Origin of the sequence: Methylocapsa aurea, from assembly GCF_000746085.1 — a bacterium.
In the GTDB taxonomy this organism is placed as follows: Bacteria; Pseudomonadota; Alphaproteobacteria; order Rhizobiales; family Beijerinckiaceae; genus Methylocapsa; species Methylocapsa aurea.
The window spans coordinates 1-57,092 of the sequence record NZ_JQKO01000021.1; the positions used below are offsets into that span (position 1 = coordinate 1).

52 protein-coding genes, 1 tRNA gene and 2 pseudogenes (1 of these 55 running past the window's edge) are annotated in these 57,092 nt (G+C 62.0%); 39 read left to right on the top strand and 16 right to left on the bottom strand.

What is annotated here, in order from left to right:
* Positions 1–154: 154 nt before the first annotated feature.
* The 3 genes from DL86_RS13605 to DL86_RS13615 all read left to right on the top strand — a co-directional run bounded on the left by DL86_RS13605 (position 155) and on the right by DL86_RS13615 (position 3,306).
* Complete coding sequence (locus DL86_RS13605) at positions 155–970, top strand: oxidoreductase (protein ID WP_036262521.1); 816 nt, start codon at positions 155–157, stop codon at positions 968–970.
* Between the two features lie 58 nt (positions 971–1,028).
* Positions 1,029–2,030, top strand: a complete 1,002-nt coding sequence (locus DL86_RS13610; protein WP_036262605.1) for an NADP-dependent oxidoreductase — start codon at positions 1,029–1,031, stop codon at positions 2,028–2,030.
* A 469-nt stretch (positions 2,031–2,499) separates the two neighbouring features.
* Positions 2,500–3,306, top strand: coding sequence for a creatininase family protein (locus DL86_RS13615; RefSeq protein WP_036262523.1), 807 nt, complete (start codon positions 2,500–2,502; stop codon positions 3,304–3,306).
* Between the two features lie 98 nt (positions 3,307–3,404).
* On the opposite strand, the gene DL86_RS13620 is transcribed toward DL86_RS13615, so the two are convergent.
* Complete coding sequence (locus DL86_RS13620; protein ID WP_051953431.1) at positions 3,405–3,905, bottom strand: GNAT family N-acetyltransferase; 501 nt, start codon at positions 3,903–3,905, stop codon at positions 3,405–3,407.
* Entirely contained in the window at positions 3,890–5,470 is a 1,581-nt protein-coding gene (locus DL86_RS13625) for an OpgD/OpgG family glucan biosynthesis protein (RefSeq protein WP_036262608.1), read from the bottom strand. The genes DL86_RS13620 and DL86_RS13625 overlap by 16 nt, the downstream gene beginning before the upstream one ends.
* Here DL86_RS13625 and DL86_RS19920 point away from each other — a divergent pair.
* The 4 genes from DL86_RS19920 (at position 5,469) to DL86_RS13645 (ending at position 10,117) form a co-directional block, all read left to right on the top strand.
* Positions 5,469–5,720, top strand: coding sequence for a hypothetical protein (locus DL86_RS19920; RefSeq protein WP_156964650.1), 252 nt, complete (start codon positions 5,469–5,471; stop codon positions 5,718–5,720). The two genes, DL86_RS13625 and DL86_RS19920, sit on opposite strands and share 2 nt — an antisense overlap.
* A gap of 585 nt (positions 5,721–6,305) precedes the next feature.
* Entirely contained in the window at positions 6,306–7,436 is a 1,131-nt protein-coding gene (locus DL86_RS13630) for a type III PLP-dependent enzyme (protein WP_036262526.1), read from the top strand.
* Positions 7,437–7,593: 157 nt separating this feature from the next.
* A complete protein-coding gene (locus tag DL86_RS13635; RefSeq protein WP_051953445.1) occupies positions 7,594–8,199 on the top strand; it encodes a GNAT family N-acetyltransferase in 606 nt (201 codons plus the stop codon).
* Positions 8,200–8,686: 487 nt separating this feature from the next.
* Entirely contained in the window at positions 8,687–10,117 is a 1,431-nt protein-coding gene (locus DL86_RS13645) for a homospermidine synthase (RefSeq protein WP_036262530.1), read from the top strand.
* A gap of 91 nt (positions 10,118–10,208) precedes the next feature.
* On the opposite strand, the gene DL86_RS13650 is transcribed toward DL86_RS13645, so the two are convergent.
* Together DL86_RS13650 and DL86_RS13655 are read right to left on the bottom strand one after the other, a co-directional pair.
* The gene (locus DL86_RS13650) at positions 10,209–10,922 is read right to left on the bottom strand and encodes a CbtA family protein (RefSeq protein ID WP_036262532.1); all 714 of its coding nucleotides are present in this window, start codon (positions 10,920–10,922) and stop codon (positions 10,209–10,211) included.
* Positions 10,923–10,933: 11 nt separating this feature from the next.
* Positions 10,934–11,140, bottom strand: coding sequence for a CbtB domain-containing protein (locus DL86_RS13655; RefSeq protein ID WP_036262534.1), 207 nt, complete (start codon positions 11,138–11,140; stop codon positions 10,934–10,936).
* A 475-nt stretch (positions 11,141–11,615) separates the two neighbouring features.
* Between DL86_RS13655 and leuD the strand changes: the two genes are divergently transcribed.
* The 11 genes from leuD (at position 11,616) to DL86_RS13715 (ending at position 23,266) form a co-directional block, all read left to right on the top strand.
* Positions 11,616–12,221, top strand: a complete 606-nt coding sequence (leuD, locus tag DL86_RS13665; protein ID WP_036262538.1) for a 3-isopropylmalate dehydratase small subunit — start codon at positions 11,616–11,618, stop codon at positions 12,219–12,221.
* A 157-nt stretch (positions 12,222–12,378) separates the two neighbouring features.
* Positions 12,379–12,456, top strand: coding sequence for a pyrroloquinoline quinone precursor peptide PqqA (gene pqqA, locus DL86_RS20850; RefSeq protein WP_156964656.1), 78 nt, complete (start codon positions 12,379–12,381; stop codon positions 12,454–12,456).
* A 48-nt stretch (positions 12,457–12,504) separates the two neighbouring features.
* Positions 12,505–13,404, top strand: coding sequence for a pyrroloquinoline quinone biosynthesis protein PqqB (pqqB, locus tag DL86_RS13675; RefSeq protein WP_036262611.1), 900 nt, complete (start codon positions 12,505–12,507; stop codon positions 13,402–13,404).
* Complete coding sequence (gene pqqC / locus DL86_RS13680; protein ID WP_036262543.1) at positions 13,401–14,165, top strand: pyrroloquinoline-quinone synthase PqqC; 765 nt, start codon at positions 13,401–13,403, stop codon at positions 14,163–14,165. The genes pqqB and pqqC overlap by 4 nt, the downstream gene beginning before the upstream one ends.
* The gene (gene pqqD, locus DL86_RS13685; protein ID WP_036262546.1) at positions 14,162–14,449 is read left to right on the top strand and encodes a pyrroloquinoline quinone biosynthesis peptide chaperone PqqD; all 288 of its coding nucleotides are present in this window, start codon (positions 14,162–14,164) and stop codon (positions 14,447–14,449) included. The genes pqqC and pqqD overlap by 4 nt, the downstream gene beginning before the upstream one ends.
* Positions 14,446–15,588, top strand: a complete 1,143-nt coding sequence (gene pqqE / locus DL86_RS13690; RefSeq protein WP_036262548.1) for a pyrroloquinoline quinone biosynthesis protein PqqE — start codon at positions 14,446–14,448, stop codon at positions 15,586–15,588. The genes pqqD and pqqE overlap by 4 nt, the downstream gene beginning before the upstream one ends.
* A gap of 151 nt (positions 15,589–15,739) precedes the next feature.
* Complete coding sequence (locus DL86_RS13695) at positions 15,740–19,243, top strand: indolepyruvate ferredoxin oxidoreductase family protein (protein WP_036262550.1); 3,504 nt, start codon at positions 15,740–15,742, stop codon at positions 19,241–19,243.
* Between the two features lie 124 nt (positions 19,244–19,367).
* Positions 19,368–20,465 (top strand): glycoside hydrolase family 3 N-terminal domain-containing protein, encoded by a 1,098-nt coding sequence (locus tag DL86_RS13700; RefSeq protein WP_036262553.1) that lies wholly within the window; start codon positions 19,368–19,370, stop codon positions 20,463–20,465.
* A 132-nt stretch (positions 20,466–20,597) separates the two neighbouring features.
* A complete protein-coding gene (locus DL86_RS13705) occupies positions 20,598–21,401 on the top strand; it encodes a TOBE domain-containing protein (protein ID WP_084572924.1) in 804 nt (267 codons plus the stop codon).
* A gap of 163 nt (positions 21,402–21,564) precedes the next feature.
* Positions 21,565–22,587: a sulfate ABC transporter substrate-binding protein gene (locus DL86_RS13710; RefSeq protein ID WP_084572925.1), complete on the top strand. Its 1,023-nt coding sequence runs from the start codon at positions 21,565–21,567 to the stop codon at positions 22,585–22,587.
* Positions 22,588–22,666: 79 nt separating this feature from the next.
* Complete coding sequence (locus tag DL86_RS13715) at positions 22,667–23,266, top strand: nitroreductase family protein (RefSeq protein ID WP_036262555.1); 600 nt, start codon at positions 22,667–22,669, stop codon at positions 23,264–23,266.
* Positions 23,267–23,275: 9 nt separating this feature from the next.
* Here the strand turns inward: DL86_RS13715 and ald are convergent, their stop codons facing one another.
* The 6 genes from ald to ubiE all read right to left on the bottom strand — a co-directional run bounded on the left by ald (position 23,276) and on the right by ubiE (position 29,608).
* Positions 23,276–24,394 carry an alanine dehydrogenase gene (gene ald / locus DL86_RS13720; protein WP_036262558.1) on the bottom strand — a complete coding sequence of 373 codons (1,119 nt, stop codon included), beginning with the start codon at positions 24,392–24,394 and terminating at the stop codon, positions 23,276–23,278.
* Positions 24,395–24,599: 205 nt separating this feature from the next.
* Entirely contained in the window at positions 24,600–25,049 is a 450-nt protein-coding gene (locus DL86_RS13725; protein ID WP_036262560.1) for an RrF2 family transcriptional regulator, read from the bottom strand.
* Positions 25,046–25,528, bottom strand: a complete 483-nt coding sequence (gene dut, locus DL86_RS13730; protein WP_036262561.1) for a dUTP diphosphatase — start codon at positions 25,526–25,528, stop codon at positions 25,046–25,048. Before dut ends, DL86_RS13725 begins: the two co-directional genes overlap by 4 nt.
* Complete coding sequence (coaBC, locus tag DL86_RS13735) at positions 25,525–26,799, bottom strand: bifunctional phosphopantothenoylcysteine decarboxylase/phosphopantothenate--cysteine ligase CoaBC (RefSeq protein WP_036262620.1); 1,275 nt, start codon at positions 26,797–26,799, stop codon at positions 25,525–25,527. The genes dut and coaBC overlap by 4 nt, the downstream gene beginning before the upstream one ends.
* A gap of 250 nt (positions 26,800–27,049) precedes the next feature.
* Positions 27,050–28,633 (bottom strand): 2-polyprenylphenol 6-hydroxylase, encoded by a 1,584-nt coding sequence (gene ubiB, locus DL86_RS13740; RefSeq protein WP_036262564.1) that lies wholly within the window; start codon positions 28,631–28,633, stop codon positions 27,050–27,052.
* 225 nt (positions 28,634–28,858) lie between these two features.
* Positions 28,859–29,608 (bottom strand): bifunctional demethylmenaquinone methyltransferase/2-methoxy-6-polyprenyl-1,4-benzoquinol methylase UbiE, encoded by a 750-nt coding sequence (gene ubiE / locus DL86_RS13745; protein ID WP_036262623.1) that lies wholly within the window; start codon positions 29,606–29,608, stop codon positions 28,859–28,861.
* Between the two features lie 271 nt (positions 29,609–29,879).
* Between ubiE and DL86_RS13750 the strand changes: the two genes are divergently transcribed.
* The 10 genes from DL86_RS13750 to DL86_RS13800 all read left to right on the top strand — a co-directional run bounded on the left by DL86_RS13750 (position 29,880) and on the right by DL86_RS13800 (position 37,533).
* Positions 29,880–30,158, top strand: coding sequence for a helix-turn-helix domain-containing protein (locus DL86_RS13750; RefSeq protein WP_051953434.1), 279 nt, complete (start codon positions 29,880–29,882; stop codon positions 30,156–30,158).
* 78 nt (positions 30,159–30,236) lie between these two features.
* Positions 30,237–30,611, top strand: a complete 375-nt coding sequence (locus DL86_RS13755; protein WP_156964651.1) for a hypothetical protein — start codon at positions 30,237–30,239, stop codon at positions 30,609–30,611.
* 128 nt (positions 30,612–30,739) lie between these two features.
* The gene (locus tag DL86_RS13760) at positions 30,740–31,192 is read left to right on the top strand and encodes a hypothetical protein (protein ID WP_156964652.1); all 453 of its coding nucleotides are present in this window, start codon (positions 30,740–30,742) and stop codon (positions 31,190–31,192) included.
* 111 nt (positions 31,193–31,303) lie between these two features.
* Positions 31,304–31,549 carry a hypothetical protein gene (locus DL86_RS13765; protein ID WP_156964653.1) on the top strand — a complete coding sequence of 82 codons (246 nt, stop codon included), beginning with the start codon at positions 31,304–31,306 and terminating at the stop codon, positions 31,547–31,549.
* Between the two features lie 377 nt (positions 31,550–31,926).
* The gene (locus tag DL86_RS13770) at positions 31,927–33,324 is read left to right on the top strand and encodes a sialidase family protein (RefSeq protein WP_051953435.1); all 1,398 of its coding nucleotides are present in this window, start codon (positions 31,927–31,929) and stop codon (positions 33,322–33,324) included.
* Between the two features lie 5 nt (positions 33,325–33,329).
* Positions 33,330–34,187, top strand: coding sequence for a redoxin domain-containing protein (locus DL86_RS18820; RefSeq protein WP_156964654.1), 858 nt, complete (start codon positions 33,330–33,332; stop codon positions 34,185–34,187).
* 658 nt (positions 34,188–34,845) lie between these two features.
* Positions 34,846–35,262 carry a hypothetical protein gene (locus DL86_RS13785; protein ID WP_036262577.1) on the top strand — a complete coding sequence of 139 codons (417 nt, stop codon included), beginning with the start codon at positions 34,846–34,848 and terminating at the stop codon, positions 35,260–35,262.
* 31 nt (positions 35,263–35,293) lie between these two features.
* On the top strand, positions 35,294–36,007 hold the full coding sequence (locus DL86_RS13790; RefSeq protein WP_036262579.1) for a hypothetical protein: 714 nt from the start codon (positions 35,294–35,296) through the stop codon (positions 36,005–36,007).
* Between the two features lie 25 nt (positions 36,008–36,032).
* On the top strand, positions 36,033–36,833 hold the full coding sequence (locus DL86_RS13795) for a hypothetical protein (RefSeq protein WP_036262581.1): 801 nt from the start codon (positions 36,033–36,035) through the stop codon (positions 36,831–36,833).
* Positions 36,834–36,852: 19 nt separating this feature from the next.
* Positions 36,853–37,533, top strand: a complete 681-nt coding sequence (locus tag DL86_RS13800; protein ID WP_051953438.1) for a cupredoxin domain-containing protein — start codon at positions 36,853–36,855, stop codon at positions 37,531–37,533.
* A gap of 910 nt (positions 37,534–38,443) precedes the next feature.
* Here the strand turns inward: DL86_RS13800 and DL86_RS13805 are convergent.
* Positions 38,444–38,520: transfer RNA gene (locus DL86_RS13805), tRNA-Arg, on the bottom strand.
* 442 nt (positions 38,521–38,962) lie between these two features.
* On the opposite strand from DL86_RS13805, the gene ffh reads away from it, so the two are divergent.
* Both ffh and rpsP read left to right on the top strand, forming a co-directional pair.
* A complete protein-coding gene (ffh, locus tag DL86_RS13810) occupies positions 38,963–40,561 on the top strand; it encodes a signal recognition particle protein (RefSeq protein WP_036262582.1) in 1,599 nt (532 codons plus the stop codon).
* 142 nt (positions 40,562–40,703) lie between these two features.
* Positions 40,704–41,066 carry a 30S ribosomal protein S16 gene (rpsP, locus tag DL86_RS13815; protein WP_036262584.1) on the top strand — a complete coding sequence of 121 codons (363 nt, stop codon included), beginning with the start codon at positions 40,704–40,706 and terminating at the stop codon, positions 41,064–41,066.
* Here the strand turns inward: rpsP and DL86_RS13820 are convergent, their stop codons facing one another.
* Positions 41,067–44,864, bottom strand: coding sequence for an AAA family ATPase (locus DL86_RS13820; protein WP_051953440.1), 3,798 nt, complete (start codon positions 44,862–44,864; stop codon positions 41,067–41,069). It abuts the gene before it with no gap.
* Positions 44,865–44,867: 3 nt separating this feature from the next.
* The gene (locus DL86_RS13825) at positions 44,868–46,103 is read right to left on the bottom strand and encodes an exonuclease SbcCD subunit D (RefSeq protein ID WP_036262638.1); all 1,236 of its coding nucleotides are present in this window, start codon (positions 46,101–46,103) and stop codon (positions 44,868–44,870) included.
* A 130-nt stretch (positions 46,104–46,233) separates the two neighbouring features.
* Here DL86_RS13825 and DL86_RS13830 point away from each other — a divergent pair, with 130 nt between their 5' ends.
* Complete coding sequence (locus DL86_RS13830; protein WP_036262640.1) at positions 46,234–47,490, top strand: oxalate decarboxylase family bicupin; 1,257 nt, start codon at positions 46,234–46,236, stop codon at positions 47,488–47,490.
* 76 nt (positions 47,491–47,566) lie between these two features.
* Here the strand turns inward: DL86_RS13830 and DL86_RS13835 are convergent, their stop codons facing one another.
* A complete protein-coding gene (locus DL86_RS13835; protein ID WP_036262585.1) occupies positions 47,567–48,163 on the bottom strand; it encodes a TetR/AcrR family transcriptional regulator in 597 nt (198 codons plus the stop codon).
* A 672-nt stretch (positions 48,164–48,835) separates the two neighbouring features.
* On the opposite strand from DL86_RS13835, the gene DL86_RS13840 reads away from it, so the two are divergent.
* Positions 48,836–49,570, top strand: a complete 735-nt coding sequence (locus tag DL86_RS13840) for a helix-turn-helix transcriptional regulator (protein WP_036262587.1) — start codon at positions 48,836–48,838, stop codon at positions 49,568–49,570.
* A 346-nt stretch (positions 49,571–49,916) separates the two neighbouring features.
* Positions 49,917–50,543, top strand: coding sequence for an acyl-homoserine-lactone synthase (locus tag DL86_RS13845; protein ID WP_036262589.1), 627 nt, complete (start codon positions 49,917–49,919; stop codon positions 50,541–50,543).
* A gap of 193 nt (positions 50,544–50,736) precedes the next feature.
* On the opposite strand, the gene aptA is transcribed toward DL86_RS13845, so the two are convergent.
* Both aptA and DL86_RS13855 read right to left on the bottom strand, forming a co-directional pair.
* A complete protein-coding gene (gene aptA / locus DL86_RS13850) occupies positions 50,737–52,092 on the bottom strand; it encodes an omega-aminotransferase AptA (RefSeq protein ID WP_036262591.1) in 1,356 nt (451 codons plus the stop codon).
* A gap of 103 nt (positions 52,093–52,195) precedes the next feature.
* A complete protein-coding gene (locus DL86_RS13855; RefSeq protein ID WP_036262593.1) occupies positions 52,196–52,837 on the bottom strand; it encodes a hypothetical protein in 642 nt (213 codons plus the stop codon).
* A gap of 244 nt (positions 52,838–53,081) precedes the next feature.
* On the opposite strand from DL86_RS13855, the gene DL86_RS13860 reads away from it, so the two are divergent.
* The 6 genes and pseudogenes from DL86_RS13860 to arsB all read left to right on the top strand — a co-directional run.
* Positions 53,082–53,831, top strand: coding sequence for a sulfite exporter TauE/SafE family protein (locus DL86_RS13860; protein ID WP_036262595.1), 750 nt, complete (start codon positions 53,082–53,084; stop codon positions 53,829–53,831).
* A gap of 54 nt (positions 53,832–53,885) precedes the next feature.
* Positions 53,886–54,872 (top strand): NAD(P)H-quinone oxidoreductase, encoded by a 987-nt coding sequence (locus tag DL86_RS13865; RefSeq protein ID WP_036262597.1) that lies wholly within the window; start codon positions 53,886–53,888, stop codon positions 54,870–54,872.
* A 48-nt stretch (positions 54,873–54,920) separates the two neighbouring features.
* On the top strand, positions 54,921–55,274 hold the full coding sequence (locus DL86_RS13870) for an ArsR/SmtB family transcription factor (RefSeq protein WP_036262599.1): 354 nt from the start codon (positions 54,921–54,923) through the stop codon (positions 55,272–55,274).
* Positions 55,267–55,785: pseudogene (locus DL86_RS20305) on the top strand (arsenate reductase ArsC); the annotation flags it as partial. The gene DL86_RS13870 and the pseudogene DL86_RS20305, both read left to right, overlap by 8 nt.
* A 27-nt stretch (positions 55,786–55,812) precedes the next feature.
* Positions 55,813–56,220, top strand: a pseudogene (gene arsC / locus DL86_RS20310) (arsenate reductase (glutaredoxin)); the annotation flags it as partial.
* Between the two features lie 43 nt (positions 56,221–56,263).
* Positions 56,264–57,092, top strand: partial view of an ACR3 family arsenite efflux transporter gene (gene arsB / locus DL86_RS13880; protein ID WP_036262600.1) — the 5' portion only. Its footprint extends 245 nt past the window's final position; only the first 829 of its 1,074 coding nucleotides appear in the window; its start codon is at positions 56,264–56,266; its stop codon lies off the right edge, out of view.

A 57,092-nucleotide genomic window follows, 5' to 3' on the forward strand; every position in this document is an offset into this window, starting at 1 on the left:
CATGCGTCCCCCACAAGCGCCAGGCTCCGGGCGATCAGGCATGGCTCGCTCGAGAGATTTTTCATGTCCATACCTTTTTAGTAGTGACTTAATACTGATTTGATAGTAACTGATTGCTCATCGATGGTCCACGACAAAATGAAAGCGGAAGCCGATGAGCGAGACAGAACGCGGCATTGCCCTGGTCACGGGCGCTTCCTCCGGCATCGGGCTGGTGACGGCACAAGCGCTGCGGCGCGATGGCTACCGGGTCTTCGGCACCAGCCGAAAGCCGATGCCCGATACCCCGGACGGGATCACGATGCTGATCTGCGACGTGATCGACGATGCTTCCATACAGAGCGTCGTCGACGAGGTTCTAAGCCGCGCGGGGCGGATCGATCTCCTCGTCAACAATGCCGGGATCGGGCTGCTGGGCGGCGCTGAGGAATCCACGACGGCACAGGCGAAAGCCGTGTTCGACGTGAACGTGTTCGGCATCATACGAATGACAAATGCGGTCCTGCCCGTGATGAGGCGCCAGCGCCGGGGCCGGATCGTCAACCTCAGTTCGATACTCGGGCTGATCCCCGCTCCCTATAACGCGCTTTACGCATCGACCAAGCACGCCATTGAGGGCTATTCGGAGTCACTCGACCACGAGGTGCGAACGCAGGGCATCCGCATCGTGGTTGTCGAGCCCGGCGTGACCCGCACGTCCTTCGAAGAGAACATCGCGCGACCGGACCGGCCACTTGCCGTCTACGATACGGTTCGCGCCGACGCGGAGAAGCTGATGCACGAGATTGTCGCGAAGGGCGATGCACCGGAGGTAGTTGCCGAAGCTGTCGTAAGGGCCGCCAATGCGGCATCACCCAAACGACGTTACACCGCCGGAAAAGCTGCAGGACAGGTCCGCTTCATGCGCCGCTTCCTGCCTGAGTCCTTCGTCGATAACGGCCTTCGGAAATTCAACAGACTTCCCCGTTGAGCTCTCATCGCTGCACTACTGGCGCTGCAGGCTCACCACAGCAATGAAAGTTAGTCCGATGAAATCATTCCTGATCGATCGCTACAAGAAAGGCGGCGCTCTGCGGCTTGGCGAGATGTCGGAGCCAAAGTTGCGTGAGAACGACGTCATGGTCGAGATTCATGCCGCCGGCGTTAATCCCGTGGACTCCAAGATCCGGGACGGCGAGTTCAAGCTCATCCTGCGCTATCGCCTGCCACTGATCCTTGGCAGCGATCTCGCGGGCGTCGTGACCCGCGTCGGGTCCAAGGTCACGCGCTTCAGCCCGGGCGACGAGGTCTACGCACATCCAGGCCAGGACCGCATCGGCACCTTCGCGGAGTTCATCGCGATAGACCAGGCCAATGTGGCGCTGAAGCCCAAGAACCTGACCATGGAAGAGGCCGCGTCCATTCCGCTTGTCGCCCTGACGGCATGGCAGGTGCTTGTCGAGCGGGCCAACTTGCAGAAGGGGCAGAAGGTCCTGATTCATGCCGGCTCGGGCGGCGTGGGCACGATCGCGATCCAGCTTGCCAAGCATCTCGGGGCATATGTGGCCACGACCACGAGCACAGCAAATGTCGCTCTTGTGAAAAGTCTCGGCGCAGACGTCGTGGTCGACTACAAGAACGACGACTTCGAGAAAGTGCTGCAGGGCTATGACGTCGTGCTGAACAGCCTCGGGAAGGACACGCTGGAGAAATCCCTTGGTGTGCTGAAGCCGGGCGGGAAGCTGATCTCGATTTCCGGTCCGCCCGATCCGGACTTCGCGAAGGAGAACGGCTCCGGCTGGCTGCTTCAACAGGTCATGCGCCTGCTGAGCTCCGGCATTAGGAGAAAATCGAAACGCCGAGGGATCAACTATTCGTTTCTCTTTATGACAGCGAACGGCCGGCAACTCGGAAAGATCACCTCCCTGATCGAGGCGGGTGACATACGCCCCGTGATGGACCGGGTCTTCCCGTTCGAGAAGACCAACGAAGCGCTGGCCTATGTCGAAACGGGTCGCGCGAAGGGCAAAGTCGTCGTCACAGTGAAGTGACGAGGAATAACGGCGGCACCCAAGGATCTAAAAGTTGCGCTACTGACGAGCAGCACACTGCACGCCCCCTCTGCCCAATGCTGATAGGAATCAAATCTCTCTGCGCAGACGCCGGCGTCAGGGTCCGGATATGCCGGGGGCAAGTAGGACGCACCAGATTCGACCGATAGGCCGCGCACTTTCATTAGAATAGGGCTCGTTCGGAAAAGCACACTTGTTCTCTTAGAATCGTGACCGACGGTCTGACCGAATGACCGGTTTCGGCCGGTGAGCACGGGGCAGGCGATGGCCAACATGGGCGCGAAGCGGCGGTCGGCAATCTTTCGTCGGAAGGTCTCTTATGTTTCAAATCCCGTCATACAGAAGCAGGCATCTGCACGACAAATCATCCTTGCCTTTGCGATTAGTGATATAGGACCATTTTTGCGTCGGGACGGCAATCTGCTCCGCCGCGCCAAGGACTATTTCCATGCTGCCGACAAAATTCTGGGCCGAGATGATCTGGACCGATTTCCAGGAGACCGACATGGCGGAGGTCATCGCGGTCCTGCCTGTCGCCGCGATCGAGCAGCATGGTCCGCACCTGCCGCTTGGCGTCGATACATTCATCATGGAAGGCTATGTCGCCAAGGTCATCGAGCGCCTGCCGGCGGAGCTCCCCGTCTTGTTTCTGCCGGTGCAAACCTGCGGCTGTTCGATCGAACATGCGGATTTTCCGGGCGCGCTCAGCCTTTCCGCGCCAACCGTCATCCGCGCCTGGACGGAGCTTGGCGAAAGCGTTTTCCGCTCCGGCTGCCGCAAGCTCGTGCTGCTCAATTCGCATGGCGGCAACAGCGCGATGCTCGACATTATCGCGCATGATCTTCGGGCGCGATTCGGCATGTTGGTCGTGATGGCCTCCTGGCATCGCTTCGGCGCGCCGGACGGGCTTTTTTCGGCCGAGGAAACCGCGCATGGCATCCACGCCGGAGACATCGAGACTTCGCTCATGCTGAGTTTCCGGCCCGACCTCGTGCGCTTCGAGAAGGCGGCTGATTTCGTTTCCGAGAGCGTCGGGATGGAGAGCGATTTCAGTTGGCTTCGCGCCGGCCGGCCGACGGGCTTTGGCTGGATGACTCAGGATCTCTCCGCCTCCGGCGCGATGGGCGACGCCGGGGCGGCCACCGCGGGAAAAGGCGAGGCCTGCGCCGATTACGGCGCGACGGCTTTCGTCGAATTGCTGCAGGACATCGAAGGTTTCGACCTAGAAAGGCTTAGAAGGGCTCCGCGCGCCTAGAGCGCTTTCGGTTTCGGCGGAATCAGAAAGCAGCTCTAGGTCTTTGTTTTGTCGCATTTTCTTAACGCGAACCGGCATCCATTTCGCTCGAAAATGCTTTAGAGCGCTTCCCGATCAGAAGGAAGCGCGAATTCCTTTTCGAAGCGCAAGGCGGCGGCTCCGTCTTCGTAATAGTCCTCGACGACTGCGAAGCCTCGGTATCCGCTTTTTTCATAAAGCTCGATCGCCCGCGCGTTGTCGACGCGCACTTCAAGGCGCATTGCGATCGCGCCGCGCGCCATTGCGGCGCGCTCGCTGGCTCCGAGCAGAAGGCGCCCGAGGCCGCGCCTTTGTTCTGCCGGATCAAGCGCGATCGAATAAAGCCGGGCGCGCTGTGAATCCTTGCGGAATGCGACAAGGCTATAGCCGGAGACGCGGTCGTTGACGCCGACGACGAGCAGCAGCGCGGTTCTCGATTTAAGATAATAGCGAAGGCTGCGGCGCGAGAGTCTGTCGCTATCGAAGACGATGGTCTCGATGGCTTCGATGGCGGCAAGATCGTCGAGGCTCGCCAAGCGAACCGAAGTCGCCGTCGTTGGCGCGCCTACTCCGCGCGCCACGGAAAAGTCCAGGTTTCGGTCAATGCCCGCGATGCGGTTCGCAAGAAGGCGCGAAGATCGGTCGATTGGCCGGCTTCGAGCTGGACGTCGATGGCGGCGCGAAATCCTTTCGTGTGGGGGTTCGGCACAATGAAGGAGCGCGTGATTTTGCCTTGGCTTGTTGAGGGCACCACCTCGACCGATTGCGGATCGGCGGCGTAATGGGCGAGGTCGCCGCCGGTGAAATCGATGATGAAGCGGCGCGACCCCGGGCTCAAGGGTTCGGCCGAACCCAACGCCGCCGCCGTCGTCTGATAGGTGTTGAGGGTGCGCCCATTGGGCGAGAGCCTGGTCAGATTGAGGCTCGCGACGACGCGATAGCCATAGCTGAACGGTCGATTTGGCTCCGGCGCGTCCTTGGGCGTGAAGGAGGCCACGATATTATCGTTGGTCTCATGCTCGGTCGGCAGTTCGACGAGTTCGATGCGCCCTTCGCCCCAGCTCTCCCTCGGTTCGACAAAATAGCTTGGCCGCGCCTCATAGGCGAGGTCGAGGTCTTGATAATGGTCGAAATCGCGGTCCCGCTGCAAAAGCCCGAAGCCGCGGATGTCCCGATCGAGAAAGACTGAAACCTCCAGCTTTGTCGGATTGCGCAAAGGCCGCCAGATCCATTCGCCGGTCCCCGAATGGATCAGCAGGCCGTCCGAATCATGCAGCTCGGGACGAAAATCCTCGTTAAAGCGGTGATCATTCTCGCCGATGAAATACATCGAGGTAAGCGGGGCGAGACCGAATTTAACGTTTGCCCGGCGCGGAAACAGCGTCGCCGATACTTCGAGCGCGGTCTCGGCGCCAGGGTAGAGATCGAAGCGAAAGGCTCCTGTCGTCGCCTCGGCGTCGAGCAGCGCGTAGATCGTGGCGCGGTCGGCGTTGGTCTCGGGCGTTTCGATCCAGAATTCCCGAAAGAAGGGAAACTCCTCCGCGTCGGTCCCGGCCTGGACGGCGAGGGCGCGAGCGGACATTCCATAGCGTTGATCGCGGCCAAGCAATCGAAAATAGCTCGCGCCCACAAAGGCGATGACCTCGTCGAACACTTTCGGCGAATTCAAGGGAAAATGCAGGCGAAAGCCGGCGAAGCCAAGATTGACCGGCAGGGGTTTGTCGAGCTTGGTCCGGCCATAATCGAACAGATTGGCGGAATAGGGGATCGGCGTCGGAATTCCGTCGCGGATCGTGTTGATGGTCACCGGGCGCCGGTAAAGATGGCCAAGGTGAAAGAGTTGCAGGCGGAATGGACTGCCGTTCGCGGCCAGAAAAGATTTGTCGGGGCGAAACCGGATGTCGCGCCAGGCATCGAAATCGAGCTTGTTGATGGGGTCCGCGAGCGGCGCCGCTGCCGCCTCGAAACGGGCCGTCGCGAGATCGCGGGCGCGGCGCACGACATCGTCGAAGTCGAATTTCTGCGGCGAAGACGCGGGTTGCGCGGCCGCTGGTTTCGCAGCCTCGGCCGCAATCGGGCGGTTCGACGCCAAAGCGCCTGACGCGACCAGGCACTTGACGAGCGTACGGCGGTTCAGGTCGGTCATGAGCATACTGAAAAGAGAAGAAAAAAGAAGGAGGCGCGGCGGTGCGAGGCGGGTGAACCACGCTAGATTTACGGAATTACTGGCCTTTTTGGGCAGCGGCAAGGCATTTAGCTTAAATTTCGCGGCGATGGCCGACGCGCAGTCAAGGCCCTTTCCCGGCATCGGGCAATGGCGAGCTGGTTTCGAAACTTTAGAGGAACGCGTTCTTCCGCAGCCAACGCCGCGCCGGCTGGACAGCGGCAAGCCTTAAGACTGTTGCCGAGCGGCAACGCTGGACCGGCCTTCGCGCGCGGCGGCGAATTTTTTGAAAAAGCTCTTGTAATGCGAGCAGAATCGCATATTTTTCGGCTTGCCCAATTTCGCACGTGCCTGTGGTCGTGTGTCGGTTGGCGGGGATCCGGACAAGAGGCCGGTTAACCGCCTTAAAAAAGGACCGGCAGCCGGAGGCGAACCGGCGAACCCCGCCAAACGGGGGACGCGACTTAAAGCAACGACGGACCGGGCTTTTTCGTCTCTGCCAGCCTCCAAAGCTGGCTTACCGAAGAGGCTAGTCTTTCTTGCCGGGCGTGCGGAGGGGATTTCCCACTCCAAGCGATGGCCATTGACACTTTGGACGGCAGGATTCTGCCTTGTCCACGGTGGCGATGTCCTACGGCGCAGCATCAGACCGCGCGCGGTCCGCAAGACATTCGTCTTGTGGAAACGACGGCGGTCGCGATTGGCGGGTCAACTGGACCGCTCGCGTCTCCAAAGCGCGGGCGTCTCTCAGTATCGCCAGTCACCCGAAGCTTGTTCGCTTGGGTGCGGATTTCGCACCCTTCGAAGGGATGCCGCGATGACCGATCGTATTTTAGAATTTCTCCGCAACCGTCGCGAGGACGGACCGTGCCTGGTGCTCGACCTCGACATCGTGCGGGAGAACTATGCCTCTTTCGTCAGGGCCATGCCGGACACCCGCGTCTTTTACGCGGTGAAGGCGAACCCCGATCCGCGCGTGCTCGAACTGCTGGCGCGTCTTGGCTCCTGTTTCGACACGGCTTCCGTCGTCGAGATCGAGCAGGCGCTGGCCAGCGGCGCGAGCGCCGACCGCATCAGCTATGGCAATACGATCAAGAAGGAGCGCGACATCCTGCGCGCCTATCAGCTCGGCGTGCGCCTGTTCGCCGTGGATTGCGAAGCCGAAGTCGAAAAGATCGCGCGCGTCGCGCCCGGCGCCAAGGTGTTCTGCCGCATGTTGTGTGATGGAGCGGGAGCCGAGTGGCCGCTGTCGCGCAAGTTCGGCTGCGCCGCGGAAATGGCGCCGCGGGTGCTCGAACACGCGCATCGGTTGGGGCTCGTCGCCTTCGGCCTGTCGTTTCATGTTGGATCGCAACAGCGCAATCCGGGCATGTGGGATGGGGCGTTGAAGACCGCGGCGACGATCTTCCGCGATCTCGCCGAACGCGGCATTGTTTTGCAGATGGTCAATCTCGGCGGCGGCTTCCCGACGAAATATCTGAAGAACGTGCCGGCGGTGAACGCCTATGCGCAGTCGATCATGCGTTCGCTGCACAAGCATTTCGGCAATCAGATCCCCGAGACGATCATCGAGCCGGGGCGCGGCATGGTCGGCAATGCCGGCGTCATCGAGGCGGAAGTCGTGCTGATCTCGAAGAAGTCGGAGGATGACAAGGTGAAGTGGGTCTATCTCGACATCGGCAAGTTCAATGGGCTCGCCGAAACGATGGACGAGATGATCCGCTATCCGATCAAGACCGCCTTCGACGGCGATGCGACCGAGCCTTGCGTCCTTGCGGGCCCGAGCTGCGATTCCGTCGACGTGTTGTATGAGAAGGAGCCCTATTTTCTTCCCGTCAGCCTCGAGATCGGCTCGAAGGTGCTCATCGGGGGAACGGGCGCCTACACAACGACCTATTCCTCGGTCGGATTTAACGGCTTCCCGCCGCTCAAGGCCTACGTGATCTGAGCGTAAGCCTTTTTTGAAAATCCCTGGCGGAGGAGCCTGCTCCTCCGCGCTCATCCATTTCCTTGTCCCGGACGGCCGGCGGGGGCTCGATTGTCGAGTCATCGCTGGTGCGAGGGTCGTCGCGCGCAATCCCGGCAACAGGCCGGCGGAGGCTCAGATGACCTTTATCTTGAATGAAATCGCCATGCAGGCTCCCTTTTTCATCGGGCTCGCCGGCGAGCCCGATATTCGCGTGGCCGAGGAAACGCCGGCCGATGTTGGCGCGCGGGAAAATTTGCTCGACGCGGCGTTTGGTCCGGCGCGTCGCGAGAAGACCGCCGAACGTCTGCGCGAAGGCCGCTTGCCGGCGCAAGGTCTTGCGCTGGTGATGAAGGATTCCGAGCAACTCGTCGGCACATTGCGGATGTGGAAGATCCTGGCTGGGGAGACGCCCGCCTTGCTTCTCGGTCCCCTCGCCATCGCAAGCGCCTACCGCTCGCGCGGCCTTGGCCGCAGATTGACGGCTGAAGCCTTGTTCCGCGCCGTCGCCGCCGGCCATAACGCTATTCTGCTTGTGGGCGATGCGCCTTATTACGAGCCTTTCGGCTTTTCCCGCCGTCACACGCTTGGGCTCAGTCTTCCTGGTCCGGTCGATGAGGCGCGCTTTCTCGGACTTGAAATCAAACCAGGCGCCTTGAAGGGCGCCAAGGGCCTCGTCGCGGCGGCCGGCGCCCACGATTGGGAGGCATATGGAGGCTCGGCCGACTATCGCCGGGCCGCCTGAATCCTCCGTATCTCCTGCGAAACAGCGGCGAGGGCTGCCGCCCCGCCGCCCCTCTGTCTTGACGGCCGATCGACGCAGCAGCGTTCTTGACCAGGAGCGCCGCGCTTGCTTGATCGCGTCGGCGGCCAGCCCGCAAGAGGTCGCCGGCTTGTCGCATTTTTTGAACGTCGAGCCGGTATCCATGCCGGTTGAACAAGGCTGCTTTTTGATTCTTTGGAATTTGAAGGGTTTCCAGAGCATATTCCGAACAGATTGGTTCGATCGGTTCGACGAGAATATGCTCAGACTTTTTTGACGCCGGAGCGATTTCTGATCGATCGAATGACTCCATTCGATCGGAAAGCGCTCTACAGCATTTTCGAGCGAAGCGGATGCCGGTTCGCGTTAAGAAAATGCGACAAAACAACGACCTAGAGCTGCTTTCTGATTCCGCCGAAGCTGAAAGCGCTCTCGAACTTCCGCCAACCTGACTGATGGAGATAAATGAATGTCGCAATGGCCCGTGCATGGAGCGATAACAGGCCCGATCGTCATGATCGGCTTCGGTTCGATCGGACGCGGGGCGTTGCCGCTCATCGAGCGTCATTTCACCTTCGATAAATCCCGCTTCACCGTCATCGACCCGCAGGACAAGGATCGTCATCTCCTCGACGAGCGCGGGATCGCTTTCGTCAAGCAGGCCGTCACGCGCGAGAATTTCGTCGACCTTTTGAAGCCTCTGCTCACCAAGGGCGGCGGCCAAGCCTTTCTCGTCAATCTCTCCGTCGATGTGTCGTCCAGCGCGATCATGCGGCTCTGCCATGAAGTCGGCGCGCTCTATATCGACACTGTCGCCGAGCCCTGGCTTGGATTTTATACCGACGCCCGCCTCACGCTGTCGGAGCGTTCGAACTACGCCTTGCGCGAAGGCGTCCTCGACCTTCGCCGAGCGATCGGCAAGGGACCGACGGCGGTTTCCTGCTGCGGCGCCAATCCCGGCATGGTCTCATGGTTCGTCAAGCAGGCGCTCTTGAATGTCGCGACCGATTGCGGCATCGACCCCGGCGCGCCGGCGACGCGCGAAGACTGGGCGCGGCTGGCGCAAAAGACCGGCGTCAAGGGCATTCATATCGCCGAACGCGACACCCAGCGCGCCAAGACGCCGAAGCCAAGAGGCGTGTTCGTCAATACCTGGTCCGTCGAAGGCTTCATCTCGGAAGGGTTGCAGCCTGCGGAGCTTGGTTGGGGCACGCATGAAAAACATTTGCCGCCAGAGGGCAAGCGGCATCCGTTCGGCCCCGATTGCGCGATCTATCTGATGCGTCCGGGCGCCGGAACGCGCGTGCGCTCATGGACGCCGACGCCGCAAGCGCAACATGGCTGGCTGATCACCCATAATGAAGCGATCTCGATCGCCGATTACCTGACCGTGCGGGAGGGCGGCGAGGTGGTCTATCGCCCGACCTGCCACTATGCCTATCGCCCGGCCGACGACGCCGTCTTGTCGCTCGATGAGATGGCCGGCGCCCAATGGCGTCCGCAGAAGGAGTCTCACATTCTCGACGAGGACGAGATCGTCGACGGGATCGACGAGCTTGGCGTGCTTCTCTATGGCCACGCGAAGAACGCCTATTGGTATGGTTCCCAGCTCTCGATCGAGGAGACCCGCCGCATCGCGCCCTACCAGAACGCCACGGGACTTCAGGTGACCTCCGCCGTTCTCGCCGGCATGGTCTGGGCGCTGGAAAATCCGCAAGCCGGCATCGTCGAAGCCGACGAGGTCGATTTCCACCGTTGCCTGGAAGTCCAGCGGCCTTACCTCGGGCCAGTCATCGGTCAATATACCGATTGGACCCCGCTGACCGATCGCGCGATTCTGTTTCCCGAGGACATAGACTCCGAAGATCCTTGGCAGTTCAAGAATGTGATCGTGCGGTAGGTCCATCGAATCGGCAAGGGTTGGCTCCAGCTCGATGCGCTGAAGCAGGCCCTCGCCGGAAAACGCCGCGTCGCCCGGCCCTGTCCTCGTTTTAACGGCGCTTTATTGGGTGGGCTTGTGTCAGTGCGCCGAAACCCAATCCCAGCGCGGACCACAAAACCGCCTGCACGCCCAAGGCCGAGACGCGAAAACTCCAGAGGACATCGGCCGGAAAGGAGGCCGGGACCTCGTCGATCGACGGCAGCAGCCGAGCGGCGAGCCCGACCATCGCAATAAAGACGGCGGCCTGCGCGAGCGCCGCGTTCCAGGAATCCAGCCAAAGGCGGAGGGTCTCTCCGATCATCGCCGCAAGGACCATCGCCAGGACCGAAATCAGCATCATGACGAAAAACAGCGCGGTGCGCGCGCCAAGCGTGTCCTGCGCTCCGATCGCAGGCGGATTGGCTGGATATTTCAATTCGGGAACAAGTCCGATCGCAATGAATCCGGCGCAGGCGAGAATCGCCGCGACCGCGCGGGGATCAGGGCCGCCGATGCGGCCATAAGCGAATGCGAAAGCCAAGCCGAAAAACCCGCCGACCGCCGCGCCGTAAATCATCGCGGCCGTGAACAGTCCAACGCTGCGCTGCGTCTCCCGACTGACGATTTCAGGCTCGGATGGTTGCCCCTCCGCCTGTTCGACGGCGGCTTCAAATGCGATCGCCCGCTCAATCGAAGGCTCCCCGGCAAAGGTCGCGAAAGCCGCGGCGAGGAAACCGGCCAGGATGCCGGCGAGCATCCCGCGCAGGAGCAGACCGCCGACCATTTAGCGCTTCCTCAGTGGCAGGGGAAGGCGAGAATATGGCGGCCGTCATGGACATATTCATGGATGAAATGGCCGGAGATCAAGGCCGTGGCGCCTTGTTCCGCTCCCACGAAATAGATCGACAGGAGGGCGAGGATCCCGCCAAAAGCCAGCCAGGGCAATATCTCGCGGACAGGAATCGGCGTCGGCCGTGCGGCCGCATAAATGGCGTTGCTCATCGAAAAACTCCTGGGATCACGCGTACCGCTTTCGTCGCCGTTCCGGAAGGGAAGGTCTGGCTCGCGGCACCCCACCAAGCCTAGGACCGGGCGCATCGCTGACAGTGGCGCGACCGCGGCGGATTTGCGCCGCCTTCTTCGCATCCCGGAAGCCGCAAACCTATGGGCGCCTCGAAAATCTGTCAATCGATCTGGAGACGCCGCTGGCCGACCTCGCCAAAGGCCAGCTCTCTCCGAAAAGCCTGTCGCCCCGCCGGCCCGGTTTGCTTCGAGGGCGGCGCCTTGCTAAATAGCCGTTCGAAAAGCGGCTCGCGATTGTTCGCGCAGGCCGCTGGGCCAGCCCTCGCCAAAGCGCCTTGCTTTTCATCAAGCGCCTTGCGCTGCGTCAAGGGCTCGCCTTTCGCGTCGCGTCGCGTCAGCCGGCGACGACGACCAAACGCCCGCATGCCCGCCTAATGGATCTGGACACGCCTCCATGGAAAAATTTACCTCTCTCACCGGCGTCGCCGCGCCGCTCAAGATCACCAATATCGACACCGATATGATCATCCCCAAGCAATATTTGAAGACGATCAAGCGAACGGGACTGGGCAGCGGGCTCTTCGCCGAATTGCGCTACAAGGAGGACGGATCGGAAAATCCGGACTTCGTCTTGAACAAGCCAGCCTATCGCAACGCTCAGGTGCTTGTCGCGGAAGACAATTTCGGCTGCGGCTCGTCGCGGGAGCACGCGCCCTGGGCGCTGCTTGATTTCGGCATCCGCTGCGTTATTTCGACGAGCTTCGCCGATATTTTCTACAATAATTGTTTCAAGAACGGCATTCTGCCGATCAAGGTTTCGCCCGAAGATCTCGCCAAATTGATGGACGACGCCGGGCGCGGCGCCAATGCAACTTTGTCGATCGACCTCGATCGCCAGGAAATTCGCGGACCCGACGGCGGAACGATCGGCTTTGACATCGACCCATTCCGCAAGCATTGCCTTTTGAACGGGCTCGACGATATCGGCCTGACCATGGAGAAGGCTGGACGGATCGAGAGTTTCGAAGCCAAGACCGCGGCGGAGCGAGGCTGGCTTTAAGCGCGGCTCCTTGGCGGCGCCAAATTCATGGAAAAAAGGCGTGGCGAGAGTCGAAGACGGGTGCTAAGGTCCGCGCCGGACGGGCGTAGACCTGTTCAGGGTACGGAAACAAAGCGCCCGGCGAAATCGCAACGCTTAAGCAATGGCAGAGGCAAAAATGGCTTGGACGACCCCCATCATCATCGAAGTTTGCATCGGCATGGAAGTGACGAGCTACGCGTCCGCCGAAATCTGAAGGCTGGAGTTCAACGCTTCCCCTAAAATTTGCTGATTGGCTGGCGCCTTGCGCATACTCGTTCTCGGTTCGGCGGCCGGCGGCGGCTTTCCGCAATGGAATTGCTGTTGTCCGGTCTGCCGGCTTGCCTGGAGCGGCGATAAGCGCGTCAAGCCGCGCAGCCAATCAAGTCTCGCGGTCAGCGCGGATGGCGAACGCTGGCTGCTGTTGAACGCCTCGCCGGATCTCCGGCAGCAGATCATCGCCTCGCCGCAGCTTCATCCGCGCGGCGCGAATCGCCAATCGCCGATCGCCGCCGTCTATGTCACCAATGGCGACATCGATCATCTTGCCGGCCTTCTGACTCTGCGCGAGCAACAGAGCTTCACGCTGTTTGGCAGCTTGACGACCTTGGAGCAGGTCTCCGGGGCGAATGTCTTCGCAGTTTTGAACAAGAATCTCGTTCATAGACGCGCCGTCGATCTGGATGTTCCCGTCGATACCGGCATCGGCGTCAGCGTCACGCCCTTCGCGGTGCCTGGCAAGGTTCCGCTTTACCTCGAAGGCGCTCAAGTCGATGTCGGCGCCGAGAACGAGGCGACCGTCGGGCTCGAGATCAGCGATGGCGCCAAAAGCTTCTTCTACATTCCTGGCTGCGCCGACATCAACGAGCGCCTGACCCGTAAATTGCGCGGCGCCGCGCTGCTATTCTTCGATGGCACGACCTTCACCGACGATGAGATGGTGGCTTTGGGCCTGTCGTCGAAAACCGCTTGGCGCATGGGCCATGTCGCGATGAGCGGAGAAAACGGTTCGATCGAACGGCTGAAGGCTTGCGAAATCTGGCGGAAGATCTACGTCCACATCAACAATACGAACCCTGTGCTGATCGAGGATTCGCCGCAGCGTTCGATTGTCGAGAAGGCGGGTTGGGATGTCGCCTATGACGGGATGGAGGTTGTGCTTTGAATAGCCTTGAGGCGAAACTGAGCGGCGACGAACTCGAAGCCCGTTTGCGCCAGATCGGGGCCGAGCGCTATCATAATCTGCATCGGTTTCAACACCGCCTGCATAGCGGCGGTTGCTCCTATGAGGAAGTCCAGGCCTGGGCGCTCAATCGTTATTACTATCAGGCGATGATCCCGATCAAGGACGCGACCGTCCTGACCCGGATCCAAAATCCCGAAGACCGCCGGCAGTGGCGCAAGCGCATCGAAGATCATGACGGCCTCCGCGATGGCGACGGCGGCATCGAACGTTGGCTCAAGCTGACCGACAGCTTGGGGTTTTCGCGCGGCTATGTCGCGTCGACGCAAGGGATTCTTCCTGGGACGCGGTTCGCGGTCGAGGCCTATATTGAATTTTGCCGCAGCCGCAGCCTGCTCGAGGCGATCGCCTCTTCGCTCACCGAATTGTTTTCGCCCGGCGTCATCAGCGAGCGCGTCGCGGGAATGCTGGCGCATTATGACTTTGTCAGCGCGGAGACGCTTGCCTATTTCTCGGCGCGTCCGATTCAGGCCAAGCGCGACGCCGATTTCGCTCTCGACTATGTGAAGACGCATGCGGCGACGCGCGCCGAGCAAGAGGCCGTCATCCAGGCTCTCGAGTTCAAATGCTCCGTGCTTTGGGCGCAGCTCGACGCCCTCTGGAGCGCTTATGTCGAGCGCGCCATTCCGCCGGGCGCCTGGGTTCCCGGAGCCGAGGCCAAGGCGCGCGGCGTCGCGGCATGACGGAGGCGCCGCGAACGGGGCCTTCGTCAAAGCCGCGCTTGCCGCGCGGCGTCAGGCTGAAACATGATGAAACTCGGGGCGAATGGCTGCTGCTGGCGCCCGAACGCGTCGTCAAGACCGACGCCATAGCGGTCGCGATTCTGCAGCGTTGCGATGGGATCGCCACTTTCGAGGCGATTGTCGACGATTTGGCGGCGACATTTTCCGCCGACCGCGCCAGAGTTGAAAGCGACGTGCGGGCGCTGCTCGAAGAACTCGCCGCCAAACGCATGGTGGATCTATGACCGCAATGGGCAAGGCCATTCCGGCACCGGTCGGTCTTCTCGCCGAGCTGACGCATCGCTGTCCGCTTCGCTGCCCCTATTGCTCCAATCCGCTGGAGCTGGATCGGCGCGCCGACGAGCTTGACGCCGCCGCCTGGAAGGATGTCTTCTCGCAGGCCGCCGCCCTTGGCGTTCTGCATGCGCATCTTTCCGGCGGCGAACCGGCGGCGCGGCGCGACCTTGTCGAGATCGTCGCCCATTGCGCGAAAGTGGGCCTCTACACCAATCTCATCACCTCGGGAATCGGACTGACCGGCGCTCTCGTCAATGAACTGGCCGAGGCTGGACTCGATCATGCGCAGCTTTCGATTCAGGACTCCGAGCCGGAATCGGCGGACAGGATCGCCGGCTATGCCGGCGCTTTCGCGCGCAAGCAGGCCGTTGCGGCGTGGATTGCGCAAGCCGGCCTTCCGCTCACCGTGAACGCAGTGATTCATCGCGCCAATGTGACCCGCGCCGGAAAAATGGTCGAGTTGGCCGTCGCGCTTGGCGCGCGGCGGGTCGAGGTCGCGCATACGCAATATTACGGCTGGGGGATGGTCAATCGCGCCGTGCTGATGCCAAGCCTGGCCCAAGCCGAGGCCGCGATCGCCGAGGTCGAAACGCTGCGCAAGGTCTATGCGGGAGTGATCGTGATCGATCATGTCATTCCCGATTATCACGCGCGCTATCCAAAGGCCTGCATGGGCGGCTGGGCCAAACGCGGCTTGAATGTCACGCCCTCCGGCAAGGCGCTCCCCTGCCATGCCGCCGAAACCATTCCTGGGCTCGCATTCTGGAACGTGCGCGATCGCTCGCTCGAAGATATCTGGATGAATTCGCCGGCCTTTAACGCTTTCCGGGGAACCGACTGGATGCGCGAGCCCTGCCGCTCCTGCGAGCGCAAGGAAATTGATTATGGCGGCTGCCGCTGCCAGGCGCTGGCCCTTGCCGGCGACGCGCGGGAGGCGGACCCGGTGTGCCACCTTTCGCCCCATCATGACAAAGTCGCCGGAGTCGCGGCGGCGATTAACGCGTGCGAATCCCTTGGCCAAGACGGTTCCGGCGGCGAGCCGGACTATGTCTATCGGGGCATGAAGCTGTTCGAGCCGGCGCAATAGCTAGCGGCCGGGCCGATTTTGCGGCCGAACCGTTCATCTCCAGTGGAAAAGCCGGCAAAACCTTGGAAAACGAGCCCTGCCGGCCTATATCGGTTGATGCGGCGGAAAGCGTCGGAGAGCCGGATCCGGCGTCCGGCAGGAGGCTATCGTGATGGCGGACGCGGTCAAAGGCCCAGTCTACCTCCACCAGGACCTTAAAACCACATCGCTCACCGACAAATATGATCTGACGAAACAGCGAATCTTCGTCTCCGGTCCGCAGGCGGTCGTCCGTCTTCTCCTCATGCAAAAGGAGCTCGACCGCCGCGCCGGACTGACGACCGCAGGTTTCATCTCCGGCTATCCCGGCTCACCGCTCGGCGGCCTCGACCATAATTTCATCCGCGCCAAGCGCGTTTTTGATGAAAACGATATCCTGTTTCAGCCTGGCCTCAACGAGGATCTCGCGGCGACGGCGATATGGGGCGCGCAGCAGGCGGAAATGCGCGGCGAGGGCCGGTTCGAGGGCGTCTTTGGGCTCTGGTACGGCAAGGGTCCGGGCGTCGATCGCAGCGGCGATGTGTTCCGTCACGTGAACCTCGCCGGGACATCGAAACACGGCGGCGTTCTCGCTTTGATGGGGGACGATCACACCGCGGAATCTTCGACGACGGCGCATCAGTCCGAGTTCACCTTCGTCGATGTGATGATGCCGATCCTCTCCCCGGCGGGGGTGCAGGAGATCGTCGATTATGGGCTCCTTGGCTATGCGATGAGCCGCTTCACGGGCGCGTGGGTCGGCCTGAAATGCCTCAAGGATACGATCGAATCGACGGGTTCGATCGACGTCTCCCTCGATCGCATAACGCCGCGCGCGCCCGTGGATTTCGCTATGCCGCTCGGCGGCCTCAACATTCGCGCGCGCGACAATATTCACGAGCAGGAACGGCGTTTGCAAAATTTCAAACGCGACGCCATGCTCGCCTGGCTGCGCGCCAATCGCCTGAACCGGATCGTCACCTCTGGCGGCGCCAACGCCAAGATCGGCGTGATCGCGGCCGGCAAGTCCTATCTCGACGTGCGTCAGGCGATGGACGATCTCGGCATCGACGAGGTTGGCGCCAATGCGCTTGGATTGCGGCTGTTCAAGATCGGCTGCACCTGGCCGCTCGAACCCCTTGGCCTCCGCGAATTCGCCCGCGGCCTCGAACTGATCATCGTCGTCGAGGAAAAGCGCTCGCTGATTGAAACGCAGGTGCGCGAGGAGCTCTACGGTTCGCCGAACCAGCCGGTCTGCATCGGCAAGAAGGATGAAAACGGGCGCTGGCTGTTTCCGGTCACCGGCGCCCTCGACGCCAATGACATCGCGATCGCGATCGGGCGGCGGCTCTTGCGCTTTTCCGGCGGCGAAAAACTGGAGCAGCGCCTGCAAAGGCTCGAACAGGCGCAGGCAAGCCTTGCCAGCAGCGAGGATCTTGGCGTCCGCTCTCCCTATTTCTGCGCCGGCTGTCCGCATAACACCTCGACCAAAGTGCCTGAGGGCATGCGCGCCTATGCCGGAATCGGCTGCCATTACATGGCGCAATGGATGGACCGTTCGACCGAGGGCTTCACCCAGATGGGCGGCGAGGGGGCGAACTGGATCGGCGAAGCGCCGTTCTCGAAACGCCAGCACATTTTCCAAAATCTCGGCGACGGCACTTATTGTCACTCCGGAATACTCGCCTTGCGCTTCGCCGTCGCATCAGGCGTCAATATTACCTACAAGATTCTGTTCAACGAAGTCGTCGCCATGACCGGCGGGCAACGCCTCGAAGGCGGCCTCACCGTCGATATGATCGCGCGGCAGGTCGCGGCTGAAAACGTCGCGCGCATCGTCGTCGTGACCGACGAGCCGAACAAATATCCAGCAAGCCTGCAATGGCCGAAAGGCCTGACGATTCGGCCGCGCCAGGAGCTCGACGACGTCCAGCGCGAACTTGCGGCGCTCCCGGGCGTCACCGTCCTCATCTACGACCAGACCTGCGCGTCCGAGAAGCGCCGCCGCCGCAAGAGAGGCGAGATGGCCGATCCGGACAAGCGCGTCATCATCAACGAACTCGTCTGCGAGGGATGCGGCGACTGTGGGGTGAAATCCAATTGCGTTTCGGTTCAGCCGCTCGAGACCGAATTCGGCCGCAAGCGGGTAATCGATCAGTCGAGTTGCAACAAGGACTTTTCCTGCCTTAACGGATTCTGCCCGGCCCTCGTGACGGTCCATGGCGCGCGGCCAAAGAAAGCGCTGGTCAAGGGCGATTGCGATTTCCCAACCCCGCCGCGCCCGGCGATTTCCGCCATCGGCGCGCGTCCCTATGGCATTCTGGTGACTGGGGTCGGCGGCACGGGGGTCGTCACCATCGGCGCCATTCTCGGCATGGCGGCGCATCTTGAAGGCAAGGGCTGCGGCTCGATCGACATGGCCGGATTGGCGCAAAAGGGCGGCGCGGTCTACAGCCATGTGAAGATCGCCGAGCGGCCCGAGGATATTCATGCGATCCGGGTGGCGGCCGGCGAGGCGGATCTCGTCCTTGGCTGCGATCTCGTCGTGTCCGGCTCCAAGAAGGTCCTTGCCGCGATGCGAAGGGGCGAGACCGGCGTCCTCGTCAACACGGCGGAAATCTATCCGGGCGATTTCACTCATATGGCCGATTTCACGCTGCCTGTGGCTGGAATCAAACGCGCCATACGGCAATCAGCTGGCGACCATGTCTCATTCGTCGACGCAACCGGCGTCGCCACGGCGCTGCTCGGCAATTCGATTGCGGCGAATATGTTCATGCTCGGCCACGCTTGGCAGCAAGGGCTTGTGCCGCTCGACGATGCCTCGATTCTGCGCGCGATCGAGCTCAATGGCGAAGCCGTGGAAATGAACAAACAGGCCTTCCTATGGGGCCGCCGCAAGGCCGCCGATTCCGCCGGGGTGGAGGCCATCGCCGCGCCCTTGCGCAAGCCCACGGCGGCGCAAAGGCAATCGCAATCGTTGGACGAACTCATCGCCCGGCGGGTCGCATTTCTTGCCGCCTATCAAGACTCCGCCTATGCCAGCCGCTATCTGGCTCTCATCAACCGGGTCAGAGAGGTCGAGCGCGCCAAGACGCCTGGACATGACGATCTGACCGAGGCGGCGGCGCGCTATCTGTTCAAGCTGATGGCGGTCAAGGATGAATATGAAGTGGCGCGGCTTTACGTCGACGGAACCTTCGCGCGGCAGGTCGAAGCGAGTTTCGATGGCGAGCTCAAGCTCGAATTTCATCTCGCGCCGCCCATTTTCGGGCGCAAGAACGCCAAGGGCGAGCCTGTGAAGTCGAGCTTCGGTCCCTGGATCATGCCGGCGTTCAAACTGCTCGCCAGGCTGAAGCGCCTGCGCGGAACGCCATTCGACATTTTCGGCTATTCGACGGAGCGGCGGATCGAGCGCAAACTGATTGCTGACTATGAAATCCTGCTCAATGAGATTCTCGAGAAGTTGTCGCCCGATGCGCATGCAACAGCGGTTGCGCTCGCCTCGATCCCGGAAAAGATCCGCGGCTATGGCCATGTGAAGATGCAGCATCTGGAACTGGCCAAGGCCGAGGAAGCAGTGCTGCTCGAACAACTGCGCGCTGGAGCGCCGGCCGTGAAGCTCGCGGCGGAATAGGCGGCGCCGCAAGTATTTCCGCTCTGGCGAGGGGCGGCCGAGGCGCCCTTTTGCTGGGCCGCCTTGCGCCGGCCCAAAAGCTCCGACAATCATGGGCGAATGATTCGGGTTGGGGCGCAAAGCAATGCTGGGTAAATCGATAGCCGCCGTCGGCGACCATTTCCTGGTGGGCCTGCGGCCTTCGCCTGTCCTGCATGATCTCGACCGCGCCTTGCTCGCCGACCTAAGGCCAGCCGGGGTCATTCTGTATAAGAGCAATTTCCGCCATGATCTGCCCTATGAGGCGTGGCTCGAAAGCCATGCGCGGCTCGTCGAAGAGATCCGCGCCGCCACCGGGCGCCCGCGCATGTTCATCGCGATCGATCATGAGGGAGGCCGCGTGTGCCGGACGCCGCCGCCGATCACCCGGTTTTCTTATGCCGCGCGATGGGCGGAGCAGGCAGCCGACGTCGGCCGGGCGATGGGGCGCGAACTCGCCGCACTTGGCGTCAATCTGAACTTCGCGCCGGTGCTGGATATTCACACCAATCCAAACAATCCGGTCATCGGCGAACGCGCGTTTGGGACGACGGCCGAAGCGGTGATCGCGGCGGCGCTGCCTTTCATTCAAGCGATGGAGTCGGAAAAGGTCATGGCCTGTGGCAAGCATTTTCCCGGTCATGGCGATACGAGCATCGACTCTCACCTTGGCCTGCCGTCGCTTGGAGTCGACGCCGACGCGTTGCGGGCGCGCGAATTAAGACCCTTCGCCGCCGCGATCGAAGCGGGCGTCTCGATGCTCATGACCTCGCATATTCTTTTTCCGGCCATCGATCCCAATGCGCCGGTCACCCTGTCGCGCCGTTTTGGAACCGAGATTCTCCGCACTGAGATGGGCTTTGCCGGCGTCGTCGTTTCGGACGATATCGGCATGGGCGCGATGAAGGGGTTCTTCGATGCGCCGGAGGCCGCCGCGAGCTTTCTGGCGGCGGGCAGCGACATGCTGATGGTTTGCGCCCATTTCACCGATTCCGGGCGCGCCCGGAATTTCGCCGAAGCGATCGTCCGCGCCCTTGATGAGGGGCGTCTGGACGCGGCCGAACTCGCGCGGTCCCGGGCGCGAATCGAGGCGCTGCTTGACCGCGCGCCGATGAACGAGGTCCATCCGCTGCCGGAGGGCGCGTTTCGCGCCCATGGCGGTGTGGGGACTTTGTTTGCGGAGGCGACCGTCGAAGTCGTTTGAGGCAAGCGCGCCGCCAAGTTGGGCGAAGGTTTGCCTATAACGTAACTGAACTATATAGCCCGCCATTAATTATTCTAATTCTTATTGTCGCAGGGAGAAAATTCAGGCATCAAGAAAGTTTGGGAGGAAAAATTGCCTCGAACACTGCCTGGAAAAATAGATACATTGCTGGCGCTGCGCGCGGACGGTCGGCTGCTTGTTGGCCGTGAGCGGGTCACCCTGCTCGAAGCCGTCATTCAGCACGGAAGCATCACCAAGGCGGCGGAAATCGCTGGGTTCAGTTACAAGACTGCTTGGGACGCCGTCAATGCGATCAATAATCTTCTGCCGCGGCCGGCCTTCATCACCCATACCGGCGGCCCGCGCGGCGGCGGCGCCGAGGTCACTGACGAAGGCCGCCGTTTGATCGCGACCTTCCGCCGCCTCGAAGAAAAGCTCGGCCGCATTTCCGATTCCATTGTCGAAGTGGGTCTTGAGCATGAAGAAGATCTTCTATTCTGGGGCATCGGCCTCAAGCTGAGCGTCCGCAACGCGTTTCATTGTACGATCGTCGAGATCATCCCGGCGCCGGTGAATGTCGAGGTCAAACTCAAGGTGTCGTCCGAGATCGAAATCATCGCGGTCGTCACCAATGCGAGCATAGCCGAGCTTGGCCTGACGCCCGGCCGCTCGGCAGTGGCGATGGTGAACGCCTCATCCGTCATGCTGGCGCCAAGAGCCGAAGCGCCGCGAATCTCCGCGCGCAATAAAATCGCGGGGATCGTGCTCGACCGCGTCGACGGTGGGGTCGTCACCGAGGTCACGCTCGACATTGGCGAGGGCAAGACCATCACCTCGGTCATCACCCATGAAGGCGCCGATGGGGTGGAAATCGCGCCTGGCGCGAAGGTCTGGGCGATTTTCAAATCGTCAAACGTTATTCTGGCGTCTGACTGACGGGTTCGGCGCGCTGGAGGAATCCGGTCGCGCGTGGCTGCGGCAAGGCGCGATCGAGAGGGAGGCTTGACTAACCATAGCTCTTCTATAGACATAAGGAGGAGCTAACGGGAGTTAAGCAATGGTTTGGTTTCGGCATCATGGACGGGGACTTTTTAGCGCAATTAGGGCAGTCAAACTGCCGCGCCTCATTCTTGGGTCCTTGACCCTTGTTTCCTTGGCCTTCGCGCCAGCGCTTGCCCAGGCCGAAGAATCGCTTCTCAACGTCTCCTATGATCCGACCCGGGAGCTCTACCGGGCCATCAATGAGGCCTTTATCGCGGATTGGCAGGCAAAGAAGGGCGAAACGATCTCCGTGCGCGCCTCCCATGCCGGCTCGGGCGCGCAGGCTCGCGCGGTGATCGATGGGTTGAACGCCGATGTCGTGACCCTGGCGCTGGCCGCCGACATCGATGCGATCGCCGCAAAGAGCGGAAAAATTCCAGCCAATTGGCAGAAGCGCCTGCCCAACAACTCGACTCCCTATACGTCGACCATTGTCTTGCTGGTGCGCAAGGGAAATCCGAAAGGCATCAAGGACTGGAGCGATCTGATCAAGCCCGGCGTTTCCGTCATTACCCCCAATCCCAAGACATCCGGGGGCGCGCGTTGGAATTTCCTCGCCGCCTGGGGCTATGCGACCAAGAAGTTCAAGGGCGATGAAGCCAAGGTCAAAGAATTCGTCAAAGGCATCTACAAGAACACCCCGGTGCTCGACACAGGGGCGCGGGGCTCCACCATCAGTTTCGCGCAACGCGGCTTGGGCGATGTGCTGATTTCTTGGGAAAATGAAGCATTTCTAGTTTCCGAGGAGTTTGGCAAGGACAAGTTCGACATTGTCGTGCCGTCGGTCTCCATTCTTGCCGAGCCTCCGGTCGCGCTCGTTGATGGCAATGTCGACGCCAAGAAGACCCGCGAACTGGCGCAGGCCTATCTCGATTTCCTCTATACGCCGAAGGCGCAGGCGATCATCGCGAAAAACTACTATCGTCCGGCGAAACCCGAGGCGGCGGCTCCGGAAGATCTCGCGCGGCTGCCCAAGATCGACTTGGTGACGATCGACGGCGATTTCGGCGGCTGGACTAAGGCGCAGGCGAAATATTTCGCCGATGGCGGCGTGTTCGATCAAATCTACGGCACGCATTGAAACCGCTGCGGCTGAGGCGCGTTGCGTCAGCTGCGGCGGGCCGTCTCGGAGGGCTCTCCCCACAGGAGGGCTCTTTGATATGACCGAGGCAAATTCACGGAAGGCCGACTATCCGCTCGAGGCCTTCTTCCTCGAGCGCTGGTCGCCGCGGGCCTTCATCGTCGAACCGATGCCTGATGAAGACCTGCGGACCATTTTCGAGGCCGCCCGCTGGGCGCCGTCCTCGTTCAATTCGCAACCCTGGCGTTTCCTCTATGCAAAGCGCGATGCGCCGGATTTCGCCAAGTTCTTGGGGCTTCTCATCGAATTCAACCAGTCTTGGGCGAAAAACGCATCGGTCCTGGCCGTCCTGGTTTCGAAGAAGACTTTTCTGCCTTCGGGCAAGACCGAACCTGTCGCATCGCATAGCCATTCGCTCGACGCCGGCGCGGCCTGGGGCTATCTCGCGTTGCAGGCGTCGCGCTTGGGCTATGCTGCGCATGGAATGACCGGGTTCGACATAGAGCGCGCCGCCGTCGACTTGAACGTCCCGGACGATTGCAGGGTGGAAATGGCCTTCGCGCTCGGTCGCCCCGGCGACAAATCGACCCTTCCCGAGAGTTTGCGCGCCCGTGAGCTGCCCAGCAGCCGCAATCCACAGAGCACATTTGTGTTCGAGGGCGGTTTTCCCACCCGTTGAAGCGGCGGCTCAGGCGGCGAGGGCGGCTTCGGGGGCTTTGACGGTAAGTCCAAGGCTCGCGGCGACGGCCGGGTGGGTCAAATGGCCCCTATGCACATTGAGCCCCGCGCGCAGGCCCGGATTGGCGGCGATGGCGGCAAGGCCGCCGGCGGCGAGCGCCAGGCCATAAGGAAGCGTCGCATGGTTCAGCGCATGGCTTGACGTGAAAGGCACAGCGCCGGGCATGTTCGCGACGCAATAATGGACGACGCCCTCAATGATGTAGGTCGGATTGGCGTGGGTCGTCGGATGCGAGCTTTCGCAACAGCCGCCCTGGTCGATTGCGACATCGACGACGACGGCGCCTTGTTTCATTCGTTTCAACATTGGCCGCGTGATCAGTTTCGGCGCGCTGGCGCCAGGGATCAGAACCGCCCCGATGACGGCGTCGGCGGCAAAAACCTCTTCCTCGATCCCGGTGGTCGAGGCGAAGCGGGTCTTGGCCCGGCCCTGGAACAATTCGTCGAGCTGACGCAGACGGGCGAGCGAGCGATCCAAAATCGTGACATCGGCGCCAAGGCCGACCGCCATGCGCGCCGCCTGGGTTCCAACAACGCCGCCGCCGAGAATCGCGACCCGCGCCGGCCGCACGCCGGGGACGCCGCCAAGAAGCATGCCGAGGCCTCCATTGTGGCGCTGGAGCGCCGCGCCGGCGGCCTCGATCGCCAGGCGGCCGGCGACTTCGCTCATCGGCGCGAGCAGCGGCAGGCTGACGCCATCCGCCCCGATCACGGTCTCATAGGCGAGCGCAGTGCAACCGGAAGCGAGAAGGCCCTTGGCCTGTTCGGAATCGGCCGCAAGATGCAGATAGGCGAAGAGGATCTGGTTCTTGCGGAGCTGCGTCCATTCGCTGCGCTGCGGCTCCTTCACCTTCACGATCATTTCGGATTTGGCGAAAATGTCGGACGCAGCCCCGACGATAGAGGCGCCGGCCGACCGATAGGCCTCGTTCATCGCATTGATCCCCGCGCCGGCGCCGGCTTGGACGATGACTTGATGCCCGGCGGCGACGAATTCGCGAACCGCGTCGGGGGTCAGGCCGACGCGATATTCATTGGCCTTGATTTCCGTCGGAACGCCGATTCGCATGCTCAATCCGGCTTTTATCGAAGAGTTAGAGCATGATGTCGTCCGAAAACCGGTTTCCACTTTTTGGCATCATGCTCTAAAGGCTGGCTGGAGCCTTCATTAGCGAAGTGGAGGCCGGTTGGCGCGAATACAATATGAGCCTCCCGAACTTGACGGAAAATAAAGCCCTTTCGGCGCTTGGGGGGATCTCGCGAGAGCCGGCTTTCTAAATCGTAAAGTCCGGACCTAGGGCCGAGTCGTCGCAGAGTTTCAGATCCTCCGCGCGGCGGCAGATGTCGTCGATGGTGATGGTTTCGAGTTCGTTCAAGAAGGCGGCGCTGGCCGCCTCGACCACAGGCGCGACGACATATTCGACCAGCCGGCAATTTGGGGCCTCGCCAGCGACCTCGCCCGTCTCATTCATGACCGCGCGCAAGACCGAGGCGGCGGTAATGCGGCGGCGTTCGCGCGCGAGTTCATAGCCGCCGCGCGGACCGCGCAGGCCTTTGAGAATATTGGCGCGAACGAGGGCCTGCAGCAAGGTTTCGAGGTGGCGTGGGGGCAACTCCAAGCGCGCGGCGAGGGCCTTGGCGGCGACGGGGAGCGGGCGCGCATGGATGGCGATGTCGACGACCGCCGCGAGGGCGAGGAGGTTGCGCCGGGAGAGAAGGATCATTGCGGGCTCTCCCCATCGCTCAATGGGCCGGTCGAACCAAAGCCCGCGCCGCCACGCGCCGTTTCGGCCAGGACTAGGACTTCACAAAGCGCTGCCCGAGTCACCGGCGCGACAACGAGTTGGGCGATGCGCGCGCCCCTGACAATTTCGAAAGGCGCGTCGCCGAGATTGATCAGGAGCACCCCAATCTCGCCGCGATAATCCGAATCGATCGTGCCCGGCGCATTCAGAACCGTGACGCCGCTCTTGAGCGCCAGCCCTGATCGCGGCCGGATCTGGGCTTCGTGACTTTCTGGAATTTCAAGCGCGATGCCGGTCGGGACCAGATGTCTGCCGCCAGGGGCCAAAATGATTTTGGCTTCAGGCGGCACGGCGGCGAGAAGATCCAATCCGGCCGCGCCGGCGCTTTGATAGGCGGGGAGGGGCAATCCCGCGCCATGCGGCAAAACCGTGACAAAGATGGCGAGGGCGGCGCTCATCGCCGGGCTCCATCGGGGGGCTCGGTGAGCAATCCGGCGAGCCTTGCGATGAGACGGCTTGCCACTTCATCCTTGCCAAGATCCGGCCAGGACTCGCTGCCGGCGCCGGTCAGGAGCGTCACTTTATTGCGCTCTCCGCCGAGAACTCCGGTTTGCGCGCCAATGTCATTGGCGATGATCATGTCGCAGCCCTTGCGCGCGAGTTTCGCTTGCGCATTGTCGAGAAGCTTTTCGGTTTCGGCCGCGAAGCCGATGACGAGAGCGGGGCGGCCGGTCGCCCGCTTGGCGATAATCTCTAATATGTCCGGATTTTCGACGAGCGCCAGAGCGGCGGCGCTTTTCGGCCCTTTCTTAATCTTCTGAGGCGCGGTTTCGGCTGCCCGCCAATCCGCCACCGCGGCGGCCGCGATGAAAATGTCGGCGGGCAGGGCGGCTTCCACCGCCTTGAGCATGTCCCGCGCGGTCTCGACATGGATTGTCTCGATGCCCAAAGGGTCTTGCAGCGCGACCGGCCCGGTCACGAGCACGACCTCCGCACCGGCCCCGGCGGCGGCCCTGGCGATCGCATGGCCCTGCTTGCCCGAGGAGCGGTTGGCGATGTAGCGCACCGGGTCGATCGGCTCATGGGTTGGCCCGGAAGTCACCAGCACCCGTCGGCCATTAAGCGGCCCTTGCGGCTTTGGCCGGCGGGCGATGTATTTGGGCAGCTGCAAAGTCGTTTCTTGCGCTAGCGCCGCCTCGATCGCGGCGAGAATCGCGAGCGGCTCGCTCATCCGGCCGGGTCCATATTCGCCACAGGCCATCTCGCCGTCGTCGGGGCCGACGAAGAGCGCGCCATCGGCGCGCAAGGTCGCGACATTGCGAACCGTCGCCGGGTTGAGCCACATGCGGACATTCATCGCCGGCGCGACAAGGATCTTCTTGTCGGTGGCCAGAAGAAGCGTCGAGGCGAGATCATTTGCGAGCCCATGCGCCATTTTGGCGAGGAGATCGGCGGTGGCGGGCGCGACCACGACAAGGTCGGCATCGCGGGAAAGTTGGATATGACCGATCGTCGCTTCGGCGGTCAGATCGAAGAGGTCATCGAAAACCCTGTCGCCGGTCAGGCTCGCGACAGCGAGCGGCGCAGCGAAATGGGCCGCCGCCGATGTCATGACCGCGCGCACGCTGGCGCCCCGCTCACGCAGGCGGCGGATGAGGTCGAGCGTCTTATAGGCGGCAATGCCGCCGCCGATGATGAGAAGGATGCGCTTTTCGGAAATCCCGGTCATCTTGCTCGCGCCTTCCGGCCGCCTCTCCCGCCTGCGCATTGATTTAAGGATACGCTGATCGTTCGCCTAAGCATCCTTTTTTGCCGAAAATCGGCCGTTGCTCTCCGGAAAAGTGCTTGGAGAGCGTTCCCATAGAACCGCATTCGATCGCCAAGCAGCTCAAAACGGAGCATGTCCTCATCGAAAATGGTCGAGCGCCTTTGGACCCATGACATAAATCGAAAAGTCAGCGCCTCTTTTGGATGATGTTCTAGCGGAACAGGAGCAGCAGGCCGATGGCCGCGATGACCCAGAGCGCGATGTGGCCGAGCCGCGCCCCGCGCGCCTCGGCTTCGGCCATTTTCCTGACCGCATTATCGGATAATTCGAAGCCATTTTCGGCCATGCCTTCGAGCGTATTGACGATGTTTTCGGCGCGCACCAAAGCCACCGGCAGATTGGCGGCGAATCTCGCCAGGGTTCCAGCCGCGCGGCTCGCGTCCTGCAATTTGCCCAAGGGGCCGAGGTTCTGTTCGATCCAGGCGCGGACAACCGGCTCGGAGGTCGACCACATGTCGAGCTTGGGGTCGAGCGTTCGCGCCACGCCCTCGACCACCACCATGGTTTTCTGCAACAGGACAAGTTCGGTCCGGGTCTTCATATCGAACAGGCCGGTGATCTCGAACAGCAGGGTCAAGAGCTTCGCCATCGAAATCTGGTCGGCGGTGCGCGAATGGATCGGCTCGCCGATGGCGCGAATGGCTTGCGCGAAGTCCTCGACCTTATGCACATGCGGCACGTAGCCGGCCTCGAAATGCACCTCCGCCACGCGGCGGTAATCGCGCTTGATGAAACCGTAGAGGATTTCAGCCAAAAACCGCCGCTCGTTAAAGCCGAGCCGCCCCATGATGCCGAAGTCCACCGCCGTCAGCCGGCCCTGATCGTCTATGAACAGATTGCCTTGATGCATGTCGGCATGGAAAAATCCATCCCGCATCGCATGGCGCAGGAAGGATTGAATGACGATGCGGCCGAGGGCCGGCAAGTCATAATCCTTGGCCGCCATCGCCGGAATATCGGACAGCGGTATTCCATCGATCCATTCGAGGGTGAGAACTTCTTTTTCGGTCCGCTCCCAATCGATGCGCGGCACCCGGAAGTCCGGATCTTCCGCGACATTCTCCCCGAATTCCGAGGCGGCGGCGGCCTCAAGCCGGAAATCCATCTCCATCTTGACGGTGCGGGCCAGCGTATCGACGACTTCGACCGGCTTCAGCCGCCGAGCGTCGTCGATCCAGCGTTCGGCGAGCCGCGCGGCGAAATACATGTCGCCGAGGTCGCGTCTGAAGCGCCGTTCGACTCCTGGACGCAGCACTTTGACGGCGACATCGCGCTCGCCGTCGGCATCCTTCACCCGCGCCTTGTGGACCTGGGCGATCGAGGCCGCCGCGACCGGCTCGCTGAGTTTGAGAAAAATCCGATCGAGCGGCTGGCCGAAGGCGGCCTCGATGGTCGCGACCGCCACCTCGCGCGGAAACGGCGCCATCCGGTCCTGCAAGAGCTCCAGTTGGCGGACGACATCGGCGCCGACCACATCCGGCCGGGTCGCGAGAAATTGGCCGAGCTTGACGTAGGATGGACCAAGCCGGTTGATCGCGCCGGGAAGATTGCCAATTCCTGGAGTCTTGGCGCCGTTGGTCCCTTGGGCGCGCTTAGCGAGGAGCTTCGCCAAGGCGAGCGGCAGCCGCGCGGCGGGCGGCAGGATGGACGGATCGACGTCGCTGAAGACGCCCGCGCGGGCCAGCACAAAACCGGCATATGCGAGGCGCGGGAGGGAGCCTAAGGAAAACCGCACGTGTCCCGCCTGCCTGGAGCATGAGTCCTTGAAGCTGCCGGCCTCTCGGACAAGATCATGTGTTGAAATAACAGCATTATGGCAATCAGCTTGAGCCCCGAGCGCTCTAGAGCGTTTCCCGATCAGATGGAATCATCTGATCGAAAAGGAATCGCTCAGATTCAATAAGTTGGAGCATGTTCTTATGAGACATCGGATATATCCGATGTCTCATAAGAACATGCTCTAGAGCTTCCAGCCGGAATGAATGGCGACGATCCCGCCCGAGAGCCGGGTGAAGGCGGCGCGTTCGAAACCCGCGCCGGCGATCATCTCGCGAAAGCTTTCCGCTTCGGGAAAGCGGGCGATCGATTCGACAAGGTAGCGATAGGAGTCCGCATCCCCCGTCACAAGCTGACCGAGGCGGGGAATGGCGTGAAACGAATAGGCCTCATAGAGCTTGGCGAGGCCGGGAACGTTGACGTTCGAGAATTCGAGGCACAGGAACCGCCCGCCGCGCTTGAGGACCCTCAAGGCTTCGGATAGCGCCTTGTCGATCCTCGGCACATTGCGAATGCCGAAGGCGATCGTATAGGCGTCGAAACTATCGTCGGCGAAGGGCAGATCCTCGGCATTGGCCTCGATAAATTCGAGATGCGCGGGGAAATTGCGCTTGGAGGCGCGCTCGCGCCCGACCTCCAGCATGTCGGCATTGATGTCCAGCACGGTGATCTCGGTCTGGCGCGACCCGGCCTTCGCCACCCGGAAGGCGATGTCGCCCGTGCCGCCGGCGACGTCGAGGTGGCGAAACCGCGCCTGCCGCGAAGGCTTCACTTTGGCGGCGAAAATATCCTTCCAGACCCGGTGCAGGCCGGCCGACATCAGATCGTTCATGAGGTCGTAGCGCGAGGCCACTTTATGAAAAACATCGTCGACCCGCGCCTGCTTGTCTTGCAGCGGCACGCGGGAAAAGCCGAAATGGGTCTCTTCAGGCATGGTTTCGAAAGCTCGATGCGGCTCGGCCAATGATTCTCCCCGGCTTGGGGCGCGATCTTCGCGCGCAGCTATGGCCGCGTGGGGCGCCTTTTGCAACTGTTATGCGCCGCGGCGGCCTGCTGCTCGCCGAAGCGCCCCAGCTTGCCCTTCCGGCAGGCAGCGCCAAGCGTCGCAAAGAGGTCATATTGTTCCTTGAAAAAGCCCAATTCGGTTGCCGCCAACAGTTTATGTTGATATGCTATTTCAAAATGAAGTCATCTAAGGGCGACCGATGTCGATCATCACGGCGCCGCAATGTCGCGCCGCCCGCGCGATGCTGGATTGGACGCAGCCAAGGCTGGCTGAAGCCTCCGGCTTGGGCCTTTCGACGATCGTGGATTTCGAGCGTCAACGCCGCGCGGTTTCGGCGGAAGCCCTTTCGGCCATGCGCTGCGCCCTTGAGGCGGCCGGCGTCGAGTTCACCAATGGCGGGCAGCCGGGCGTGCGCCTGCAGGGGGCGCCGGGCGGCTCGATCCCGGCCGAAGAGCTCAATGCGTCGAATGACGAGTAGGTCCTTGGTTTAGCTCCGCCGCCTGGAATGAGATGCCGGCCGGCCAACTGGGGGCGGCTCGGAAAGAAAGACGCGCGAATGACGGATAATTCTGAGCGGTTGGCGGTTTGGCAGGCGCACCGCCGCGAGGTCTGCGACGTGCTCGGCATCGGCGGGGACGATCTTGGAGCCAGGATAACCGCGGGCCTCCGCTTCCAAGGCAGCGACCCGTGCGGGCTTGTTTGGCGGGCCGCCGCGATGGAGGCCCTCCGGCTCGCGCGGGCGGCGCGGGAGCGTCCGCAGGATGACGTAGCCAGCGTGGCGCTCGCCAAGGCCGAATCGCGCCTGGCGGTTGCTGAGGAATTGTTCTGGCGGTGGAATATGGTGCTGGCGAATGGCGCAGGCTCCGCGGCGGTCGACGAGATGGATCACGCGCTTAAAATTCTCGGGCTCTCGATAGAATTGAATAAGTGAGCGCTGGGGTGACGGGAGCCGCCAGCAAGTCCAGTTCGAGAGCCCCCTTGAGCGCCGGCTTCCGCCTATCCATATAATCGCGGCTCTCCTCCTCAAGCCTTTGCGAGGCAGCGATGAACGCGCCACTGATGCAAGCAGACAAGCCCAATGGGGTTCCCATCGGGCGGCTGATCGTTATTTTCGGCGTCATCGGCGTCATTGGCATTGTTTTTTTGGGCGCGCGGCAGATCATCAGCGCGATCTCCTTCGTGAAAATCCCGATCGTTGGAGAATGGCGCGCCGCCAGCAAGCCCTGGCGCATTCTGTTTCTTCCCGACAAGACCGTCGTCAGCTCCACCCTTCCTTCGCAATCTGCGGCTGCGCAGACATGGACCTCGGCGCCGGGAACATATTGGGTGGATTATGCCGGCACGCTTTGGGTCAAGCTCGACACCGGCGAGAGCTACACCACGACATTAAGCGCGGAAACTCCCAACCGCTTTGACCTCATCGATTCCCGGACCGAAGGCGTGACCGTCTTCGAGCGGGCGCCGGCGCCAACCCTGAATCCGTCCGACGCGTTGAAAAAGCCCTCGGGCTAGGCCAAGTCCTGGATCGAGCGGCGCAAAGAAGGCGCTGTTAGGCGTTGAGCGGCCTAAGCTTCGCCCCTTTCGAGGCGCTGACTCGCTCTTGTTTCAACCGATGGAGTTCCTATGCGTCTGAAACTATCTCTAGCCGCCATGCTGATCGCGGGCGCGGCTTTCGCTCAACCGGCGCCGCCGCCCGACGATGCGGATGATGAGGGCTCGGACGAGCCTCTGCCCATGCAATGCGTCATCGATTCAATGCCGGACGGTGGGGCGATAAGCTGCGATGCGCGGTCGGGGCCGCTTGGTTCGCCTTGCAATTGTCCCGAGGCTGGACCAGTCCAGGGACATCGAGAACGCGCGGAGGATTGACCCCTCGGATATCGCGACCTCGCCGCAGCAATGCCCGCTTTTCGATCCTCCGGGTGGCGGGCGCCCGATTTCCGCCAGCCACCCGGAGCGGGATGCGACGCTCTGCTTTTGACCGGGGCGCGCTGAAGCGAAAACCTGGCCGCAAGCGTCATTTTATGAACTTGCCGACTTCGAAGAAATCTCCGGAATGCAAGAATGCTTGTCGCGATCATTCGCCCTTGATCGTTAAAGAAGCACCGTTAGGCCGGACGGCGATAAGGATGAGAAAATGGCGTCCATCGCATTCCGCCAGGGCCATTCTTTTCGGGGCCGATTCACATCATCCCACTTGATCCCCCCTTGGCGGCAGTGAGGACTGGCGGCAGCAAGGAGAAGACATGAGGCGATCGACCTTGTTTAAGCGCGCGGCGCTGATCGGCGCGGCTCTCGCAGCCATTGGCGCGGGCGCGCCGCGGGCGGAGGAGTCGGTCCTTGCGCTTTCCAGTCCCGCGCTGGTCTTGTCGGAAGCGATCGAGCTTGCGCCGGCGGGTGGGCGAAACCCGACCGTGGCCGTCGACCGCCGCACCGGAGCCGCATATCTCGCTTGGGCGCAGGAGGTTGCCGGCGCTGCGCCCCAGGCCCCGGCCAAGAAAGGCATGAAGCCCGATCCCAAGCTCGAGGTCCTGCTGGCCCGCTCCGATGACGGCGGGCGCCATTTCGGGGCGCCGATCTTGGTGAGTGCGCCGAAGGACAACGTCCAGTCCCATACTGTCAGCCCTACTCAGGCGGCGGTCGGCCCGAAAGGCGAGGTCTATGTCCTCTATAGCAGCGAGGACCCGGACTTTGCCTTGTTGGGAATGCGCCTTCGCCATCTTCTGTGGCTGGCGCGCTCCGAGGATGGCGGCCGCACCTTCGCACCGCCGATCGAGATCGGGAGCGAAGCCGTCGAAGGCGTCGCCACGTCGCATGGCATGACCAATCTTTTCGTGGCGCCCGACGGATCCCTCTACGCCTCTTGGCTCGACACAAGGGAGACCTTCGCCTACGTCCTCGCTCATAATGAATGGCCGCCGAAGCAAGTCTACTCCTCGCAATTGCGCGTCGCGCGCTCGGCCGACGGCGGGAGAAGCTTCGCCCAGAGCACTTTGGCCGCAAAGCCAGTCTGTGTCTGTTGCGGGACTAAAGTCGCGCAAGGGACGGAGGGGCCGCTCTACGCCAGCACCCGCGGCGTCGCGTGGTCACAAGTGAAAGGCTCGGCGGATGCCGTCCGCGACATTGTCGTCGCCGCTTCGCGCGATCATGGAGCGACCTGGTCGGAGGCGGTCAAGATCCATGACGATCGCTTCAAGGTCAGCGGCTGCCCGGATGTGGCTCCGGGACTTTCGGTTGATTCCAAGGGGCGCGTGCACGCGGCTTGGTATACCGGAACAGAGCGGCATCCGGGCGTCTTCTACGCTATTTCTACAGATCAAGGTAGATCGTTTTCGGAGCCCGTCGCGCTGCTTGCTGATGAATGGGTCCCGTATGCTGATGTGAAGCTCGCTCTCGACGCGCAGGACAATGCTTGGGTGGCCTTCGAGGACCGGCGCGGCGATGAGGATCTGATCCACCTGGTGCGAATTGACTCGGATGGCCAGATCCGCCGCGCGGTTCCCTGGCCGGGCGCGATACCTGATCTGGCGACGATCGGAGACTCCGCTGTGGTGGTCTGGGGCTCTCTCGCCCCCGAGGATGCGGAAGAGCAGCATAGCGGCGGGATCAAGGCGGTTATCGCCCGCCCGGGCACAGGCTCTTGACGCCTGTGCGGCCTGTCTTCGTCCTGCGTCGCTGGGGCATGGCCTTGATGCTGGCCGCCGGCTTCGCACCCCTGGCAATCTCGACGCTCTCGGCCGAACCCGATCCCGCGCCGGACTACAGCGCCCGCGTGCTTGGCGGCGATCAGGAGGCGGCTCTCGCCGGGCTGCGCGGCAAGGTCGTCCTTCTCAACACATGGGCGACTTGGTGCGCGCCTTGTTGGGGTGAGATGCCGGACTTCGAAATCATTTATCAGCGCTACCGAACCCGCGGTCTCGCCGTGGTCGGCGTGAACATTGACGAAGGCTCCGTCGACGAGAAAGTGCAGCGTTTTGTCGAAAAGATGGGTGTCAGTTTCGAGATCTGGCGGGATCCGCGGAACCGTTTCGCCAAGCGCTTCCGGGTGCTGGGCGTCCCCGAAACTCTGCTCGTCGATCGCGAGGGAGCGATCGTGCATCGCTGGAGCGGGCCGATGGACCCCAGCGCCGCCGAAAATCTGGAAGTCATCGAAAAAGCGCTTGGGTCAAGCGCTCCGGTTGCGGCCGGGCCAGAGCCGGACGCCAAGGCGGCGCTACAGCGCGGACGGCGGCTGGCCGAGCAGCGCGGCTGCCTGACCTGTCACTCGACCGACGGCTCGGCGGGCATGGGGCCGACCTGGAAGGGCTTGCTCGGCGCTGACGTCACCCTCGCGGACGGGCGTCGCATTGTCCGCGATAGCGCTTATCTTAAGCGCGCCATTCTTGATCCCGATATCGAGATCGTCGCCGGCTACGCCAATGGCGTGATGAGCGGAGCCATTCCCGGCAAGCGCTTGACCGAACCAGAGGCTGAAGCGCTGGTTCGTTACCTGGAGAGTCTGAATTAGGAAAGCTGTTGCGGCGGCGAACGCTGGCGCTCGCGTCATGTGAGTTCCAGGTTGCTCGGCGCGCCAACGCTTGTCGTTTCCAATGCTGTTGCAAAACCCGCCGCCGGGCGGACGCCAGCCAGCGCTCTGCAACAGTGTAGCATACTGACCAAAGAGCCGCGGAACCGACGACCGGCTGCATTTTCTCTTCGGAGGTCGATGCGACTGGGCCGAGAACGGCAGCGATTCAGTTCCGCGTCGATTGCAACCCGCCGCCTATGCGGCTTTGGGTCTCCGGTGGCCAATCTTCCGTTGCATCAAAAGGATCGTCGTCTACGCCGCGACTGACCTTGGCCGAGCGCCCAGAGCGCCTTCGTGGCATAGCTGCTCGCTGCCGCGGCATGGCGGCTTTCAGCAGGATTAGCAACAAGACCGGCAAAACAATCAATTGCTTCGCGTCGTTAGCGCGCTCGTCCAAATGGAAGTGTGGATCGCAGGATGCGCCTAAATAGGAGAAATCGTTGTATGTAATTTCGACGCCTTAAAATGAGCGCCAAATTTGAAGACGGATCGTTGTCAGCTGGATCAATTTGTGGTATATGATAATTAGTGATAATTTTCGCCATGCAGTAAGCCCTGTAGAATTGATTGAACTAGTTACTCTATTAGGAGAGGTAACTTGTCGATCTACAACGGCGACGCCCGGATTGGCGCCAGTCTCGATGGCAAGCGCGACGCAGCCGTCAAGACGGTAGTCTACCTGTTCGATTGCCCTGGGGGGCTGGTCGCAAATGCGCAGGTCCGCAATGGCGAGGCGCGGCTAGCCGCTGATCGTGGAGTCCACGGCCGTTCAATGAAGTGTCGCTTGACACGGCTGAACGCGCGGCGCGGGCGCTTCGAGACGGCGCACGCCATCTGTCAGCTGCGGCCAATTCCCAATCCGATCTGGCCGCTGTGCCGGGGGCCCTGCGTAGGCCGAGCGCCCGCGCGTCGCCGCGTCACGACGAACCGCTATGGCCGGTTGAACGGGCTCGATGCGCTACGCTCGTTCGATCCCGCGCCGGCGGCGCTGCGCTTGTTCGCCCTCATCCAGTGACTGCCGGCGCGAGACCGGCCTTGGAGGAAATATGAGCCTCACCGAAACTGAAACGGCGTTCGCCAGCGTCCACGAGGATGCGCTCAACGACGTTATCACGGCGTTCTGCACCTCACGGCCGCATCACCTCGCCTATGGATCGCCCGCCTTCACGCCAGTGACCACAGTGGCCGAGACGGCGATGCCGGCAATCGCATTTCCCGGCGTGCCCGGCGGCATCCAGTGGCGCATCCGCCTGTCTATCCCGCGCATCGACCTGTTCAAGCAGACGACGCCGCTGCCGCCCGAGCTGACGCTTGGCCCAGGACAGTTCAGCGCCGAGATCGACGTCGAGCTGTGCATCGAATGCCGCAGGCTTAAGATCGATCCCAAACCGCCGCGCCCACCCAAGGGGCGGGAGCAAGACAAAGGGACGCCCAATGATCCTCCGCGCGACGACCGCCGTCCGCTGAGCGAGCTCACCTGTTTCAAGCTGCGCGTGTTCGCGATTGGGCATATCGAGCATGTGCTGGCGTCGACCGGGGAGGATGCGATCGCGTTGGCCGTCGACGCGGTCGAGATCGTCGACATTAAACCGGATGAACTCGAGGCCTTTCTCGAGTGTTTTTTGTTCCTGATCCTGCAGGCCGCGCTCGCCGGGATAAGGCTGCCGCTGCGCGCGCTGCGCGCGGGCGCCTTCCAGCTCATTCTTGCCGTCGGTCCCCTCATCGATGACGATCGGGTGAAGGTGCGCGGCCTCGTTTGAACCCTTTGCGGCAGGAGATTGCACCATGGCCGAGATCATCGCAGCGATTGATGAACAGGGCGCCAACACCCTTCTCGACACCGCGATCAACATATTGCCCGCCCAGTCAAGCAGCGGATCGGGTAACCTTGGGCCTTTCGTCGCCAGCTATTCGGTAACGGCGACGCTGACCAATGGCGATGTCGATCTGATTCCGCCCGACATCATCCGACTGGTCGACCTTCGCGTTGACTGGGATCTGCATCTGAGCTTTGGCATCGATCTGAGCGCCATCCTGCCGGACTTCTGCCTGCCCCAGGTATGCATCAATATCCCATGCGTCGGCCGCGTCTGCACGCCGCGAATCTGCATCGACTGGCCGACGATCACCGTGCCGGTCTCGTTCGGCGATTTCATCAAGGCGACCGGCGACTTCCGCCTCGATATCAGCCTGACGGGCGGGGTGTGGAGGGTGCAGGCCGTTATCGTCGGCGTGCCCAACTTGCAGTTCGGGGCGACAACGGCGCTCCTTCTCGCCGCGATCGCCGCCGCGGTGACGCCGCTGCTGCTCGCCATTCCGTTCATCGGCCCGTTCTTAGCGATTGCGGTTGATGCGATCCTGCTCGCGATTGGAATCGCGGGCGTCACTGGCCTGCTTGGGCCGATCCTCACGCCATTCGTCAGCGGGCTCAAGATCCCGATCTACAGCCAACCCCAGCTGTTTCCGGTGCTGCCGGCGGAAAGCGCCATAGACCCGCAAGTTGCGGTGACGATCGATCTGATCGCCGCCGCGGTCGTCAACAGCGGCGAGGACGAGTTAGTGCTTTCCGCCGATATTTCGGCCTGAATTTGCGAGGAGACCTGCGATGCTCAATCAACTCGACAGTCGCGCGCTTGGTCGGGCGAACTGTTACGCGCAGAGGTTCATGAAGGCCGGCCTCTACCGCTACAATGTAGCGCCAGCGCATGGCCAGGCGCTTTCGACCGATTACCCATTCACAGTGCGCGTCGAGGAAAGTGGCAAGAAGACGGACATGGCCCAACACTCGCTGCATGTCAGCCAGCAGGGCAAGAAGTTTGTCGTCGAAAATGCCAACGTCACGATCAAGGTCGGCGACATGGTCGTCTGGAACGGCGGCTCTGGCGCACTCACGCCATTCGCAGTGGTGGGCGAGGACGATTTCTTTAGCAGTTACCGTATGGTCAACGAATGCGGCTTCAGTCACGCCTTTGGTGCGGCGGGCGAATATCATTGGGTCGATGCGCATGGCAGCAGCCTGTCAGGGATCGTCCGCGTCCGAAATCCTGAGTGCTCAAGCGGCGAGCAGCTCAAACGTTGGCGGCAAAGCTTGGCGGAAGGCGCCCTGGTGATGATCGCCGACGGCAAGCCCGACCAGGGAGAGGTTGACATCGTGATCGGACAGACGGTGTTCTTCGCGATCGTCAAAGGCCCCGGGATCTCGATCACCGATGTCCGGTTGCTCGACATTCCGGCGACACGAGGGGAGTGTAGCGACCGCGGGAACAACGCTACGTCGCACCGATAGGAATCGATGTCGCCTTGCACCCAATCTGGGTCCGCTTCACTTTCGGTTCGGTTGGTGAGCGTTATTGGTTCAGCAGCGGCGTTGCTCTGGAATTGCCGAGCAAAGCGCGGTCCGGATCCATCGCGTTCGTCGCTTGAGTCACCCACTACATGGGGTTCTGTTGCAAATCTGGCTCACGGTGATGGTGCGATAAGATCGGGACCCGCGAGTGGGGGCGCTGATCGATGTCCAAAAGCGCAGGCTGATCGCGGCGGGGGCGCTCCGAACATATCAAGGCAGCGCAAATTGCACCACCTTCGGGAAGCGCTCAGCCTGCCGAAACGCTCGTCTCGTGGACGCGAGGGATCAAGGTAAGGCGGCGCCAAGCACATGAATCGGCGGCGGTACGACCGAATAGAGCAGATCGAGCACAAGAACGCCAATGAAGGTGACGAAAATGCCCATTCCAAACGCCGCCAAACATTCGTCAACGAACCCAGCTATCGCAGGGACGCGCTGCCTAACGTAAGCAGTGGCTTGCTGTGTCTTCCACATTTGCTCTGTCCAAAAAGATGCTCCGTCATTCCGCCATCCAGTCGGATTGGGCGAAGGCCCGCGGCGATCGTCGCCTGGCAAAAGAAACCCGGACCAGTGGACCGAATAGTCCGGGCTTCCAATGGGAAGTTGGGCGACGAATTTCGCCGTGTGGTGCACGAATAAATAGTGCAGCGCGATCGGCTTGCAAGCTGGCTATCGCCCCAATTTGACCGTGCAGGCGCCAAAAGGCTTGCTTGCGGGCGGTCCAAGGGCCTATTAGCCATATAATTGTGTGGCGGGGCCGACGCGTCGAGCTTGCCGGTCCCCGTCCCGTCCCGCGCGCACGAGAGCGCCTTAGGCGCTCTGAATAAAGACTTATAAATACTGATAATATTGGCGTCCCGGAAGGGATTCGAACCCCTGACCTACGGTTTAGGAAACCGTTGCTCTATCCTGCTGAGCTACCGGGACCTGCCGGCTGGCGAGCGCCTTGCCGATTATGATCTTGAACGCCGCCTTCCAGATAATCAGGGCTCCGATTTAGCATGTTCGCGCGCGAGGGGAAATGGCGCGTCCTTCGCGCTGGCTCAAATTGCGTATTTTTGCGGCCTTCTTGACTTTCGCGCCGCTGCGCGCCTAAGAACCTCTCGATCCTCCTCAAGAGGTCCTTATATTGCTTGAGCCGCCTTGTCCCTTGAGACAAGCGGTGAACGTCCGGCAGCGCGCGGCGCCCCCGGGCGCGTTTGGCGTTGAACAGCGCCAACCTGGCTGTTTCGCCTGCCGGTCAATGTCCGGGCGGCGGATGCTGGGTTCGGCATTGCGTTAGAAGATGTTAGAGAGGGACCCCCCTCACACCCGGCCGCAGCCGCGGCCAGCCTCCTCCATCTGGGGGCTTTTCGACAGGATGAACCGCATGTTCGAAGGGCTTTCGGAAAAGCTCTCCACCATCTTCGATACGCTGACGCGGCGCGGCGCGCTGTCGGAGGCGGACGTCAATGTCGCGCTGCGCGAGGTTCGCCGCGCCTTGCTCGAAGCCGATGTGGCGCTCGATGTCGTGCGCTCCTTCATTGATAAGGTGCGCGCGCGCGCGGTCGGCGCCAATGTCATCAAATCGGTGACGCCCGGCCAGATGGTCGTCAAGATCGTCAATGACGTCTTGATCGAAACCCTCGGCTCCAATGCCGATCCGATCAATCTCGACGCCGCGCCGCCTGTCGCGATCATGATGGTTGGCCTGCAGGGCGCCGGCAAGACGACGACCACGGCGAAGATCGCCAAGCGCCTGACCGAGCGAATGAAGCGCAAGGTCTTGATGGCCTCGCTCGACGTGAAGCGTCCGGCGGCGCAGGAACAGCTTGCGGTGCTCGGCCGCCAGATCGGCGTCGAGACCTTGCCGATCGTCGCGGGCCAGACTCCGGTGCAGATCGCCAAGCGCGCCGAACAGGCGGCGCGTCTGCAAGGCTTCGACGTCGTTCTCCTCGACACGGCGGGGCGCACCCATATCGACGAAGCGCTGATGCAGGAGATGGTCGAGATCAAGGCGGCGACGGGACCGCATGAGATTCTCCTCGTCGCCGATAGCTTGACCGGTCAGGATGCGGTCAATCTCGCCAAGAATTTCGACGATCGCGTCGGCATCACTGGCATCGTGCTGACAAGGGTCGATGGCGATGGCCGAGGCGGTGCGGCGCTCTCCATGCGCGCGGTCACCGGAAAGCCGATCAAGCTGCTCGGCGCCGGCGAGAAGATGGACGCGCTCGAGGACTTCCATCCCTCGCGCATCGCCAACCGCATCCTCGGCATGGGCGACATCGTCTCCTTCGTCGAAAAGGCGGCCGAGTCGATCGACGCCGAAAAAGCCCAGCGCATGGCCGAAAGGATGCGCAAGGGCAAGTTCGATCTCGACGACCTCTCCGACCAGCTTGCGCAGGTCGAGAATATCGGCGGCCTGGGAGGCCTCATGAACATGCTCCCCAGCGTCGCCAAGATGAAAGCGCAATTGGCCTCCGCCAATATCGATGAGCGCATCATCAAGCGCCAGCGCGCGATGATTTCCTCAATGACCCGCGAGGAGCGGCGCAATCCCGATGTGCTCAAGGCCTCGCGCAAGAAGCGCGTTGCGGCGGGAGCCGGAGTCCGGGTTGAGGACATCAACAAATTGTTGAAGCAGCATCGCCAGATGGCCGACATGATGAAGTCGATGGGCGGCGCCAAGCGCGGCGGGGCGATGAGCAAGATGGCCTCGATGTTTGGAATGCCAGGGGGCGGCATGGGCATGCCGCAGCCGACGCCGGAGCAGCTTGCCGCCTTGCAAAAGCAGATGGGCCAAAAGCCGGGCGCGTCAGCGCCCCCCGTCAATCCCAGCCCGAAACCTCCAACCGGCTTTCCAGCGCCGCCGCCGCCCGGCCTCTTGGGAGAAGCGCCAAAATTGCCCGGCCTCGGCGGGACCAAGCTGCCGGGGCTTGGCGGCGGACTCTTGGGCGGATTCAATCCGTTCGGAAAGAAGAAATGATCGAGCAAGTCCGGGGCGACGCGCTTGTGCAAGACAGACTGGACGCCTCCGCGCCTGTCGCCAGGATGGAAAAACCTCGACCTCATCGAACCGTCAGAACACGCCAACATCGCATCATTTGAAAATTTGAAAGGAAGTATCAATGTCCCTTAAAATTCGTCTGTCGCGCGGCGGCGCCAAGAAGCGTCCCTTCTATCGGGTCGTCGTCGCCGATTCGCGCATGCCGCGCGATGGCCGTTTCATCGAACGGCTCGGCATTTTCGATCCGTTGAAAGCGAAGGATTCCGCCGACCGGCTCGTCCTGGACCATGAGAAGGCGCAGGCCTGGATCGCCAAAGGCGCCCAGCCGACCGACCGCGTCGCGCGGCTGCTCGACGGTCTCGGGGTCATCAAGCGCGAGCCGCATAGCAATCCCAAACAGGCGCTGCCAAAGAAGAAGGCGCAGGAACGCGCCGCCGCGGCTGCTGCAGCCGCGGAAAAGGCCGCCGCCGCCGCCGCGAGCTGATCAGCCTCGCGGCCAAGCCTCAAGCAGAGCGGCCTCAAGCAGAGCGGCGCCGCCCGGCTGGGCGACCCGCACCGTGCTGCGGCCATTGCCGCATTTTTCGACCCGCACCTGCACCGCGATGCGTTCGATCATCGCGGCCACATGGGTGATGACGCCGACCTTGCGGCCGCGCCCATGCAGCGACTCCAGCGCATCGATGGCGACATCGAGCGTTTCGGCGTCAAGCGAGCCGAAGCCTTCGTCGACAAACAAGGTGTCGACGAAGGCCTGGCGCCCTTCGAGCCCAGAGAGCGCGATGGCCAGCGACAGCGACGCCAAGAAGCGTTCGCCGCCGGAAAGGCTGCGCGCGGCGCGCCGCTCGTCGCCCATGTCGCGATCGATGACATGCACGGAAAGATCGCTCGTCGCCGCGCGCTCCAGCCGGTAGCGCGGCGCGAAGGCGGCGAGGTGCCGGTTGGCGAGGGCGATGAGCTGGTCGAGCGTCACCCCCTGCGCGAAGCGGCGGAATTTGTCGCCCGACGCGGACCCTATGGCGTCATCGATCGCCTGCCAGATTGCAAAATCCGCTTGGGCGCTTTCAATTCTTGCGGTCAGGGCCGCGGCGCCGGCGCGCGCCGCATCGTCGGCCGCGATCTGATTGTCGATCGCACCCGATCGGCGCTGCGTTTCATCGAGCCCGTCTTGCAAATTGGCGATGTCCGTTCTCAAAGCCTCCGCGTCGATTTCCGATCCATCGCGCGCGAGGAGTTCGTCAAGATCGCGCTGGCGTTCATCGAGATTTGCTCGGGCCAGCGCCTGGGCCGCTTCGATCGCGTCGAGCTTCGCGCGTAAGGCCTCGCGGGCCGCGGGTTCAGCTTCAAGCAAGGCGCCGACGCGATCGACCGGCAGGCCCGTTTCCACGATGGCGGTAGTGAAGTTGCGCTCCGCTTCGATCAGTTGGAGCCTCAAGGCCTCCTGATTGGCCAAGGCGCCCGCTTCGCCATTGGCGGCGGCGGCGAGGGCCTTGCCAGCTTCTGCTTCCGCGTCGCGAGCGTCATCGAGTCTTGCCCGCGCCTGCCGGCGCAGCTCGTTGTGACGGGTGCGATGGGCCGCGGTCGGCTCACCCTCGAGCAAGAGGCCGCGTTCGCACTCGGCTAGGCGCAGAGCCTCAGCGCGGCCCGCGGTTTCGGCGATGGCGTTGTCCAGGCTCTTGATCGCGGTTTGCGCGGCTTCGCGCGCGGCGGCCAGTTTTGGATTGAGGGCTTGCAAGGCGGCTTCGTCCCCGGCGAGCCGCGCCTTCTCTTGGCGATAGGTTTGCCCTCGCGCCTTCACCTGCGCCGCCGCCGCCAAGGCATCGAGATCGACATCGGCCGAGGTCAAATCGGCGGCGGCGAGGAAGGGGCCAAGCTCGCGGTCGATCGAGAGCAGACGATCGTCCAATTCCCGCAACTGCGCCTCCGAGCTGGAGCGTTCGACATCAAATTCGTGCAAGGCGCGGCGTCGCGCCTCCAGCTCAGCCAGTTTCCCCTCCAGGTCCGAAGCCGCCTCCGACAATTTCCGGCGCAGCAATTCGAGATCGGCGCGCAGGGCCTTGGCTTGGCCGAGCGGGTCCGCCAGCGTTTCGCGCTCGGCCTTTGCAATCGCCGCCAGCTGCAACACGGGCGCAAGCGCGGCCTCCGGCGCGTGCGGCAGCGCATCGGGAAAGCCCAGCGCGGCGCGGCTGCAATCGAGCGGGTCGCGACGGAGCGCATAGGCTTCGGCGGCCGCCTCTAATTCGGCCAGGGCCAATTGGTCGCGGCGCAGAGCGTGGTCATGGCGGGCGGCGGCGCCGGCGCGCGCGCCTCTGGCGGTCTCGATCAGATGCGCAGCGGCGGCAAGCGATTGGTCGAGCTCGGTTCGCCGCGCGCGGATCCGGGCGACGAACTCTGCGCCGGCGTCCGCTTGATCGGCGTGGGGATGATCGGCGCCGCCGCAGACCGGGCAGGGCGCGCCGGGCACAAGGGCAGCGCGCAGGTGAATCGCTTCGGGCGAGGCCGTCGCATCGGCGAGATCGATCAGGCCGAGGATCTCGGCCCGCGCAGCTCTCTGGTTGGCCTGGGTTTGCGTCGCGGCGAGGAGCTGCGTTTCCGCGCCTTCGATTTCCCGCATAGCGGCGGCGGACGCGGTCTTTGCCTCGATGCGCTCATGCTGCGCCCTTGCGTGACGATCGAGGATCGAGGCGGCGTCGGCAAGCCCGCCCAGAAGACTGGCAAGAGCGGAATCGCGCTCGCGCAAATGGTCTTCGCCAATTGCGGCGAGGCCGACGCGGCGCGCCTCGTTTTCCGCATTCAGGCGATCGCGCTCGCCGCGCATCGCGTCCGCGGCCAAATCCAGATCGACGATCAGGCTCCTCAGCCGTTGCGCCTCTTTTGATGCGCGGACAAAAGCCGCATGCGCTTTCTGGCGGCGCGTTTTGAACTCGCTGCGTTTGAGGAGAAGCGCTTCCGCCTCATCGCAACGATCGGCGAGGATCACGCTTGCCGAGCAGGCTTCGAGCTTTGTCGCCAGACTGTCGCGTGAGGCGCTGGTTTGCGTGGCAAGCGCCTCAAGGCCTTGGAGCGTCGCCGCGTGGGCGTCCGCCTCCATCCGCGTCTTGTCGCGCTGCGCCTCAGCCTTCTCATGCTCCAACCGCAAATGATTGATCGTCGCGTCGAGCTGTTCGCAGCGGGTCCAAAGCGGTCCGAAGGCCTTGAAGCGGTCTTCTGCTTCAAGGTCCAAGGCCAGAGCGCTTTGCCGCGCCAGGGCGGCGTTTTCGGCCGCCTCGCGCGCAGCCGCATGAAGGCCGTTGGCCTCGGCGAAGGCCGTTTGCGCATCGGCGAGGCCCTGCCTTGCTTGCGTAAGCAAGGCTGCTTTCGGCCGCAACGGCTCGATCCGATCGAGGTCGGCAAGCTCGGCCCGCTCCGGCGCGAGGGTTTTCCACCCGAGCGCCGCGACCTCCAAAGCCGATGTCGCCAGCGCGCATTTTTCCCGCGCGACGGCGCGGCGCGACTCGTGTTCGAGGCGCTGTTGCAAGGCGTCGATCGCTTGGAGGCTCGCCCTGGCGCTGGCAATCAATTCGACGCGCTCATTGGCGAGCGATATGCGCTCCGCCTCGTCGAGGAGGCCAACGCCAGCGCGTCTCTCCTCGAGGCTGCGCATCTCGTTCCCGCGCCGCTCCTTCTCTTCATAGGCGCGCCGAGAGATTGCCGCATAGATTTCCGTGCCGGTCACCTTTTCAAGGAGCTCGGCGCGTTCGTTCTCGCTGGCGAGGAGGAAAGCGTCGAACTCGCCCTGGGCGAGCAGGACCGTGCGGCGAAACTGATCGAAGGTGAAATCGGTCAGCTGCTGCACTTTTTCCAGCACCGGCTGTACGCCGCTGGCGATCGGCTGAAGGTCGGCGATGCGGATCAGGCTGCGTTGCGGTTTTTGCAAGGCGCCATTCGCGCGTCCGCGCGCGCGGAAGACCTCCCAGCGCACCCGGTAGGCGTCTCCATCCACCCCTTGAAAATCGACCTCGGCGAAGCCCTTGCCCGCGCCGCGCCGCAACAGCGCGCGGGCGTCCTTGCCGCTGATCTCTTTGCCGCCGGGATCGGGCGCCTGTTCGGACCGGTCGATGGCGACGCGCGGATAGGCGCCATAGAGCGCAAGGCAAATCGCATCGAGGATCGTCGACTTTCCGGCGCCGGTCTCGCCGGTGATCGCGAAAAGGCCGGCGCCGGCGAGAGGTTCGCGGCAAAAATCGATCTCGAACGGGGCGGCGAGGCTGGCGAGGTTCTCGCCGCGCACGGCCAGGATCCGCATCGCTCAAAGCCCCGCGCGCAGAAAATGAAAAGCGTCGAGATGTTCTGGCGCCGGAGGCTTGCGATTGCGCTTTTCGAAGGCGCGTTTGAACATTTCCTCTGGGTCGCGGTCGGCGAGCGGGACGAGAGGCTCCAAAGCCTGCGCCGCCTCGGCCACGGCTTCGGGCGTTGCGGCGACCCGCGCATCGACGAGGCGGACTGGAAAACCTTCGACGAGGCGATCGACCTCGGCGCGAAAGCCGGAGACCAGGCCTTCGCGCGCGAGCCGAATGTCGAGAAAGGGCCGCCTTTCAAGCGGCATATGCGGATCGAGATCGAGGCAAGCCAGTCGATCGGCAAGCTCATCGAGGCGCAGTGCGCCCTGGTCGGGCAACCGGAGAAAGGGGATTGGACGCGCCAAGGGGATGTGTTCGGTTTGGACATTGGCGCCATCGAGAGTGACCAAAGTGACGCCGTGCCGATACGGTTGTTCGGCCGAAGACAGCGGAAATAAGGACCCGCTGTAGCGGATGCTCGGGCCGCCGACGGCCTGAGCCCGATGCAGATGTCCGAGCGCGACATAGGCCGCGTCATGGCGCGCGAATATTTCGGCTGGAATGGCGTGTTCGCCGCCAATCAGGATGCGCCGTTCGGCTCCCTCCGATTCAAGGCCGCCGGCGACATGCAAATGCCCGGTCGCGATGAGCGGCAGGCCCGCGCGCAGCGGCGCAGCGCTCTCGAACAGCTCGGCGTAGAGGGAAGCGACGGCGCGAACGATGGGCGATCCGGCCTGCCCGCCTTGACTGAGCGGCGGCAGGCAGGCCGCGGTCGGATAGGAGGTGGCGAGGATATGCGCGACGACCGCGCCGCTCGCATCCTTGAGCGCGATGAGATGCCGGCCGAGGTCGATCTTGCCCTCCCGCCGCGCGATGTTTCCAACGACATGGACCCCGAATTGCTCCAGCAGCGCGCTGGGGGCCGCGAGCCTGCCCGCCGCGTCATGATTGCCCGCGACGATGACGATGGCCAGAGTCGGGCGCGCCCGGTTGAGTCCGACGAGAAGATCATAGAAGAGGCGCTGCGACTCGCCGCTGGGGTTCTGGCCATCGAACACATCGCCGGCGACGATGAGCGCATCGGCGGCGCGCTCGACAACCAATTGGATGAGATCGGCGAAGACGGCGCGGTGCTCCAACTCGCGGGAAAAGCCGCGCAGCGTCTGGCCGATATGCCAATCGGCAGTATGAATGATTCTCAACATGCCGCCGCAGTTTGAAGGATTCGCGAAGCTGGCGCGAGGCTGAATCCAAGGGCGCAACGGGGTGGCTGCGCCTTGCGTCTTGGCTGGCGATCACATACCATTTTGAAACGCTATGCCGGAGGCTGATTCGATGTCCAAGGTTTCGCGGCGCAATCTCCTTTCGGCGACAGCGGCGGGAGCGATGGTCACAGCCGCCGCGAGCGCGCGGGCCGCCTCGTTCGGCAATCCGGATGAGCCGCCGCAGGGCGCGATCAACACTAAAGGCAACCCGGCCAGCCTCACCGATCCCGGTCCGCAGAACCCGGCGATCGGCGACCAGTTTCCGTCGGCTCAGTCCCCGCCGCCGACCGATGTCAGCGACATGCCGCTGTTCTGGGCGTCGTTCAACAATGCGCCCAAACGCATCCAGAATGGCGGCTGGGCGCGGCAGGTGACGCAAGCCGATTTCGCGATTGCCGAGTCGATTTCCGGCGTCGACATGCGCCTTACCGCTGGCGGAATACGGGAGATGCATTGGCATCTGGCGGCCGAGTGGGGCTTTGTATCTTACGGCAATTGCCGGGTCACCGTGCTCGATGAAATGGGCCGGGCTTACGTCGCCGACGTGAAAGAGGGGGATCTTTGGTATTTCCCGGCGGGCTTGCCGCATTCGCTGCAAGGGCTCGGGCCCGATGGCTGCGAGTTCCTCCTCTGCTTCGACGATGGCAAAGCCACGGAATATAATACGCTATTGGTCACCGATTGGCTTGCGCATACGCCGCCGGACATATTGGCCGAGAATTTCGGCGTCCCGGTGGGGACCTTCTCCAAGATCCCGCTCCACCAGCTCTATATCTTCCAGGGCAAGTTGCCCGGCGCTCTTTTGGCTGACCAGGCGGCTGTGAAGGGAGCGAAGGGTTTTCCTCCACATCCGTTCACCTTTTCCCTGGGGTCCAGCGCGCCGGTGCGCAAGACGAAGGGCGGCGAAGTGCGGATCGCCGACAGCAATAATTTCATCGTCTCCAAGACGATCGCCGCGGCGCTGGTGACCCTGCATCCAGGCGGCCTTAGGGAAATGCATTGGCATCCGAATGCCGACGAATGGCAATATTGGATCAAGGGCAAGGGGCGAATGACCGTATTCGATTCGGGACCCAAGGCGGTCACGATGGACTTCAACCCCGGCGACATCGGTTACGTAAAGCGAAGCAACGGCCACTATATCAAGAATATTGGCGACGGCGACCTGCAGTTCCTTGAAGTATTCAAAAGCCCCTATTTCGCGGATGTTTCTTTATCCGACTGGATGACCCATACGCCGCCGGCAATGGTCGCCCAGCATCTGAACGTGGACGAGGCGACGATAGCGAAATTTCCCAGCAACAAGCCGGAGATCATGCCCGAGTGATCAGCTCCCTCCCGGGCGCGCCGGGAGGAGGACAGGGCGGGTCCCGGCTTTCTCTGGAAGAGTTAAGTCGGCGCTGTCAGGCGGGGGCGAGAGCAGCCAGTGAAAAATCGATCATTTGGTCAATGGTCGGCTCGGGATCTTCCGCGCATTCGACCATGAGTCGCGGGTGACAGAAGCGAATGCAGGCGCTGCGGACAAGAATTGCCGAAAGGTCTGGGTCGTCGGAGCGGAATTCACCCGCGGCGACGCCCTGACTGATGATCTGCGCCAGAACTTTATCGAGTCTTTCTAAGTGTTCGCGAACAATTGGCCAGTTTTCATTATAGGCCGTCTCCACCAATTCGTGCAACTTGCGGTCGGACATGAAACGCTGAGCGTTGATTTTCTCGATCACAACGATGACGTCGCGCAAATTTTTGGCTGGCGAGCCGGTGCGTCTGGCAATTTCTTCCACAGCGGCTTCGATCTCATTGAGGATCCGTCGGCAAACCGCTACGTTAATCCCGGATTTCGCCGCGAAAAACCTGTACACGTTAGCAGGCGACATCTGCAGTTCGCGCGCGATGTCAGCGACGGTCGTCTTCTGAAAGCCGATCTGCCGAAACAAGCGCTCCGCCACCTCGATAATATCGAGCTGCGTGTCGTTTTCTTTCTTTTCGCTCAAGATTTTCATTCCACCGCATTCTCAAAAGAATTAAAGAGTTTTACCACAACTAAACCGCACCAGCTTCACCCATATGAGTATCTCAGGCCACATCCACTTGCGTCAATGAGGCGCTGTTTCCACCGCAATAAGGACGAGAAGACCAAGAAGCAACTGGACGCGGGCGGCAGCCAAAGTTAATTGGATGACTGCTCTTGGCGACCATTGGCCAATTCACGCAGCGGCTGTGAAGGCTATTGCCCAGGCGTTCATTCAGCGCAGTAAAAGTCATGTGCGGCATCCTTTTAGGCGCCTATTTGATCGCCTGTCCACAAGCGACAATTGGGGATAATTTCATATCGTTTCAAGACAAAGGTCAGGAGATTCTTATCTATTGACGGCGGATTGCGGCGCACTGTTAACGGCTAATCTCTTTCACCGTTCACTTTGCGCCGGCTTGGTTCCGAAACTTCAACCTTTTTGGGGCTTCGCTTCGGCTTCAAAATCGGCTACTTGAATAGCCTTGCCCGCGTGCTGACACGGGCAAGATCAATTCGCCCTCAATAAGCGCGGGCTGCGGGCGAGGCTGTGCGAAATGACACTTCACCTGACATCTGGCATGTGCCAACATGTCTCATTTAATCGCTTTGGCGGCTAGAGCCTGTTTTTAACTTTTTTGCTGACGACGATGGGAGCCTAAGAGTGGCGAGTCTTGAAGACGTAGATGTGCGGACGCTGCTTCAGCTCGAAACCGATCTCACCGATCAGACTCTCGACGGGTTCATTGAATATGTTCGCAAGCACTATGGTTTGGCGAACATCGCATATCTCTGCCCTTCTTTTCGCGGCCGCTCAATGGTCGATCCCTTCGCCAATATGACCTATAGCGACGCCTGGATCGAGCATTACAGAGCCCAGGGTTATGCGCCGGTCGATCCGGTAATCAATATTGGCGCGCGCTCGGTTCTTCCGGTCGATTGGGCGCGGCTTCCGCGCATTGATAAGAAAGTGCAGCGCTTATTTGGCGAAGCCAAGGATGCCGGCGTCGGCCAGCAAGGTCTGACAATTCCCGTGCGGGGTCCGACAAATGGCCTTTGGGCGCTTTTCATCGCCACTTCCAATGAAAGCGACGCATCTTGGTCGGGCCGACGCTTCGAGCTCATGAAAGATCTCGTCCATGTAGCTCATTATGTGCATCAGCGCGCCTATGAACTGCATGCCGAGGATGTTCCTGTGGATCTCAACGCCATCACGAAGCGTGAGGTCGAAGCGTTGGAATGGTCCGCCGAGGGAAAAAGCCTAGCCGATATCGCGATTTTGATGCGGATCTCGACCGAGACGGTCAAAGCGCATCTCGATTCGGCGCGCTTTAAGCTGCAGGCGCTCAATCGCGTCCATGCTGTCACAAAGGCGATTCGCGCCGGACTGATCCAGTGATCATCCCCGATTCGGGGAATATCCGTGACTTATAATAAATATTAGCATTTGTCATTGATCACGCCGCTATTTGCGTGTATCGATGTCTTTATGCGGGCAGAGAGCAACACAAACGTTCTGCCGCAGAAGAGACGTCGCTGCGCGAGCGTTGCGTCTGCAGGCTCGGCTAGATGGTCGACGCTCAGCTTGAGTCGCGCCACGATTAAGGCGCAATTCCAATTGACCGCGCTGTCAACTTGACCGCGGCTGCCGCTATATAGTGGCGGTCTATCCCCGATCCGGGGAATATCCTTAACACGCGATGCGTATCAGCATAGGGCATCCATTCAATCTTTGGGAGCCTAAAATGCTTAGCATAGTCCATGGTTATGAACGGCCCTCCCGGCCTGAGCTTTTCGATGCGATGTTCCGTCACCGCAAGACAGTCTTCATCGACCAGAAAAAATGGGATTTGAAGGCGGTCGACGGCGAGTTCGAAATCGACGAGTTCGATCGCGACGACACCGTCTATTTGTGCAGCTTGCTGCCGGACGGCAGCCTCGCCGGCTCCATCCGTTTCCTCAATACGACGACGGATCATATGGCTGGCAGCGTTTTTCAGCCTATGTTTCCTGGGCTTACCGTTCGCTCGCCGACGATTTGGGAAGCGACGCGGTTCGCGGTTCCAGAGGACAAGCGCCTTCAGCCGAATGGCGTCTCCCGCGCGGCCTGCGAAATCATCGTTGGGATGTGTCTCTTTGGCCTTGAATATGGCGTCACCCAAATGACCGCCATCTACGAGGCGGGACTTGAGCGCGTTTTCAAGAAATGCGGCCTGACGCATTATGTTCTTGGACGCCACCGGAGCGAGGAGCATGGCGCCGTGCATTATGGACTCTGCGAGGTCTCGCGCGAACTCGAAGCTTCAATTCGGAGCGCGACGCAGTTGATGCCCTATGAAACCGTTGAAAACGTCGCCGTGGCGGCGGAGTAGTTCACAGTCCGAAACCTGGATCGATGGCGAACTCGAAATGGCCGCGGTTGATCGCCGCTTATCGATTTGGCGATTCTCGCGGCGAAAGAGCGATTGTTTCTCCGATCTGACTAAATTGCGAAAGGCGAAGCGCTTGCGCTTCGCCTTTCGCCGTCGGTCGCATGTGGCGCGGGGCTATTTGCCCGATTATCTATTAGGCGACCGCCTTGATCGCCATTGCGGTCTTTTCCACGATCTCGCCGATCTGCGCTTCGCTGACGATCAAGGGCGGCGTCAGGATCAGGCTGTCGCCGGCGATGCGCAGGAGCAGATCGTGGGCGTGAAAGGCGTGATCCATCGCCTCGAAGCCGCGCTTGCCGGGAGCGTCCGGCTTGCCTGCGAGGTCGATCGCGGCGGTGAGCCCGAGCGTGCGAATGTCAAGCACATTGGGCAGCCCCTTCAAGCTATGAATGGCGTCGGCCCAAAGCGGCTCGAGTCTTAACGCTCGAGCGAACAGGTCTTCCTCGACATAAAGGTCGAGCGTTGCAAGACCAGCGGCGCAGGCGAGCGGATGACCGGAATAAGTGTAGCCGTGAAAAAGTTCGACTGCATGGTCGGGGCCTTTCATGAAGGCGTCATGGATTTTCTTCCGGACGAGAACGCCGCCCATCGGCACGGTTCCTGAAGTGACCCCTTTGGCGAAAGTGATCATGTCCGGCAGCACGCCATAGCGCTGGGATGCGAACGCGTGGCCGAGCCGGCCAAAACCGCAAATGACTTCATCGAATATCAGGAGGATGCCATATTTGTCGCAGATCGCGCGCAGCCGCTCCAGATAGCCTCTTGGCGGCGGCAGCACGCCGGTCGATCCGGCCATCGGTTCGACGATCACGGCGGCGATGGTCGAGGCGTCGTGCAGTGCGACCAACCGTTCGAGTTCATCGGCGAGATGGCCGCCCCACTCGGGTTCGCCTTTGGTGAAGGCCTGTTCGGCGCGATTGTAGGTGGCCGGCAAATGATCGACGCCAGCGAGAAGATTGCCGAATGCCTTGCGATTGGCGACCATGCCGCCGAGCGCCGTGCCGCCGAAGCCGACGCCGTGATAGCCGCGCTCGCGGCCGATCAGCCGCTGGCGGGCGCCCTGGCCGCATAGATTATGATAGGCGAGGGCGATTTTCAGCGCGGTGTCGACCGCCTCCGAACCCGAATTGACGAAGAACACATGGTCGAGATCGCCGGGCGCCAGGGCCGCGACCCGGCTCGCCAAGGCAAAGACTTTCGGATGTCCGAATTGAAACGGCGGCGCAAAATCCAGCTCGGCTGCCTGCGCCTGGATCGCGGCGACGATCGGCGCGCGGCCATGTCCGGCGTTGGCGCACCAAAGGCCGGCCGTGCCGTCGAGAATAGCGCGGCCGTCCGGCGTGTAGTAGTGCATGTCTTTGGCAGAGGAGACGATGCGCGGATTCTGCTTGAACGCCCGGTTCGAGGTGAAGGGCATCCAATAGGCGTCAAGATCATTGGGCCGGAGCGTCTGCGCGGATTGGCCTTGCGGGTCGGCGGCGGAAGTCATGGCGAGGCTCCGGCAAAGGGAAATGGGCGGCCGAATGTCAATCGGGAAATGTCAGTGGAGGAGGCGGCGTCTGCGCCAAGATCGAAGCATAAGCCGTGCCGGCTCAGCAAAGATCCAGCGCCCAATCGCAGAATGATTTTGCCCCAAGTTGCGTAAGAACAAAAAGCAATCCCGCGATAAAGGCGGGGCTCGCTGCTTCCAGCCCCGGAATCTGTTGGAGCGCCGCGGCCTGGCCGGCGCATGCCTCTGGCAAAAGAGCGCGGCTTGCCGCCGGAGGTTTGCGCTCGATGCGCGGAGCTAGCGCCGCGTCGCAGAGAAAGCTCGCAAAACGCTCCCAAAGCGCGGCGAAAGGATCGCGTTCATATTTGAGTTTCAAGACAAACAAACGCGGATCGGACGGCGTCATCATTTGTCCGTCGTCGCCTTTTGTCGCATTGTCGATCTCCGCCAGCAGCCGCCATTGCCACGTCGTTTCGAACGCCGCGCCAGCGATCTTTTGATCGCAGAGAGCCCAGATGCGTTTGGCGCCGATCTCGCTGGCTGCGATAGCGTCCGGAGTCGCGGATTCTGCGTCCGCGATCGGCTCCAAAATCAAAAGCTCGAGCGCGCGGGAAAGTTGCCGCTTTTCGCGATCGCCCCATTCCGGCAAGCCCGCCCAATGGGCGATCGGTTGGCCATATTCTGCTTCAAGCAAGGCGCTGAATGTGGTCAAACCGGCTTCCAAAGTCGCGTGCGAAGAGGACATGACGTCAATGCTGGCTCGAATGGGTTGATGACTCATCGGTTCGATAAAGGCGCGACTTAAAGTGGAAGTATTGGAGCATGCCGGGATCGAAGAAGCCGATCAACTTTTTTTGAGAACATGCTGTAGAGCGCTTTCGGATTCAGTGGAATCAGAAAGTAGCTTTAGCTTTTTATTCTATCGCATTTTCTTAACGCGAACCGGCATCCATTTCGCTCGAACATGCTCTAGCTCGTAGGAACCCGCCATGGTTGTCGCACTCGTCACTCTCGCCGCCTTCGCGGCGGGCTTCATCAACGCCGTGGCGGGAGGGGGGTCGTTTCTCACGTTTCCGGCTCTGATCGCCGCCGGGCTTCCGCCCATCGACGCCAATGCCTCAAGCACGGTCGCGCTTTTCCCTGGCCAGGTCGCGACCGGCTTCGCCGCGCGGGACGGTCTGAGGGCGGCGGCGATGGACCACCGCGTCAATGTGCCGGTTTTGGCGTTGATCAGCCTTGTCGGCGGTCTCATCGGCGGGCTTCTGCTTCTCGTAACGCCGCAAAGCGTCTTCAGCCAAATCGTTCCCTGGCTCATCCTTTTCGCGACGGCGATCTTCGCCGGCGGCAATTTTTTTCACCCCGACGCCAGCAAATTCCGGCTGAATCGGGCCGGCATTTTCATCGCCCAGGGCGGGGTGGCGATCTATGGCGGCTATTTCGGCGGCGGCATCGGCATCTTGATGCTCGCCGCGCTGACGCTCTATGGGTTGCGCGACATCTGGTTGATGAACAGCCTGAAAATCCTGCTGGCGGTGCTGATGAACGCCGCCGCCGTCGTGACGTTTATCACGGCGGGCCTTGTCCATTGGCATGTGACGATCGTCGTCTGCGCCGCCGCGATCGCCGGCGGTTATGCTGGAATCTATTCCGCGCGGCGGATGCCGGCGTCGATCGTCAAGGGTTTCGTCGTTGCGGTGGGCGTCGTTCTGACGATCTATTTCTTCCTGAAACCGGCTTGATCGGAGCGCGCTGGGTCCTTGCGGGCGGCGCAGGCGAGAGGAGAAACGACTATCATGCGTCAGGTTTATTTCGAAGGCGCGGGCGGACCCGAGGTCATACGGATTGGCGAGGCCAAGGCGCCGCGACCCGGTCCCGGCAAAGTCCTGATTGAAGTCGTCGCCGCCGGCGTCAATCGTCCAGATTGCATGCAGCGCGCCGGCCTCTATCCGCCGCCGAAAGGTGAAACCGACATTCCAGGTCTTGAAATCGCGGGCCGGGTGGTCGCGCGGGGCGAAGGCGTGAGCGCGCCGCGCGAGGGCGATGAAGTTTGCGCCCTGGTCGGCTCGGGCGGCTACGCCGACTATGCTCTGGCTGATGCAGTGCTGTGCCTGCCGGTTCCGCGGGGATTGAGCGCGGTGGAGGCGGCGGGCGTCCCGGAAACCTTTTTCACCGTGTACGATAATGTTTTCACGCGGGGCCGGCTCAAACCGGGAGAGACCTTGCTCGTCCATGGCGGGTCGAGCGGGATCGGCTCCACCGCCATCCAGCTGGCCAAGCAATTTGGCGCGAGCGTCTTCGTCACGGCGGGCTCGAGCGACAAATGCGCCTTCTGCCGCACGCTCGGCGCCGATGTCGCGATCAATTACAAAACTCAGGATTTCGTCGAGGAGGTCAAGGCGATCGTCGGCAAACGCGGCGTCGATGTCGTGCTCGACATGGTCGGCGGAACGTATCTCGCCAAGAACATATCGATCCTTGCGAGCGAGGGGCGGTTGGTGCAAATCGCCTGTTCGCAGTCGGGCCGGGTCGAAAATTTCGATCTATGGCCTATCCTGTTGCGGCGGCTGACACTGACCGGCTCGACCTTGCGGGCGCGAACCGTGCAGCAGAAGGCCGAAATAGCTGCGCTCTTGCGGGAAAACGTCTGGCCGCTGCTCGACAAGGGCGCGGTCAAGCCAATCATCCACGCGACCTTTCCGCTCGAAGAGGCGCGCCGGGCGCATGAGATGATGGAATCATCCTCCCATATGGGCAAAATCCTCCTTCTCACCGGCAAATAGAGCGTCGCTTGGGCTTGTATAATTCGGTATGTCCGGTATTATCGACATATGGAAAATTCAAGCGCTATCCAAATGCTGTCCGCGCTGGCGCAAGGGACCCGGCTCGATGTGTTTCGCCTCTTGGTCAAACATGAGCCTGAGGGCTTGCCGGCGGGGGAAATCGCGCTCCGGCTCGGGACCCCGCACAACACTTTGTCGACGCATCTTGCGGTTCTCACCCGCGCGGGCCTCATCGGGGCTGAGCGGCAAAGCCGCTCGATCATTTATCGCGCCGAAATTGAAGCCATCGGGCGGCTCGCGGGTTTTCTCATCGAAGAGTGTTGCGGCGGCCGGCCGGAGGCTTGCGCGCCCCTTGCCGCCGAGCCCGCTTGCAGCCCGCAAAAAGGGGCTATTCATGACTGATCGCGTTTACAATGTCCTGTTTCTCTGCACCGGCAATAGCGCCCGCTCGATCATCGCCGAGGCGATCCTCAACAAGGCGGGGGCAGGGCGGTTCCGGGCGTTTTCAGCGGGCAGCCAGCCCACGGGCGCGGTCAACCCATTCGCGATCAAGGTGCTGGAAAACAACAATATCCCGGTCGCGGGCCTACGCTCGAAGGGATGGGACGAATTCGCGCGGCCAGGGGCGCCGGCAATGGATTTCGTCTTTACGGTTTGCGACACCGCGGCGGGAGAATCCTGTCCAGTCTGGCCGGGCCATCCAATGACGGCGCATTGGGGCGTTGAAGATCCGGCCGCCGTGCAGGGAACCGACGTCCAGAAAGAAGCCGCCTTCGACATGGCCTATTACTATTTGGAGCGGCGAATTTCATTGTTTCGCAACCTGCCGATGAAGAGCTTGGACCAGCTGACCATGCGCGCTCGTTTGCGCGACATTGGCCGGACCGAAGGCGCCGCCAACCGCCAATCGGAGGAGGCGGCGATGGACGTCATCATCTATCACAATCCCCAGTGCGGCACGTCGCGCAACACGCTCGGCCTGATCCGCAATGCTGGCCTGGAGCCGCATATTATCGAATATTTGAAAACGCCTCCGACGCGGGCCTTGCTGCGCCAGCTTGTGACTCGCATGGGCCTCCCATTGCGCGCCGTGCTGCGCGAGAAGGAGCCGATCTTTCGCGAGCTCGGACTCGACGATCCGGCGCTTTCAGACGAGGCTCTGTTTGAGGCCATAGAGGCGCATCCCATTCTCCTCAACCGGCCGATCGTGGTTACGCCAAAGGGCGTCAAACTCTGCCGTCCATCGGAGCTTGTCCTCGATCTTCTGCCGCCGCAGCAGGGCGAGTTCTTCAAGGAGGACGGCGAGCGCGTCGTCGACGAACGCGGCCGCCAAGTCGCAACGGCTTAAGTCGCGGCCGCCTTGGATCGCGATTGCTCAAGGGAATTTACACATGTCATTTTTTGAACGCACCCTCTCGCTGTGGGTCGGGGTCTGCATCGCCGCCGGAATCGCGCTCGGCCATCTTGCGCCAGGCGTCTTTCACGCCATCGGAGCAGCCGAGATCGCCAAGGTCAATCTCCCGGTCGCCGCGCTGATCTGGCTGATGATCGTGCCGATGCTGCTCAAGATCGATTTTTCCGCGCTCGGGCAGGTGCGGCAATATTGGCGCGGCATTGGGGTGACGCTGTTCATCAACTGGGCGGTAAAGCCCTTCTCGATGGCGGCGCTTGGCTGGTTTTTCATCGGCTATCTGTTTCGGCCGCTGCTGCCCGCCGACCAGATCTCGTCCTATATCGCCGGCCTGATCCTGCTCGCCGCCGCGCCTTGCACGGCGATGGTCTTCGTGTGGTCGAACCTCACAAAGGGGGAGCCGCATTTCACCTTGAGCCAGGTGGCGCTCAATGATCTCATCATGGTGGTCGCCTTCGCGCCGATCGTCGGCCTTCTCCTTGGTCTGTCGGCGATTACGGTGCCATGGGACACGCTGCTTCTTTCGGTGGCGCTCTACATCGTTGTCCCGGTCTTCGCCGCGCAAGGACTGCGGCGATGGATCCTTGCGAGCGGCGGCGCTGCGGCGCTCGCCCGGCTGCTCGCCTATCTGCAACCGGCCTCGCTTGCGGCTTTGCTCGCGACGCTCGTGCTGCTGTTTGGCTTCCAGGGCGAGCAGATTCTGGCGCAGCCGATGATCATCGCGCTTCTCGCCGCGCCGATCCTGATCCAGGTCTATTTCAACGCCGGACTGGCCTATCTGCTCAATCGATTCGCCGGCGAGCAGCATT

Coding starts and splice junctions, on each gene's coding strand:
- DL86_RS13700 (WP_036262553.1), top strand. CDS start 19,368: ATGCTGGGTAAATCGATAGCCGCCGTCGGCGACCATTTCCTGGTGGGC.
- DL86_RS13820 (WP_051953440.1), bottom strand. CDS start 44,864: ATGCGGATCCTGGCCGTGCGCGGCGAGAACCTCGCCAGCCTCGCCGCC.
- DL86_RS13750 (WP_051953434.1), top strand. CDS start 29,880: ATGTCGATCATCACGGCGCCGCAATGTCGCGCCGCCCGCGCGATGCTG.
- DL86_RS13755 (WP_156964651.1), top strand. CDS start 30,237: ATGACGGATAATTCTGAGCGGTTGGCGGTTTGGCAGGCGCACCGCCGC.
- DL86_RS13865 (WP_036262597.1), top strand. CDS start 53,886: ATGCGTCAGGTTTATTTCGAAGGCGCGGGCGGACCCGAGGTCATACGG.
- DL86_RS13835 (WP_036262585.1), bottom strand. CDS start 48,163: ATGAAAATCTTGAGCGAAAAGAAAGAAAACGACACGCAGCTCGATATT.
- DL86_RS13845 (WP_036262589.1), top strand. CDS start 49,917: ATGCTTAGCATAGTCCATGGTTATGAACGGCCCTCCCGGCCTGAGCTT.
- DL86_RS13760 (WP_156964652.1), top strand. CDS start 30,740: ATGCAAGCAGACAAGCCCAATGGGGTTCCCATCGGGCGGCTGATCGTT.
- DL86_RS13800 (WP_051953438.1), top strand. CDS start 36,853: ATGCTCAATCAACTCGACAGTCGCGCGCTTGGTCGGGCGAACTGTTAC.
- aptA (WP_036262591.1), bottom strand. CDS start 52,092: ATGACTTCCGCCGCCGACCCGCAAGGCCAATCCGCGCAGACGCTCCGG.
- DL86_RS13795 (WP_036262581.1), top strand. CDS start 36,033: ATGGCCGAGATCATCGCAGCGATTGATGAACAGGGCGCCAACACCCTT.
- DL86_RS13770 (WP_051953435.1), top strand. CDS start 31,927: ATGAGGCGATCGACCTTGTTTAAGCGCGCGGCGCTGATCGGCGCGGCT.
- DL86_RS13825 (WP_036262638.1), bottom strand. CDS start 46,103: ATGTTGAGAATCATTCATACTGCCGATTGGCATATCGGCCAGACGCTG.
- pqqA (WP_156964656.1), top strand. CDS start 12,379: ATGGCTTGGACGACCCCCATCATCATCGAAGTTTGCATCGGCATGGAA.
- DL86_RS13655 (WP_036262534.1), bottom strand. CDS start 11,140: ATGAGCAACGCCATTTATGCGGCCGCACGGCCGACGCCGATTCCTGTC.
- pqqE (WP_036262548.1), top strand. CDS start 14,446: ATGACCGCAATGGGCAAGGCCATTCCGGCACCGGTCGGTCTTCTCGCC.
- ald (WP_036262558.1), bottom strand. CDS start 24,394: ATGCGAATCGGCGTTCCGACGGAAATCAAGGCCAATGAATATCGCGTC.
- ubiE (WP_036262623.1), bottom strand. CDS start 29,608: ATGCCTGAAGAGACCCATTTCGGCTTTTCCCGCGTGCCGCTGCAAGAC.
- DL86_RS13830 (WP_036262640.1), top strand. CDS start 46,234: ATGTCCAAGGTTTCGCGGCGCAATCTCCTTTCGGCGACAGCGGCGGGA.
- DL86_RS13765 (WP_156964653.1), top strand. CDS start 31,304: ATGCGTCTGAAACTATCTCTAGCCGCCATGCTGATCGCGGGCGCGGCT.
- DL86_RS13725 (WP_036262560.1), bottom strand. CDS start 25,049: ATGATCCTTCTCTCCCGGCGCAACCTCCTCGCCCTCGCGGCGGTCGTC.
- leuD (WP_036262538.1), top strand. CDS start 11,616: ATGGAAAAATTTACCTCTCTCACCGGCGTCGCCGCGCCGCTCAAGATC.
- DL86_RS13605 (WP_036262521.1), top strand. CDS start 155: ATGAGCGAGACAGAACGCGGCATTGCCCTGGTCACGGGCGCTTCCTCC.
- dut (WP_036262561.1), bottom strand. CDS start 25,528: ATGAGCGCCGCCCTCGCCATCTTTGTCACGGTTTTGCCGCATGGCGCG.
- DL86_RS13715 (WP_036262555.1), top strand. CDS start 22,667: ATGACCGAGGCAAATTCACGGAAGGCCGACTATCCGCTCGAGGCCTTC.
- DL86_RS19920 (WP_156964650.1), top strand. CDS start 5,469: ATGAGCATACTGAAAAGAGAAGAAAAAAGAAGGAGGCGCGGCGGTGCG.
- pqqD (WP_036262546.1), top strand. CDS start 14,162: ATGACGGAGGCGCCGCGAACGGGGCCTTCGTCAAAGCCGCGCTTGCCG.
- DL86_RS13630 (WP_036262526.1), top strand. CDS start 6,306: ATGACCGATCGTATTTTAGAATTTCTCCGCAACCGTCGCGAGGACGGA.
- DL86_RS13645 (WP_036262530.1), top strand. CDS start 8,687: ATGTCGCAATGGCCCGTGCATGGAGCGATAACAGGCCCGATCGTCATG.
- DL86_RS13860 (WP_036262595.1), top strand. CDS start 53,082: ATGGTTGTCGCACTCGTCACTCTCGCCGCCTTCGCGGCGGGCTTCATC.
- DL86_RS13610 (WP_036262605.1), top strand. CDS start 1,029: ATGAAATCATTCCTGATCGATCGCTACAAGAAAGGCGGCGCTCTGCGG.
- coaBC (WP_036262620.1), bottom strand. CDS start 26,799: ATGACCGGGATTTCCGAAAAGCGCATCCTTCTCATCATCGGCGGCGGC.
- DL86_RS13635 (WP_051953445.1), top strand. CDS start 7,594: ATGACCTTTATCTTGAATGAAATCGCCATGCAGGCTCCCTTTTTCATC.
- DL86_RS13625 (WP_036262608.1), bottom strand. CDS start 5,470: ATGACCGACCTGAACCGCCGTACGCTCGTCAAGTGCCTGGTCGCGTCA.
- DL86_RS13650 (WP_036262532.1), bottom strand. CDS start 10,922: ATGGTCGGCGGTCTGCTCCTGCGCGGGATGCTCGCCGGCATCCTGGCC.
- DL86_RS13790 (WP_036262579.1), top strand. CDS start 35,294: ATGAGCCTCACCGAAACTGAAACGGCGTTCGCCAGCGTCCACGAGGAT.
- DL86_RS13615 (WP_036262523.1), top strand. CDS start 2,500: ATGCTGCCGACAAAATTCTGGGCCGAGATGATCTGGACCGATTTCCAG.
- rpsP (WP_036262584.1), top strand. CDS start 40,704: ATGTCCCTTAAAATTCGTCTGTCGCGCGGCGGCGCCAAGAAGCGTCCC.
- DL86_RS13695 (WP_036262550.1), top strand. CDS start 15,740: ATGGCGGACGCGGTCAAAGGCCCAGTCTACCTCCACCAGGACCTTAAA.
- DL86_RS13870 (WP_036262599.1), top strand. CDS start 54,921: ATGGAAAATTCAAGCGCTATCCAAATGCTGTCCGCGCTGGCGCAAGGG.
- DL86_RS13855 (WP_036262593.1), bottom strand. CDS start 52,837: ATGTCCTCTTCGCACGCGACTTTGGAAGCCGGTTTGACCACATTCAGC.
- ffh (WP_036262582.1), top strand. CDS start 38,963: ATGTTCGAAGGGCTTTCGGAAAAGCTCTCCACCATCTTCGATACGCTG.